This is a genomic window from Mucilaginibacter celer (assembly GCF_003576455.2).
In the GTDB taxonomy this organism is placed as follows: domain Bacteria; phylum Bacteroidota; class Bacteroidia; order Sphingobacteriales; family Sphingobacteriaceae; genus Mucilaginibacter; species Mucilaginibacter celer.
The window spans coordinates 5,013,391-5,070,289 of sequence record NZ_CP032869.1 but is presented as its reverse complement, the minus strand read 5'-3'; the positions used below and the strand labels follow the sequence as shown (position 1 = coordinate 5,070,289).

At 43.4% G+C, this 56,899-nt stretch carries 62 protein-coding genes, 1 tRNA gene and 1 pseudogene (2 of these 64 running past the window's edge); 30 read left to right on the top strand and 34 right to left on the bottom strand.

The genetic code is table 11. The features are described 5' to 3' along the window. A protein-coding gene (locus HYN43_RS20835; RefSeq protein ID WP_162996567.1) for a heme-binding domain-containing protein crosses the window boundary here: on the bottom strand, positions 1-224 show its 5' portion. The gene continues 178 nt to the left of window position 1, outside the view; the window shows 224 of its 402 coding nt (coding positions 1-224); its start codon is at positions 222-224; the stop codon falls past the left edge of the window. A 140-nt stretch (positions 225-364) separates the two neighbouring features. Then, entirely contained in the window at positions 365-541 is a 177-nt protein-coding gene (locus HYN43_RS30475; protein WP_162996566.1) for a hypothetical protein, read from the bottom strand. 1,349 nt (positions 542-1,890) lie between these two features. On the opposite strand from HYN43_RS30475, the gene HYN43_RS20830 reads away from it, so the two are divergent. Together HYN43_RS20830 and HYN43_RS20825 are read left to right on the top strand one after the other, a co-directional pair. Beyond that, positions 1,891-3,483, top strand: a complete 1,593-nt coding sequence (locus HYN43_RS20830) for a tetratricopeptide repeat protein (protein ID WP_119411151.1) — start codon at positions 1,891-1,893, stop codon at positions 3,481-3,483. Then, positions 3,423-4,088, top strand: a complete 666-nt coding sequence (locus tag HYN43_RS20825) for a sensor histidine kinase (RefSeq protein ID WP_119411150.1) — start codon at positions 3,423-3,425, stop codon at positions 4,086-4,088. Before HYN43_RS20830 ends, HYN43_RS20825 begins: the two co-directional genes overlap by 61 nt. Positions 4,089-4,149: 61 nt before the next feature. Here HYN43_RS20825 and HYN43_RS30655 read toward each other — a convergent pair whose 3' ends face one another. Together HYN43_RS30655 and HYN43_RS30650 are read right to left on the bottom strand one after the other, a co-directional pair. After that, complete coding sequence (locus HYN43_RS30655; protein WP_205589799.1) at positions 4,150-4,929, bottom strand: Fic family protein; 780 nt, start codon at positions 4,927-4,929, stop codon at positions 4,150-4,152. Positions 4,930-5,082: 153 nt separating this feature from the next. Continuing rightward, positions 5,083-5,658: a hypothetical protein gene (locus HYN43_RS30650; RefSeq protein WP_205589798.1), complete on the bottom strand. Its 576-nt coding sequence runs from the start codon at positions 5,656-5,658 to the stop codon at positions 5,083-5,085. Between the two features lie 167 nt (positions 5,659-5,825). On the opposite strand from HYN43_RS30650, the gene istA (HYN43_RS20815) reads away from it, so the two are divergent. Together istA (HYN43_RS20815) and istB (HYN43_RS20810) are read left to right on the top strand one after the other, a co-directional pair. Continuing rightward, complete coding sequence (istA, locus tag HYN43_RS20815; protein ID WP_245446965.1) at positions 5,826-7,355, top strand: IS21 family transposase; 1,530 nt, start codon at positions 5,826-5,828, stop codon at positions 7,353-7,355. A gap of 20 nt (positions 7,356-7,375) precedes the next feature. Then, the gene (gene istB, locus HYN43_RS20810) at positions 7,376-8,137 is read left to right on the top strand and encodes an IS21-like element helper ATPase IstB (RefSeq protein ID WP_119407387.1); all 762 of its coding nucleotides are present in this window, start codon (positions 7,376-7,378) and stop codon (positions 8,135-8,137) included. 390 nt (positions 8,138-8,527) lie between these two features. Here the strand turns inward: istB (HYN43_RS20810) and HYN43_RS20805 are convergent, their stop codons facing one another. From HYN43_RS20805 to HYN43_RS20755, 11 genes are read right to left on the bottom strand one after another with little or no spacing between them, the layout of a single operon-like run. Continuing rightward, positions 8,528-9,217: a MarR family winged helix-turn-helix transcriptional regulator gene (locus tag HYN43_RS20805; protein WP_119411148.1), complete on the bottom strand. Its 690-nt coding sequence runs from the start codon at positions 9,215-9,217 to the stop codon at positions 8,528-8,530. 37 nt (positions 9,218-9,254) lie between these two features. Next, positions 9,255-10,322 (bottom strand): oxygenase MpaB family protein, encoded by a 1,068-nt coding sequence (locus tag HYN43_RS20800; protein WP_119411147.1) that lies wholly within the window; start codon positions 10,320-10,322, stop codon positions 9,255-9,257. Continuing rightward, complete coding sequence (locus HYN43_RS20795; protein WP_119411146.1) at positions 10,322-11,569, bottom strand: NAD(P)/FAD-dependent oxidoreductase; 1,248 nt, start codon at positions 11,567-11,569, stop codon at positions 10,322-10,324. The genes HYN43_RS20800 and HYN43_RS20795 overlap by 1 nt, the downstream gene beginning before the upstream one ends. 3 nt (positions 11,570-11,572) lie before the next feature. After that, positions 11,573-12,229, bottom strand: a complete 657-nt coding sequence (locus HYN43_RS20790; protein WP_119411145.1) for a flavin reductase family protein — start codon at positions 12,227-12,229, stop codon at positions 11,573-11,575. Position 12,230: 1 nt separating this feature from the next. After that, positions 12,231-12,947, bottom strand: a complete 717-nt coding sequence (locus tag HYN43_RS20785; protein WP_119411144.1) for an SDR family NAD(P)-dependent oxidoreductase — start codon at positions 12,945-12,947, stop codon at positions 12,231-12,233. Continuing rightward, complete coding sequence (gene folE / locus HYN43_RS20780; RefSeq protein ID WP_119411143.1) at positions 12,944-13,627, bottom strand: GTP cyclohydrolase I FolE; 684 nt, start codon at positions 13,625-13,627, stop codon at positions 12,944-12,946. The genes HYN43_RS20785 and folE overlap by 4 nt, the downstream gene beginning before the upstream one ends. Further along, positions 13,624-14,379, bottom strand: coding sequence for a lycopene cyclase domain-containing protein (locus HYN43_RS20775; RefSeq protein WP_119411142.1), 756 nt, complete (start codon positions 14,377-14,379; stop codon positions 13,624-13,626). Before HYN43_RS20775 ends, folE begins: the two co-directional genes overlap by 4 nt. Then, on the bottom strand, positions 14,376-14,846 hold the full coding sequence (locus HYN43_RS20770; protein ID WP_119411141.1) for a sterol desaturase family protein: 471 nt from the start codon (positions 14,844-14,846) through the stop codon (positions 14,376-14,378). The genes HYN43_RS20775 and HYN43_RS20770 overlap by 4 nt, the downstream gene beginning before the upstream one ends. Before the next feature lies 1 nt (position 14,847). Beyond that, positions 14,848-15,369, bottom strand: coding sequence for an isopentenyl-diphosphate Delta-isomerase (idi, locus tag HYN43_RS20765; protein ID WP_119411140.1), 522 nt, complete (start codon positions 15,367-15,369; stop codon positions 14,848-14,850). A 38-nt stretch (positions 15,370-15,407) separates the two neighbouring features. Then, complete coding sequence (locus tag HYN43_RS20760; RefSeq protein ID WP_119411139.1) at positions 15,408-16,244, bottom strand: phytoene/squalene synthase family protein; 837 nt, start codon at positions 16,242-16,244, stop codon at positions 15,408-15,410. Continuing rightward, positions 16,241-17,758 carry a phytoene desaturase family protein gene (locus tag HYN43_RS20755; protein ID WP_119411138.1) on the bottom strand — a complete coding sequence of 506 codons (1,518 nt, stop codon included), beginning with the start codon at positions 17,756-17,758 and terminating at the stop codon, positions 16,241-16,243. Before HYN43_RS20755 ends, HYN43_RS20760 begins: the two co-directional genes overlap by 4 nt. 602 nt (positions 17,759-18,360) lie before the next feature. On the opposite strand from HYN43_RS20755, the gene HYN43_RS20750 reads away from it, so the two are divergent. The 8 genes from HYN43_RS20750 (at position 18,361) to HYN43_RS20715 (ending at position 22,481) form a co-directional block, all read left to right on the top strand. Then, positions 18,361-18,849 (top strand): RNA polymerase sigma factor, encoded by a 489-nt coding sequence (locus HYN43_RS20750; RefSeq protein ID WP_162996565.1) that lies wholly within the window; start codon positions 18,361-18,363, stop codon positions 18,847-18,849. Continuing rightward, positions 18,839-19,471 (top strand): hypothetical protein, encoded by a 633-nt coding sequence (locus HYN43_RS20745; RefSeq protein ID WP_119411136.1) that lies wholly within the window; start codon positions 18,839-18,841, stop codon positions 19,469-19,471. The genes HYN43_RS20750 and HYN43_RS20745 overlap by 11 nt, the downstream gene beginning before the upstream one ends. Positions 19,472-19,513: 42 nt before the next feature. Beyond that, entirely contained in the window at positions 19,514-19,777 is a 264-nt protein-coding gene (locus HYN43_RS20740; RefSeq protein ID WP_119411135.1) for a hypothetical protein, read from the top strand. 77 nt (positions 19,778-19,854) lie between these two features. Beyond that, a complete protein-coding gene (locus HYN43_RS20735) occupies positions 19,855-20,430 on the top strand; it encodes a Crp/Fnr family transcriptional regulator (protein WP_205589797.1) in 576 nt (191 codons plus the stop codon). A 74-nt stretch (positions 20,431-20,504) separates the two neighbouring features. Next, complete coding sequence (locus HYN43_RS20730; protein ID WP_119411315.1) at positions 20,505-20,858, top strand: YciI family protein; 354 nt, start codon at positions 20,505-20,507, stop codon at positions 20,856-20,858. Positions 20,859-20,868: 10 nt separating this feature from the next. After that, complete coding sequence (locus HYN43_RS20725; RefSeq protein ID WP_119411134.1) at positions 20,869-21,249, top strand: hypothetical protein; 381 nt, start codon at positions 20,869-20,871, stop codon at positions 21,247-21,249. 208 nt (positions 21,250-21,457) lie between these two features. Continuing rightward, complete coding sequence (locus HYN43_RS20720) at positions 21,458-22,027, top strand: Crp/Fnr family transcriptional regulator (protein WP_119411133.1); 570 nt, start codon at positions 21,458-21,460, stop codon at positions 22,025-22,027. A gap of 70 nt (positions 22,028-22,097) precedes the next feature. Further along, entirely contained in the window at positions 22,098-22,481 is a 384-nt protein-coding gene (locus tag HYN43_RS20715) for a DUF4260 domain-containing protein (protein WP_205589796.1), read from the top strand. A gap of 534 nt (positions 22,482-23,015) precedes the next feature. Here the strand turns inward: HYN43_RS20715 and HYN43_RS20710 are convergent. The 3 genes from HYN43_RS20710 to HYN43_RS20700 all read right to left on the bottom strand — a co-directional run bounded on the left by HYN43_RS20710 (position 23,016) and on the right by HYN43_RS20700 (position 24,366). After that, complete coding sequence (locus tag HYN43_RS20710) at positions 23,016-23,384, bottom strand: VOC family protein (protein WP_119411132.1); 369 nt, start codon at positions 23,382-23,384, stop codon at positions 23,016-23,018. 115 nt (positions 23,385-23,499) lie between these two features. Further along, the gene (locus HYN43_RS20705) at positions 23,500-23,922 is read right to left on the bottom strand and encodes an Ohr family peroxiredoxin (RefSeq protein ID WP_119411131.1); all 423 of its coding nucleotides are present in this window, start codon (positions 23,920-23,922) and stop codon (positions 23,500-23,502) included. A gap of 87 nt (positions 23,923-24,009) precedes the next feature. Further along, complete coding sequence (locus HYN43_RS20700) at positions 24,010-24,366, bottom strand: YciI family protein (RefSeq protein ID WP_119411130.1); 357 nt, start codon at positions 24,364-24,366, stop codon at positions 24,010-24,012. Positions 24,367-24,546: 180 nt separating this feature from the next. On the opposite strand from HYN43_RS20700, the gene HYN43_RS20695 reads away from it, so the two are divergent. From HYN43_RS20695 to HYN43_RS20675, 5 genes are all read left to right on the top strand, one after another. Next, the gene (locus HYN43_RS20695; protein ID WP_119411313.1) at positions 24,547-24,894 is read left to right on the top strand and encodes a winged helix-turn-helix transcriptional regulator; all 348 of its coding nucleotides are present in this window, start codon (positions 24,547-24,549) and stop codon (positions 24,892-24,894) included. Positions 24,895-25,160: 266 nt separating this feature from the next. Further along, positions 25,161-25,502: a flagellar basal body-associated FliL family protein gene (locus HYN43_RS20690; protein WP_119411129.1), complete on the top strand. Its 342-nt coding sequence runs from the start codon at positions 25,161-25,163 to the stop codon at positions 25,500-25,502. Positions 25,503-25,757: 255 nt separating this feature from the next. Next, the gene (locus HYN43_RS20685; RefSeq protein ID WP_119411128.1) at positions 25,758-26,762 is read left to right on the top strand and encodes an ABC transporter transmembrane domain-containing protein; all 1,005 of its coding nucleotides are present in this window, start codon (positions 25,758-25,760) and stop codon (positions 26,760-26,762) included. Beyond that, on the top strand, positions 26,755-28,131 hold the full coding sequence (locus tag HYN43_RS20680) for an HlyD family secretion protein (RefSeq protein ID WP_119411127.1): 1,377 nt from the start codon (positions 26,755-26,757) through the stop codon (positions 28,129-28,131). The genes HYN43_RS20685 and HYN43_RS20680 overlap by 8 nt, the downstream gene beginning before the upstream one ends. Before the next feature lie 25 nt (positions 28,132-28,156). Beyond that, a complete protein-coding gene (locus tag HYN43_RS20675) occupies positions 28,157-29,611 on the top strand; it encodes a TolC family protein (protein WP_119411126.1) in 1,455 nt (484 codons plus the stop codon). A gap of 650 nt (positions 29,612-30,261) precedes the next feature. Here HYN43_RS20675 and HYN43_RS30800 read toward each other — a convergent pair. Beyond that, on the bottom strand, positions 30,262-30,648 hold the full coding sequence (locus HYN43_RS30800; protein WP_245446963.1) for a hypothetical protein: 387 nt from the start codon (positions 30,646-30,648) through the stop codon (positions 30,262-30,264). Then, positions 30,645-30,998: pseudogene (locus tag HYN43_RS31000) on the bottom strand (SDR family NAD(P)-dependent oxidoreductase); the annotation flags it as partial. The pseudogene HYN43_RS31000 and the gene HYN43_RS30800, both read right to left, overlap by 4 nt. A 493-nt stretch (positions 30,999-31,491) precedes the next feature. Between HYN43_RS31000 and istA (HYN43_RS20660) the strand changes: the two are divergent. After that, positions 31,492-33,021, top strand: a complete 1,530-nt coding sequence (gene istA, locus HYN43_RS20660; RefSeq protein ID WP_245446919.1) for an IS21 family transposase — start codon at positions 31,492-31,494, stop codon at positions 33,019-33,021. Between the two features lie 20 nt (positions 33,022-33,041). Next, positions 33,042-33,803 (top strand): IS21-like element helper ATPase IstB, encoded by a 762-nt coding sequence (gene istB, locus HYN43_RS20655; RefSeq protein WP_119407387.1) that lies wholly within the window; start codon positions 33,042-33,044, stop codon positions 33,801-33,803. 302 nt (positions 33,804-34,105) lie between these two features. Here istB (HYN43_RS20655) and HYN43_RS20645 read toward each other — a convergent pair whose 3' ends face one another. Next, positions 34,106-35,320 (bottom strand): site-specific integrase, encoded by a 1,215-nt coding sequence (locus tag HYN43_RS20645; RefSeq protein ID WP_119411125.1) that lies wholly within the window; start codon positions 35,318-35,320, stop codon positions 34,106-34,108. Between the two features lie 250 nt (positions 35,321-35,570). Next, positions 35,571-35,658, bottom strand: a tRNA-Ser gene (locus tag HYN43_RS20640). Between the two features lie 263 nt (positions 35,659-35,921). Between HYN43_RS20640 and HYN43_RS20635 the strand changes: the two genes are divergently transcribed. The 4 genes from HYN43_RS20635 to HYN43_RS20620 all read left to right on the top strand — a co-directional run bounded on the left by HYN43_RS20635 (position 35,922) and on the right by HYN43_RS20620 (position 39,144). After that, positions 35,922-36,893: a polyprenyl synthetase family protein gene (locus HYN43_RS20635; protein WP_119411124.1), complete on the top strand. Its 972-nt coding sequence runs from the start codon at positions 35,922-35,924 to the stop codon at positions 36,891-36,893. A 67-nt stretch (positions 36,894-36,960) separates the two neighbouring features. Continuing rightward, positions 36,961-37,431: a group II truncated hemoglobin gene (locus HYN43_RS20630; RefSeq protein WP_119411123.1), complete on the top strand. Its 471-nt coding sequence runs from the start codon at positions 36,961-36,963 to the stop codon at positions 37,429-37,431. Between the two features lie 64 nt (positions 37,432-37,495). After that, entirely contained in the window at positions 37,496-38,287 is a 792-nt protein-coding gene (cdaA, locus tag HYN43_RS20625; protein WP_119411122.1) for a diadenylate cyclase CdaA, read from the top strand. A gap of 32 nt (positions 38,288-38,319) precedes the next feature. Next, positions 38,320-39,144: a sterol desaturase family protein gene (locus tag HYN43_RS20620; RefSeq protein ID WP_119411121.1), complete on the top strand. Its 825-nt coding sequence runs from the start codon at positions 38,320-38,322 to the stop codon at positions 39,142-39,144. Here the strand turns inward: HYN43_RS20620 and HYN43_RS20615 are convergent. Continuing rightward, complete coding sequence (locus tag HYN43_RS20615; protein WP_119411120.1) at positions 39,141-39,515, bottom strand: hypothetical protein; 375 nt, start codon at positions 39,513-39,515, stop codon at positions 39,141-39,143. The two genes, HYN43_RS20620 and HYN43_RS20615, sit on opposite strands and share 4 nt — an antisense overlap. Before the next feature lie 151 nt (positions 39,516-39,666). Between HYN43_RS20615 and frr the strand changes: the two genes are divergently transcribed. Both frr and HYN43_RS20605 read left to right on the top strand, forming a co-directional pair. Beyond that, a complete protein-coding gene (frr, locus tag HYN43_RS20610; RefSeq protein WP_119411119.1) occupies positions 39,667-40,230 on the top strand; it encodes a ribosome recycling factor in 564 nt (187 codons plus the stop codon). A gap of 73 nt (positions 40,231-40,303) precedes the next feature. Further along, on the top strand, positions 40,304-42,070 hold the full coding sequence (locus HYN43_RS20605) for an ABC transporter ATP-binding protein (protein ID WP_119411118.1): 1,767 nt from the start codon (positions 40,304-40,306) through the stop codon (positions 42,068-42,070). A gap of 173 nt (positions 42,071-42,243) precedes the next feature. On the opposite strand, the gene HYN43_RS20600 is transcribed toward HYN43_RS20605, so the two are convergent. The 7 genes from HYN43_RS20600 to HYN43_RS20570 form a co-directional block, all read right to left on the bottom strand. After that, positions 42,244-42,867, bottom strand: coding sequence for a biliverdin-producing heme oxygenase (locus HYN43_RS20600; protein WP_119411117.1), 624 nt, complete (start codon positions 42,865-42,867; stop codon positions 42,244-42,246). Positions 42,868-42,881: 14 nt separating this feature from the next. Then, positions 42,882-43,253, bottom strand: coding sequence for a response regulator (locus HYN43_RS20595; RefSeq protein ID WP_119411116.1), 372 nt, complete (start codon positions 43,251-43,253; stop codon positions 42,882-42,884). Continuing rightward, positions 43,243-43,662: a response regulator gene (locus HYN43_RS20590; RefSeq protein WP_119411115.1), complete on the bottom strand. Its 420-nt coding sequence runs from the start codon at positions 43,660-43,662 to the stop codon at positions 43,243-43,245. The genes HYN43_RS20595 and HYN43_RS20590 overlap by 11 nt, the downstream gene beginning before the upstream one ends. Positions 43,663-43,664: 2 nt before the next feature. After that, a complete protein-coding gene (locus HYN43_RS20585) occupies positions 43,665-45,887 on the bottom strand; it encodes an ATP-binding protein (protein WP_119411114.1) in 2,223 nt (740 codons plus the stop codon). A 347-nt stretch (positions 45,888-46,234) separates the two neighbouring features. After that, positions 46,235-46,966, bottom strand: coding sequence for a LytR/AlgR family response regulator transcription factor (locus HYN43_RS20580; RefSeq protein ID WP_119411113.1), 732 nt, complete (start codon positions 46,964-46,966; stop codon positions 46,235-46,237). 56 nt (positions 46,967-47,022) lie between these two features. Further along, entirely contained in the window at positions 47,023-48,357 is a 1,335-nt protein-coding gene (locus HYN43_RS30470) for a 3-keto-disaccharide hydrolase (RefSeq protein ID WP_162996564.1), read from the bottom strand. Between the two features lie 18 nt (positions 48,358-48,375). Next, complete coding sequence (locus tag HYN43_RS20570; RefSeq protein WP_119411112.1) at positions 48,376-49,431, bottom strand: sensor histidine kinase; 1,056 nt, start codon at positions 49,429-49,431, stop codon at positions 48,376-48,378. Positions 49,432-49,670: 239 nt separating this feature from the next. Here HYN43_RS20570 and HYN43_RS20565 point away from each other — a divergent pair, with 239 nt between their 5' ends. The 3 genes from HYN43_RS20565 to HYN43_RS20555 are packed head-to-tail and all read left to right on the top strand — an operon-like array spanning position 49,671 to position 51,580. Next, a complete protein-coding gene (locus HYN43_RS20565; RefSeq protein ID WP_109608976.1) occupies positions 49,671-49,883 on the top strand; it encodes a hypothetical protein in 213 nt (70 codons plus the stop codon). Then, positions 49,877-50,776 carry an ABC transporter ATP-binding protein gene (locus HYN43_RS20560; protein ID WP_119411111.1) on the top strand — a complete coding sequence of 300 codons (900 nt, stop codon included), beginning with the start codon at positions 49,877-49,879 and terminating at the stop codon, positions 50,774-50,776. The genes HYN43_RS20565 and HYN43_RS20560 overlap by 7 nt, the downstream gene beginning before the upstream one ends. A 3-nt stretch (positions 50,777-50,779) precedes the next feature. Continuing rightward, positions 50,780-51,580 carry an ABC transporter permease gene (locus HYN43_RS20555; protein ID WP_119411110.1) on the top strand — a complete coding sequence of 267 codons (801 nt, stop codon included), beginning with the start codon at positions 50,780-50,782 and terminating at the stop codon, positions 51,578-51,580. Positions 51,581-51,638: 58 nt separating this feature from the next. Here HYN43_RS20555 and HYN43_RS20550 read toward each other — a convergent pair whose 3' ends face one another. Then, the gene (locus HYN43_RS20550; protein WP_119411109.1) at positions 51,639-53,114 is read right to left on the bottom strand and encodes a rhomboid family intramembrane serine protease; all 1,476 of its coding nucleotides are present in this window, start codon (positions 53,112-53,114) and stop codon (positions 51,639-51,641) included. 69 nt (positions 53,115-53,183) lie between these two features. Between HYN43_RS20550 and HYN43_RS30995 the strand changes: the two genes are divergently transcribed. Next, positions 53,184-53,411 carry a PLDc N-terminal domain-containing protein gene (locus HYN43_RS30995; RefSeq protein ID WP_119411108.1) on the top strand — a complete coding sequence of 76 codons (228 nt, stop codon included), beginning with the start codon at positions 53,184-53,186 and terminating at the stop codon, positions 53,409-53,411. Between the two features lie 34 nt (positions 53,412-53,445). Next, positions 53,446-53,658 (top strand): PLDc N-terminal domain-containing protein, encoded by a 213-nt coding sequence (locus HYN43_RS20540; protein WP_119411107.1) that lies wholly within the window; start codon positions 53,446-53,448, stop codon positions 53,656-53,658. 9 nt (positions 53,659-53,667) lie between these two features. Here the strand turns inward: HYN43_RS20540 and HYN43_RS20535 are convergent, their stop codons facing one another. The 3 genes from HYN43_RS20535 to HYN43_RS20525 form a co-directional block, all read right to left on the bottom strand. Next, positions 53,668-54,219 (bottom strand): hypothetical protein, encoded by a 552-nt coding sequence (locus HYN43_RS20535; RefSeq protein ID WP_119411106.1) that lies wholly within the window; start codon positions 54,217-54,219, stop codon positions 53,668-53,670. A gap of 14 nt (positions 54,220-54,233) precedes the next feature. Then, positions 54,234-55,580 carry a M28 family peptidase gene (locus HYN43_RS20530; RefSeq protein WP_205589795.1) on the bottom strand — a complete coding sequence of 449 codons (1,347 nt, stop codon included), beginning with the start codon at positions 55,578-55,580 and terminating at the stop codon, positions 54,234-54,236. A 95-nt stretch (positions 55,581-55,675) separates the two neighbouring features. Continuing rightward, positions 55,676-56,899, bottom strand: the 3' portion of a protein-coding gene (locus HYN43_RS20525; protein WP_119411104.1) for an ATP-dependent helicase. 1,944 nt of this gene lie beyond the right edge of the window; only the last 1,224 of its 3,168 coding nucleotides appear in the window; the start codon falls outside the window, past its right edge; its stop codon occupies positions 55,676-55,678.

Here is a 56,899-nt window from a genome sequence, read left to right as displayed (position 1 = left end):
AAATTTAGGTGTGAACGCCCTTGCTTAATGTGCCGGACGACCAGCCAGTAACCGGGTACGATCTGATCGCCCCAGCATAATTCAGCTTCATTGGAGTGGCAATCATAGCATGATTTTTTAAAGATCGCTTTAACATCGGCTGGTAAAGGTGCATCCCGGCTAACGGGAGGTACTTTTAATTCCGGGCGTAAAAACTGGGCCGCCACCAACAAGATCAGTATCATCAGGCCGATACTGGTGAATGCTTCAAGGCTGAATAATTCTGGTCGTGGGTTCATAATTGATTTGATTTTTTGGTGTTCCGCTGATTGGGTTTGATCAATCTTTTTTAAATATTTGGAGGCTAATGCCGTATGTCAACCAACTACGCTCCATCAGCGGCGATCATAAACACCGAACCTTCGAGTTCCCCGATCGCTTTGGCTGTCATACCATAGAAAAACATTTCCCATAAATTGCCGATTGTTGTTATCAACGCGTCTTTAACAGTTTTAATTGTTGTTACAATAAATATGCCTTCATTTAATGCTCTTTTAATCAATGGTTTATAATCTTTTCGCGCGGTGATTGCCAGTGATATTTCGCTTTTAATAGCAAAATAAGCGAGATTTCAATAATTGTGTCTGTAAATCCTGTGGCGAGGTTCCGGTCAAAAAGACGCAGGGCTCTGTTGTATCGTCGCAATGTATACTATAGGGGGCTTGAAGGTTGACGATCAGGCAGGAAAACATCATGTGGCGGGTCATGAGAAAATAATAAGATTTCCATTTTGATTTTGTTATAGGAAGTAATGATCGGCGATCTAATCTTTCACTAATCACCATTCAGTTTTTATTTCTTCGCTGTTAAAGGCGTAGGCAACTTCATGTTTATGAAATTTGATTGTATAATTGATTATCTATACCGTATATGTAGCAATTCCAGGACCTCGAGGTAAATAGCCAATGTTCTGCCTTGAAGTTTCCGTATTTTCATGCTCAACAGTATCAATAATCTGTCGTGCCGAAACTTATCAGATGCAATAATTTTTGTTGTTCAATCCCCAAAGCGTTAAATACTTCAAATCGGCCTCAGTCATAAAATATGGTAGCTATTCGTTTAAGATCATCCAAAAAATGGTTTATGAGTACATCAGGTTTGAATAGCTATTTTACAAATGATATGTGTTAGTTACTTTGCAATTGACAATGAGGAAAAAAGGTTTAGGTCATTTAAAAAATGGTTCGAGAAGCACACAGTCGGGTGCACCCAACTGCGCAAGACTGAATTTTCAGTTCTTGCCCTTCCTTTTTATCTCGTAACTCGCTGTAAATTAACTGAATAAATTCAACAATCACATTCACGCGAGCGGTTCAATGTTGTTGTCCATCAAAATGTAGTTTTTCAGGGTAAATCGAACCAATAATAGTTCTCTAAATCTCATTATCAGTGTTTTGTTTCTTCAAAGAAATGATCCGTTTTACAGGCGAAATAGCGGGCAGTGCTTTGCCGTTAGCGTGGGGTTGTTGAAAGTCATTCGCGTAGTCATTCAGGTATTGCTTAAGGCGATTAGATTAGCAACCATCTAGTAATAATGTTTTGCCAAATGCAACTGTCCTTTAAAAAACGATAAGAAGGGCACAATTGGATCTCTGCTCTAATAAACCCTTATTGATATTTCACTAATCATCTTGGAATTACCGAAATATCACAAGCAAAGCTATTGCCTTAAAATACAAATCTTGTTGATTTCCAAATGAATGTAAAATGGCACAACGTTTGAAAAACTTTTGCAGTAGCCTTTTTCTGGCTCGCGTTACTAGTTAAGGATAATATCTTTTAATGTAAGCCTCAATTATTGAGTATGAAAAAACTTTTACTCATTTTCATTCTGTTTTGTAAAACTTTTTCGTGTTACAGTCAGATATCACCAGACAACAAGCAGACCAGCTGCTAGATATTATTCGTCAGAAGGGGACGGATACCACTCATATTCATGCTTTGCTAACACTCGCAGAATTCAATATTTTCAAGAATGGCAAATTGAAAACGGATCTCGACAGTGCCAAGCTTTTTATCGATCAGGCAAAAGCCATGAATTCCAAAATTAAGTCGGTCACAGCCTATGGCTATACCGCGCTGGTAGAATCGTACCTGGCCAGGGAGAGCAAACATGACGATATCGCGAAGGTTTTAAATGATAAAGCAATTCAAATTTTGAACGATGCAAAAAATTATAATCATTTGGGACAGGCTTACTACCAGCGAGCGACATATTATAACCCTTTTGATGATTCGGGAAGCAGTAAAGTGATTGAGTTGTATGAAAAGGGAATAGCAGCGTACAAGCAAATTAACAATGTTGAACGACAGGGCTATGGTTACAAACGGTTGGGCGAGTATTCCAATACCGTTCAAGGAACGATTGATAACCTGGAAAAATCCCTTGCATTATATAAATCAATACATTATAGTGCGGTGCAAGAAGTTTATGATTTGATGGCTGTGGCCTATATGTATGACCTTAACATTCAAAAAGCACTGCCATATGCGCTACTTGCCTTAAAAGTTGCCGAACAGCAAAAGGACACCACTATGGAGTTATGTGCCATAAATAATCACATCGGGTTATTGTATGGCAAGAAGAAGGATCACAAGAACGCTGTAATTTATTTTACCCAGGCACTTAAAACGGCAGAATATTATAAAGACGTCAATACCATTTATTTTTTAGCATTTAATATCATCAATAGCGACATCGCTTTAAATTCACCGTTACCCGCCAAAAAACTATTGGATCGGATATTGAAAAAATTTCCGATAACGAATGATAATATAGATCTTTCACGCCTGGCGACCTCATCGTTTGTCAAGATTTATACCTCACTAAACGATGTAAAAACAGGTAAGACTTATACCGAGCTTTTACAACAAATCGATGAAACTAATAATGCTTCACTTAACAATGCCAAATTGATTAATGATTACACCATCGTATCAAAATTTTACCTGATGGCGAAATCATATCAGCTAGCGGCTGCGTATTTAAAGAAGTGCGAAGCGTTAGTTAACAAAAGTGGTACAACTTACGACCGGTCATCGCTGATCGCCTTGAAGTTCAGGCTTGATACAGCGCAGGGTAACTATAAGTCGGCGGTCTTACATCTTTTGAAATATAATATCACACAAGATTCGATATTTAACGAGACAAAGGCCATCGAATTTCAGAAGCAACAGGTGCAATACGAAACGGAAAAGAAGGACCAACAAATAAAAATTCTCGAGCAAAAAGGACTGTTGCAGCAATCCAAGCTACAACATGCTAATCTCATTCAGGCTGTCACATTTGGAGGCGTATTGGTAATGCTTGTTGTGAGCGCACTCATTTTCGGATATATAAACAAAAACGGGCAGCAAACGCGATCATCACACACAAAAATGAATTGCTTCAGCAACTACTTACTGGTAAGGAATGGCTGCTTAAAGAAGTGCATCACCGCGTAAAAAACAACCTGCACACGGTCATCTGCCTGTTGGAATCACAGGCGAGATATTTGGAAAATGATGCTTTAAAAGCAATAGAAAGCAGCCAGCACCGGATCTTTGCGATGTCATTGATTCATCAGAAACTTTATCAATCTGAAGACATCAAAACCATTGATATGGCATCTTATATTCCAGAGTTGACCCAATCGCTCCAGGATAGTTTTGAGACCAGCGGAAAAATCCAATTTAATATCCACGTGGAAAAAATTGAGCTCGGTTTGTCGCAGGCTATTCCATTAGGTTTGATCTTGAATGAAGCGGTTACCAATTCCATCAAATACGCCTTTCCAGGCGAAAAAAAAGGAAATGTATTCATTTTAATGGTTGAAGAAAAAGGCTTGATTAAACTGGAAATTATTGACAACGGAATCGGCATGCCGCATGATCAATGCAAAAAGGCAACAGATTCCCTGGGATTGAAACTCATTAAAGGTTTAAGTGAAGATATCCAAGCGGACTTCAGTTGTGAAGCTGAATTTGGGACTAAAATCACCATTACTTTCCGGAATCAGGATATGGCAGACCCGGAACGCTATATCGATGCGAATGCGGTTGCAGTGTGATGATCAACCAGTTTATATTTATTGGTGGTGATTTAATTTAATAGACTGCAAACGGCTCCGTTTATTTCGCATTTTCCAGAGTTGCAGCAGGCTTGCCGTCCATACCTAATTGTACCAGTTCGGCAATAAATTTAGCAAACGGTGTGATGTTCCCGGAAACGCTTGCGGCTTCCAACGCACTCATATATGCCGCCCGTTTTTCTACCGGAATAACAGTCCAGGGATAACCGCCTGAGGCCAGCATCACGTTCATCATTAACCTTCCCATCCTGCCATTTCCGTCCATATACGGATGGATATTTACAAAGATAAAATGACCCAATACCGCTCTAACGGACGTTTCAGGTTCATTTGCTAAAAGTTCAAACAGTAAGGGCATGGCATCGCGTAATGCGGGCACATTTAAAGGCACATGTTTGGAGCCGCCGATATATACCTGATGCGTTCGGTAACCTGCCAGGTCACCTGCGTTTAAGATGCCTGCCGCTACGCTTGGGGCAAACAGTTCGCGGTACCAATCCCGGTGGTCTTCGTCAGCGACGGTGCCGACATTTGCACCATCCAATATTTTATGAATGCTTTCTTTAACGACCTGGAACGCCTGCCAGTAACCCCTTGCAGCCATGGCATCCTTTTGGTGACGATCTTCTTTATTCGCCTCACTGTTCCATTGCCCGCTTCTGACCCTTTCTATCAGTTTCGGCGTTACCCTGTATCGCTCAATAGATAAAGAATGGTAGGCGTCGGTAACATATACGTCCTCGACTGCCTGGAGATAAGCTGCTTTATCGCTGGGTATTCCAGGCGATTTCGGGAACAACTCTATTATAGTGCTACGCATGGTGTTCCACATAAGTCTGATCCTGTTGGCATAGGGTGATCGTTACCTAAAGGAAAGCTTTACACCCACTTTTTCCTCAAATGGGTCGGTTTCCCTAACCTCGTAATCCGCAGCTTTCATGGCCTTAAAGATATCATCGGCAATCCGATCCCTTCAAATATTCCGGAAAGAGCCGCAAAGTCTTCCGGCAATAGTCGTGTGACCTCCCTTAAGCAGGATGGACAATACTTCAGATGAGTCGCCAATCATCGCTAATGCGGCTCTTGCGTCTGTCGGGTTTTGAGTAAATATAGATTGACCGGAAAAAACTAATGCTGCCGGCAGGGAATAAATCATTATTCCATTCTGCTTTTCACGATGCTCTACCGGCGGCAATTCGCCTCTCATGTGAAACAATGAAGTATGGTGCTGTAGGTCTGTTTTAAAGTTGGATGCCTCCGGGGAACGAATAACCAGTTGAACGGGAACTGTTTGGTTACCGGAATGGAACTGTAAAGACAGATCAGGCGAAACGATATATTCATCACCGTATTTTTCGGTGATATATCGACTACAGAAATCCCAGTAGTTTGCGTACCATGAAGTACTATCGTCTTGCGTTTCATCAGGACTTGAAGGAATGTACCAGCCTTTAAGAACTTCCTTCAAGAAACCATTCTTAGTTAAGCGTCTCCGGTGAACCGCGCTGATATTGCTGGTATTAATGGCCACCAACCCTTTGTTCTGCAATGCGTGCAAAGTTGGAGAATTCGCTGATATTGACCACCTGATTTCGGAGGAAAGTGACCACCTGATTCCGCGGGAAAGTGACCACCCCGAACGAGCCACTTATGCTGTAGAAGCAGGCCTATTTTTGAGGTTTAACAACTTCACTAATGGCCAACACTACGATAAGCATGAGTAAGATAAGACAGATCCTAAGGATGTACAGCCAGGGCCGCAGCAAGCTATCGATAGCGGCCCAGTCCGGCGTGTCACGCAATACCGCAAAGAAGTACCTTGTTGCGTTCGATGCCAGCGGCTTTACGTTCGAAGAGATCAATACCCTTAATGTTAAAGAGCTGGAGGACTTCTTTGGCAAAAGCAGTGAACGCCCCCCGGACAAGCGCATGGTGGCCCTGCAGCGCTGTTTCCCGCAGATAGATAAAGAGTTAAAGCGTGTCGGCATGAACCGCCGCATCCTGTGGGAAGCTTATATCAAAGAGTTCCCTGACGGGTTCAAGTACACCCAGTTCTGCTTTTATTACAACCAGTGGAAAGCCCGCGTGAACCCCACGATGCACCTGGATCATAAAGCCGGTGATAAGCTGTATGTGGATTTTGCCGGTGAAAAGCTAAGCATAACGGACAAGGATACCGGTGAGGTCATCGAGGCCGAGGTGTTCGTTGCTATCCTTGGTGCCAGTCAGCTAACTTACGTAGAAGCTGTGCTGAGCCAGCAGAAAGAAGACTTTATAGCAGCCTGCGAGAATGCCCTGCACTTTTATGGCGGCGTACCTGCCGCCATCGTTCCCGACAACCTGAAGGCTGCCGTTACCAAAAGCAACCGCTATGAGCCAACACTGAACGAGACCTTTGCCGACTTTGCCGACCATTACGGAACGACCATCTTACCAGCGAGGGCGTACCGCCCTCGCGACAAAGCACTGGTAGAAGGAGCTGTTAAGATCGTTTACAGCCGTATCTACGCACCTGTTCGCAAAGAGGCCTATCATACCCTTGCAGAACTGAACACAGCGGTCAAAGCCGCTTTAGAAGCACATAACAGCCAGCCGCTGAAAGGCCGCAATTACAGCAGAAAGCTCCAGTTCGAGGAGATAGAACGCCAGGCTCTCTCGCCATTACCGGCATTACGTTATGAGTTCAAACGGCAGCACCAGGCCACCGTAATGAAGAACGGGCATGTTTGTCTTGGTATCGACAAACACTACTACAGCGTACCGTACCGCTTCATCGGCAGGAAGGTCAAACTGCTGTATTCCCGCACCAACGTAGAGGTCTATTACCACTACGAACGCATTGCCATGCACAGGCGTATCAAAAGCCCTTACAGCTATACTACGGATAAAGACCACCTGGCTTCGACACACCGCTTTATGACCGAATGGACACCAGATAAGTTCCTGGAATGGGCGGCATCCATTCATGAGGATGTGAGGCTTTACATCCTGAAGATACTGGACCGGAAGCAACACCCGGAACAAGCTTACCGCTCCTGTATCGGTATCCTCAGCCTGGCGCGTAAGGCAGGTAACGAAAGGCTGGCCAGCGCTTGCAGGCGTGCACTCGGTTATGGCGTTTATAACTACAAGACCATACAGCAGATACTGGAGAACAAGATGGACAGCTACGAGGATAGCTTATTTGCTGACGAACTGCCTATGCCCAGCCATGACAATATCCGTGGAGAGAACTACTATAAATAACCATTAATAAATAGATCGATATGAACACGAACACCTTGGACAAACTTCGCAAGCTGAAGTTCTTTGGCATGTACCATGCCTTTAAAAGCTGCCTGGAAACGGGCCAGACCGCTGAATACACTACTGATGAACTGCTGGCCCACCTGGTAGAGGCCGAATGGGACGACCGGCAGAACAGGCGCATAGAGCGTACGATCATGTATGCTAAGTTCCGCTATAAGGCCTCGGTAGAGAACATCCACTACCATGCCGACCGTAGTATCGACCGCAATCAGGTAATGCGCCTGGCAGACTGCCACTTTATTGACCGGAATGAGAACCTGTTGATCACAGGCAGCACCGGTATCGGCAAAAGCTATATCGCTTCTGCTATCGGACACCAAGCCTGCATACTGGGTTACCGCGTGTTCTATGCCAGCACACCCAAGCTCTTTGCTAAGCTGAAGATGGCTAAGGCAGATGGTTCCTATATGAAGGATGTCGCCAAACTGGAACGCCAGCAACTACTGATCCTGGATGACTTCGGTATACAGCCTTTTGATGCGCAGAGCAGGGCTGCACTGATGGAGATCATTGAGGACAGGCACGGTAAAACGTCATTGATCATTACCTCTCAACTGCCGGTCAGTAAATGGTATGAGGTCATTGGTGAAAAGACGATCGCTGATGCTATCCTTGACCGTATCGTGCATGATGCGCACCGGATGGAACTTAAGGGAGAGTCGATGAGAAAAAGAAGGCCGGCAGAGCCCGAAAAAAGCTATCTGCAAAACACACTTTAAATAACTACTTTTGACAACGCTTCTACAGCGTTCGCTGCGCTCGTTCGCCAGCACTTTAGGTGGTCAATTTGCCACGGAATCACCTGGTCAACTTCTCCGTATTATACAACAGTATGACCATAGTAATTTATTAATTACTAATTTCAATTTTCTTAATTGCTTACAGAACCCGGTGCTCCAAATCGCACGGAGTAGCATGATCAAGCTTTCCCGAAAATTCAATGGGGACGCAAATCTAACCGGAAAGATAGCAAATACATTATTTGATAATGCATAAATACATTGAAATCAAGCTTATTAAAGATGTTTGATTTAATCTAGGTTAGGGAAGCCGGCATTGGCGAATAAGGAGCCATTGACCATACTTTTCCCTGCTCTTTTGAAGTTTCCTCATTGTTCCGAAGCAATTTCTACTGCTATTTTTTTAAGGTCTTCCTTGTTAATAATGCTCTTCTTTTCGTAATGCCCCAAATGAAATTTTTCCAGTTTTTGTAAAAGATATTGTAACGTGAATTTCTCAGCAATCGTCAGTCTTCCGGTGATGATCGTACCCACATAGCTGGTATGTTCGAATACCTGAAATAATAATATTTTTCCCTTATCCGTAATGGCAATATGTTTACTTCTTTTATCCTTTTCACCGTCCCATTGTCTTACCAAACCGTGGGCGATCAAACGTCTGAGCACCTCCATACCCGATGTTTTTTCCTGTAGATTATAGCTGATCAGTTCACTTTTTGACAAGTGGGTATGCGTTAAAAGGATCGCCAGGGCGGTAAAATCCTCGGCGGTTTGCAGGGGCGTGCCTTCCAGCGCTTTTTTTATATACGATTTCGCATAGCGGCTCATAAAAACAAACAAGCGGCCGATATTATTATCCAGCTGATAGGCAATATCCAAAGCGGCGCTGTCATTAGCGCCGAACCTAACTTCATTACTATGATTATTACCTGCAGGGTCACCAACTTTATTCAGCAAAAAACCTGTAAAATCCTGCAAAGACGCTTCCCGTCCCTGGTTTTCTTTTTCCAGTTCGGCTACAAGATCGATCAGTTGGTGAATAAGTTGGTATGATTTCATGTTTTTATAAAATTAAGCATACAGACAATTTTCAAATTTAGTTTCTTTTAGCGAGTTCCGGGTTTTGAGTTTTGAATGCAGCGTAAGCCGCCCGGTAATTTTGCTTAGCGTCTCCCTGCGGCTTAAAGCTTCTCAACAGGTTCAGCGTTTTGATCAGCGTCAATTTATAAGCGGGCAGTTCAGGCGCATTGATAGCCAGCATATCCGCCATTTCTTTTCCAAGCAGGTAACGCATTAAGCCAAGGATATCGTTAGCCGTCGCCTTGCTTTTATTCACCGAAAGGATATGAGCAGTTAACGATCCGGTTAATTCCTGCCCATGCGCAGAAACAGCGAATTGCCTTCGTTTAATAGCGTTATCAAGTTGCTGCGCCATTTTTGAATTTTCGGGGATCAGATCTTCATCTAAGCCCGATAAGTAACCTACTACCGCCCAGATATGCATAAACGCTGCCTGATCTTCCTGGCTTACGCTGTAACCGAGCATTCGTAACCCGCGAATTACGATCAGCGAAAATGACAGGTTTGTTCCGGCCATGTCTTCCTGGTTGATGGGCAATCCCCAGCTATCGTTCCATTTGCCGCTTTGCAGCGTGTAGTAACGAACGGCCGCATGCATGATCCGCACTTTTAAAATTTCTTCAAAAGCACTTCCGTCTTTACTGAAAGCATCCGGCCCCATTACTTCCCAAACAAAAACAGCGGTATCAAAAAGCCTTTTGGTTGTTTGCTTGCGGATCAGCTCTGACAAGTATAGCACCATTGCGCCATTGGCTGCATTATAACAATAGGGCAATGATAGCAACCCGAGTAAACTCATAATGATCTCAGAGTGCCGGGCAAAGAAAACAGCGCCGGTTTTCATGAGCCGTGGCTGTGCCCATGTAGGTAGTTCTGTAGCTTTATCAATAAAGGCAAAACCCGGAAAGGCATCTTGTAATAAATTCAAATGTAAAGTACCGGAAGCGCCACTCATCCAGTCCTGTAATTGCTTTTTCTTTGCCGGATCGCTAAAAACATAACGTATAAACTCATCTGCCTGCGCGTCGCCCAACAGCCGTTTACGGTCTAAAAGTTCAGTGCTATATAAATTATGATTGATCATTAAAACATGGTATTTATCATGGCCTCTGCAGCCAGCCTGCCACTTTTCATAGCCGCATTAATCGAGCCATTCATCAAATAATCCCCACAAGTGAAGCATTGGGCATTTACCAACATGGTTGTATAATCAGGGTCATTAGTTACGTGGTCGTCATTGGGCAGCGCATAATCAATATGGTAGGTTTTTAAATGCTTCCAGCTGACGGCTTCGGGATACCAGAATTTCAATTCGTTAACCACATTTTCCTGGAGTTCGTTTTGGTTGGCTTTAGAATGATCCCCGATCAGCGACAGTGAAATTAAAGTATCACCGTTTTCAGAATACCGGGTGGAAATGCGATCCATTACCGCTATGTTATTTACGATTTTTCCCGGTAACGTATTTAAAGCTATAAGAGGCTTTTCAAACGGCCTTTTTTTAGCGGTGAAATACATATTGCTCACAGAATGGCGTTCAATGTTCGAATTTCTATTACGTATGGGGGAACGTAAAGGATCGGTAGCGATCAAAACATAGTTAGCCTGATATACAACCCCATCTGTTGTTGTTACCGAGCCGCCATTAACTGCTGATACATTTTGATGAAACAGCAGTTCCTGTGAAGAAAGGCATTCGGCAAGTTGTTTAGGTATCATGCCCATTCCTTTGGCTGGGACAGCAGCATTGCCCTCGCTAAACATTTTAAAAACAAACTCAAACATTCTGCTGGAGGTACTTAGCCTGTCTTCGAGAAAGATCCCTGTCATAAAGGGCCGGAAAAACTGGTTCATGATCGTTCCGCTAAAACCTTCTTTTTTCAGGTATTCTGTAGTGGTGATCTCCGGTTCTGAAAATATCTGGTCGATACTTTTACCAGCCAATTTTAGCTTTAACCGGAGCATGCGTAATTTATCGGTAAATGTCGCCGCTGAAGACAGCAAAGTACTCACTATCGACCCTGGTTGCCTGGCCGGATCTCCCAAAGTAGTGATGCCCTCCCTCTTCAAAATAATCGCGCCGGGATCAAATTTGCATAATTCCAGCGCCTTGTAATCTAATAGTTTTTTGGCTTCGGGATAAGCTGTCAGAAAAACCTGGAAACCCCGGTCGAGCAGGTAGCCATCTATCTCATCTGTTCGTACTCTGCCACCCACTCCATCGGAGGCCTCCAAAACCAAAACGGATTTTCCGGCAGCTTTTAATATTTTGGCAGCTGTTAAGCCGGCTATTCCCGCACCTATAATAATCACTTCCGCGTCTTTTTTCATCGCTTATGTATTGAAGTTGACATGTGTATTTATTAGATGAGGTTCAACACCGGGCTTGGCATAGGCAAGTTGCCCAACGGGTTGCGGAAGATAATAAGTATCCAAACCGGCCACGGTCATGGTTCTTGCTTTACCGTGATCAGCTGTTCCATCCGGCCCGATCAATCCGTTTTCTGTAAGGATATGAACTATTTCACCAATTACAATGGTTGTTCCGTTAACTTCCATATCAATCATCTCGCGCAGTTCCAACCCTATGCGTATGTTGGATGCTGCAACAAAAGGCGCTTTAAAGCCATTCACATAGTGCTTTTTGAAATGGCAGGCATCAAATTCAGAAACGCCCGAAGGATAACTTGCACTGGTTTGGTGTGCCTGCATGTACCATTCGGGCAGCACGTTATTGAGGGTGTATTGTCCTGTTGACCTGATATTACGCAGCGTATCATTGTGCTCACGTTCAGGCCGGATCACCATTCCGATAAGCGGCGGGTTGGCACCCAAATGGAAAACAGAACTGATGATACACAAGTTGGTGATACCATCATTACTGGTTGTGCCCAAAAGATTCAAAGCCCTGTAGCCAATCAAACTATTGATCAGGCTTGTTCGGTATTGCTTCTCCATCTGATAGATCTGTTCGCTTTTTATATTCTGCATTTTAACTTGTTTTTAATTTACCTAAGCCACCATCCATGCCGATAACCTGCCCGGTCATCCAGCTGGCGTCATCCGATAATAAAAAGGCGATCAGCCGACTGATATCTTCGGGTTGTCCTATCTTTCCTAAAGGATGGCGTTTAGCTGAGGCTTCCCTTTTTTCGGCTGTGCTCAACAAGGTTTGAGCGAGTGGTGTATCTGTTAACGAGGGTGCAACCACGTTAACCCTAACCTGCTGGATGGCAAGCTCGGCTGCCAGAGATAGGGCCATACCTTCAACTGCACCTTTTGCCGCTGCAATACTGGCATGGTAAGGCATCCCTGTTTTGGCGGCAACAGAGCTGATCAGCACAATGGATGAACCGGCGGCATTTTTTATAGGTTTAATAGCTTGCCGGATCATACGTGCTGCACCTAAAACATTCAGCTGGAAATCCTTCAAAAAGTCTTCATCGGTTAACCTGTTGAACGGTTTCAGCGTAATGCTGCCAACCGAGTAAACCAGGCCGTGCAATTGATCAGGAAGGAACATTTCCACGGCATCCAAATTTTCTAAAACGTCGGCTTTTAAAAAATGTACATCTTCCGGCCACTCGGCTGATGCCGATCTTGATATCGTATAAATATTGGCTTGCCGCTGATGAAGCAATTTAATCAGCGACAGGCCGATGCCGGAACTGCCACCGACTACCAGGATATTTTTTCCGTTGAAATTCATGATCCGATATACCTTAAAAATTCATTCTTAGTTTCGATACTTAAAAACTTCCCGCTGTATTCAGCGGTAAGCGTGGTGCTGCCTGCGTCCCGAATGCCACGGCTGGATACACAATGATGGTGCGCGTCTATGATAACCGCTACATCTTCTGTGCCCAATGCTTCTTTGAGCATATTGGCTATCTGCATTGTGAGCCTTTCCTGCACCTGCGGTCTTTGCGAACAATACTGAACAATCCTGTTCAGCTTTGATAAACCGATCACCTGCCCGTTACTGATATAGGCAATGTGGGCTTTACCTACGATAGGTACAAAGTGGTGCTCACAGTTACTAAATACAGCAATATTCCGTTCCACCAGCATCTGGTTATACTTGAATGGATTTTTGAATAAAGTGGGTTTGGGTTTATTAGCGGGATTCAAGCCGCTGAAGATCTCCTTCACGTACATTTTAGCCACCCGCTTAGGCGTGTCTTTCAAACTGTCATCTTCAAGATCCATCCCCAAAGTTTCCATGATCGCTGTAAAATGTTTGGCAATCAGTTCCATTTTGGTATCATCGTCCAGTTCAAAAGCGTCTGGACGGAGAGGTGTGTCAAAGGCAGCATTATAATGATCCTGCTCCAGATCAGTTACCACCTGCGCTAAAGTTAAGTCATTCAATATTTCGTTTTTTATCATGAAATTGTTTTAACATAAGTTAAAGAGCTTTTGCTATTTATCGCTTTTCGCTGATTTTTAAACCAAGGGTAAGACCTCGAGCTTAAACCCGTATAAATCATTACATTAAGTAAGATCAAGTCCATTCCATAAAAGATATCCTCAACAGGAATGGTCAAAATACGTAAGCCTATAATATGTGCCGGGTTGTACCAAACTACCGGGTTTTGCAGGCCCGTGCCAGTCAGCAAACCATTCACAATGAGAAAAGGAAGTAACAATAGCAAGTAAGCATTATAAAATATTGACAGCCAGCTTACTTTTAAAATAAACTGCGCGGTAAAAAGTAAGATAGTTAAAGCAGCGAAAGTATAACACGTATAATCCTGTTTATGAAACCAGATTGCCATAAATAAAGAAAAGGCTATTAGTAATGAGCTAATGATAATCTGATAACGGGCAGATATGTTTTTTTTGATCATTACATATAAACAGGCATAAGTGAACACACATGAGTAAGGGATACAAAAAAAGAACAACACTTCTTCAACAGGCAAGTTACCGATGTAGATGCCTGTTAGGTAAACAGGATTAAAGCCCCATATTTTCAAGTGAGTGAAATACATATCCCAGGCAATAAATACTGCCCCTGTTATGATCATTGCCGGGAAAAGTGAACGCCAGTTTTTATAAAACTTCAGGCTGGGGTGAAATGAAAAAAGAAAGGGCACCAGCACCGAAAAAATATCGATCAGCAGATAGGTAAATCTCATGCCGGGTTGTTTTTTGAAGTGTTACGGAAATATTTCCAGGATACCCATAACATACCGAAGCTTTCGCCGTCATATTTACCGGTATGCTTATGGTGCATTTTATGCGCCCGGCGGATGGCTTTCAGGTAACGGTTTTCTGAATTACGCAGCACTTTTATCCGCTGATGGATAAACAGGTCGTGTACAAAAAAGTAACAAGCGCCATAAAGCGTTATGCCTATGCCGATGCAAGTGCATACCGGCAAATGATATAGCGTTCCTGCCGCAAGGCAGGCAATGCCCGGAAGCGCAAAGATCAGGAAGAACAAGTCGTTACGTTCCAGAAAGCCATAATGTTCTTTCAGGTGGTGATCACGGTGCAGCGGCCAGAAAATACCATGCATCACATATTTGTGGGTTAACCACGCAATACCTTCCATTCCTGAAAATGCGGATAATATAATAGCAATGTTAATGAGCAAGTTCATTTTAAATAATTTGACGGTAGATTTCCAATACTTGTTCCAGGCATATTTTAAACCAGGCTGTATATTGCTCAGGCTGTTCCAATAATTCAAAAATTAACAGATCTGTATCTATATACCTGAAACCGGCCACCTCTGCAGGATTGGGCAACGGCAACTCATCACTGATGCCCATAAAAACATGGTCGTATTCATTTTCGATTAACCCGTTCGCAAATTCATGACGATAGCTGAACTGAAATAACTCGGTCAGTTCACAATCCATACCCATTTCTTCCTGCAAACGTCTATGAGCTGCATCCGGCGTAAATTCACCTGCACGCGGATGACTGCAGCACGTGTTAGTCCAAAGCCCGCCCGAATGGTATTTATCCAAAGCCCTTTGCTGAAGCAGCAATTGGCCTTTGCTGTTAAATACAAAAACAGAGAAGGCGCGGTGCAGCGTTCCCGAAATATGAGCATCCATCTTATTTATTTCACCAATAGCGTTACCGGCTGTATCAACTATAATTATGTTATCTTCCAATTTTTATTTATTTAGGTTACCAGATATTTCATCATGATTTAAAGCACATTCAACTTGTACCTTACCAATGAATCAAACATTAAATAAAACTTGTGCCCGTTTGATACCCGTATCCTTTCCGACATCACTTTTTCGGCCGGTACTTTCGCTATCTTCCCGAATAGTTTTTTATAATAAACGTAAGCCAGGTAAACACCCTTGCGGCATGAACGCGGCAACTCCCTGATCCCTTCCAGGGCTTCGTTAAGTTCTGAAAGAATATCCTGTTCAATAGCACGCTTATTCTCATCAGAGAAGGCAGACAGGTTAACATCCGGAAAGTAGGTGCGATTCAGTTGCTGATAATCGGCGTTTACATCCCTGAGAAAATTCACTTTTTGAAAAGCTGATCCCAATTTCATCGCAGGCATTCTCAAGCGCTCAAACTCGTCTTTATTACCGTTGGTGAATACGTGCAGGCACATCAGCCCCACTACCTGGGCAGAACCCATAATATACTGATCGTATTTTTCTGCATCATAAAATTGTTCACCAAGGTCCATCTCCATACTGTTTAAAAACTGCGTAATGAGGTGATGTTCAATTTTGTACCGGTTAACTACCTGTTGAAATGAATTAATTACCGGGTTGATACTGATGCCACGCTCGATAGCCGTGAAGGTATCCGCCTTCAATTCGGCAAGCATAAGTGATTTCGGGTAATCATGGAAACTATCTACAATCTCATCGGCTAATCTCACAAAGCCGTAAATGGCATGTATAGGATTACGTACTTCCTTGTTAAAAAATAATATCCCCAGCGAAAAGCTGGTACTATAAAGCCGGGTTGTTTCCCTGCTGCACGTAGCAGATAAGGTATCAAATCGTTCTTTCATTTATGGTTGAGATATTGAATAAGCAATTTAGAAGAAACCTTACCTGAAATAATTGAAGGTGGCACCCCCGGGCCCGGAACAGTGAGTTGCCCGGTGTAAAAGAGGTTTTTTACCTTTTTATTTTTGATGGAAGGTTTAAGGTGAGCGGTTTGCATTAGCGTGTTGGCCAGGCCGTAAGCGTTCCCTTTAAAAGAATTATAATCTGTTTTGAAGTCATTCACACAGTAACTTTTCTTATAATCAATCGCGGTTCTGATCGGCACTCCGGTATAAGCTTCGAGCCGTTCCATAATCAATTCAAAATATTCCGCTCTCAACGCCTCGGTATCTTGTATACCCGGTGCCAGCGGCATAAGGATGAATAGATTTTCATGTCCATCTGGGGCTACACTATCATCCGATTTTGAAGGGCAGCAAACATAAAAAAGCGGCTTTGTAGGCCATTTTGGATCTTTGTAAATTTCTGTCGCATGCAGCTTTAAATCCGCATCAAAAAACAAAGTATGATGTTCAAGTTTTTCGATCTTACGATTTACACCCAAATAAAAGATCAGGCTTGACGGAGCGATTACCCTTTTTTCCCAATAGTCGGCACTATAGTTCCTGTTGGCTTCATCAAGTAATTGTTGCTCCACATGATGATAGTCTGCCGATGCAATAACGCCATCGTAATCATCTTCGCCATGTTTAGTGCCAACCTTTTCGATCTTTCCATTCGCAACCTGTAAATGGCTTACCGGTGAGTTGGTATGAAAAACAACGCCATGTGCTTCGCATACTTTTTGCATGCCTTCGATGACTTTGCCAAAACCGCCTTTAGGATACCATGTACCGAGTTTTAATCCGGCATAATTCATTAAACTGTATAAAGCAGGCGTATCTTGTGGCATCGCGCCCAGGAAAAGCACCGGAAACTCCATTAATGTAATTAAACGAGGATCTTTAAAAAATCGCCGTACATGCTTACTAAAAGAAGTAAAAACCTGTAGTCTGAAAACTCCTTTGATCAGATCCCAATCGGCAAACTCCAATAAAGAAAGGCCTGGTTTATGAACCAATTTATTCATCCCCGTGCGATATTTATAGGCGGCTTCTTCTAAGAAAAGCTTAAGCTGGACGGCGCTTCCATGCTCTATTGATTCAAAAAGCGATTCCAAAGCAGCGTAGTCCGCAGGTATATTTAGCACATCGCTTTTTCCAAAAACAACAGTAAACCCAGGATCAAGTTGTTTCAATTCATAAAAATCGGACGCTTTATAACCGAAATCATTGAAGAAGTTCTCAAACACTTCCGGCATCCAATACCAGCTCGGACCCATATCAAACGTGTAACCTTCCTCAACCATTTGACGGGAGCGGCCTCCTATTTCAATGTTTTTTTCATAAACATTGACGCGGTGTCCTGCTTTGGCTAAATAGGCGGCTGCACTCAGGCCGGAAAATCCGGAACCTATTACAGCAACAGAAGATTTTTTAACAGGAATAGTGTGATCAATATGCTTTGGTTTTAACATTTGGTACTTCCGGAAACAGGTTAATTTGAATTGTTAAGTCAAATATAATTCAATTACATACTATATTTTAATAAATAGTTTAATTTTGTATTAATTCAGAAAGGTTTTAAATTTCATTTTCAGAAAACATTTTTTATTGATGATGTTGATGTTTAGCTAATAGCTTTGTAACTAAAGCCAGTGAAGTATTAGGTAACATATCCTGTTTAACTACGACACGGCTATGGCCGAAAAAGTTAGACACCGAAAAGCATTGTGGGAATATTGTAATCAACAATTGCAATATAGTTTTGACTTAAGTGAACTATCAGGTAGATAGCCGCGAAGGGAATTAATATGCCCGGAACTACGATCAGCAGAATAAAAGTGAATGAAGATTGGCCGCAACAATTCCGGACATCAAAAAGGATAAGCTGTAATTTTATTCAGCTAAGTGTTACTAATAGTCATCGAAGTAATTTATCGTTAAGGTGATTTACGGTATGAGGAATGAATATCATACACGAAAAGCAGCTGGTTCGGTTTATAAATATAGCCTGAGAAAGGCTTCGGGACTGCTTGTAAATAATTAGAGGTTAACTGTTATTACTTATAGTGTTAGCGTGAGCGAAACGGAATTTTTACAGCAGATCAGGGAAAACCAGGGTATCATATACAAGCTGGTAGGCATTTATGCTGCGGATGCCGAAGAAAAAAAAGATTTGTACCAGGAAATTTTGCTGAATACCTGGAAAAGCTGGCCATCGTACCGCGGTGATGCCAAATTCAGCACCTGGTTGTACCGTATTTGCCTGAACACCATTTTTACGTATAAACGCAGATCAAACCGGATTGATTATAAAGAATCATTGGACCAATATGCACAGGTTGTGGATAGTAATGCAGCGCCCAAAGATGAAGCCGAACAATTACGCTATGCTATACGAACGTTGAAAGAAACTGACAGGGCTATCATATCGATGCATTTGGACGGTTATGAAAACGCGGAGATCGCAGATATCATCGGTATATCTATTAACCATGTGGCGGTGAAACTCTATCGAAGCAAACAGCAGTTATCCAACCTATTAAAAAAACAAAATGAGTACTGACAATAAAAACTGGAAAATGCTGGAGCAGCATCCGGACAATGAATTAGCTGATATGATCAATTTTTCCGCGATACCCCAAATCCGGTCCCACAACCCATTGATCAAGATCAAACAGAACCTATTGATCAACATGGCGTTTGGCTTAATGGTTTGCTGTGCCTATATCATCATTATTATTTGTTTTGATTACTGGCAGGTAAGGCTTGCCTTAGGCCTGGTGATGGTTTTTTCGCTATGGGCTTTAAGTACGGCATTTACCCAATACCGAAGTATCAGGACCGATATTTTTTCGAACGGGTCTGTTTTGCAAGAACTCAAACGGCAGCGGCAATCCATTGTAAGCTGGACACGCTCACAAGCCCGTATGGCCTTATTGATCTACCCCGTAAGTGCGGCGGGCGGATTTATGCTGGGTGGGGCAATAGGCTCAGGCAAATCAGTTGCAGCCTTTATGAGCAAGCCTGTCGTCTGGCTACTGTTTATTATTGTGGTAGCGGTGTTGGTCCCGCTTTGTCATCAATTGGCCAGGTGGATGAGCAAGCGTAGCTTCGGTCAGTATCTTGATGCCCTGAAAAAAAACATTGAAGAATTAGAAGTTGAAAATAATTTGGACCTATTGTAATTTCTGTGCCTGAAAGCGATACTAATTGTAAAAAAACAAATCATGGAAACACCAGTTCAAACCAGTCAACGTACGATCAACATTAATAAACCCGGTTATATCTTGTTTAGCCTGATCAGCATCGTGTTCCTTTTCCGGCATGACATTTCGCAGGCAACCGTTTTTGCCGGGCTGGCGTTGGTATTTGACCCCTTTAACCCACAGATGCCCTTTCAAAAGCGTCCTCTTTTCCAAAAAGTGTGGCTTATCGCGCATCTGACCATCGTTATCGCACTATTTACGATCATGGTGACCTCAAGCAAATAATATCCAGGGCGATTGCGGCATTCGGCACCGGCGCGGTTTCTCTATCACATTCATTATATTAGTGTCTTAGCAAAATCATGCAGATGATCGATATATTAAGACAACACATCATAAACAGGCTTGGTAAGGATACTGAAAACCTGGGACAGGTTTTAACTTACTTTAAAGAGCTGCACGTTAAGCGGGGAAGCCTGTTGGTAGAAAAAGGTGGTCCATGCGATCAGGTATATTTCATCGCCAGCGGATGTTTACAGGTATTTGTTTACGATGCAGACCTCAATGAAACCACAAGGGATATCGTGACCGAAGAAAATTGGTGCACAGATCTGATCAGTTTCGGTAGCGGGCAACCCGCGACAGAGCATATCAAAGCTGTGGAACATAGCGTTTTGATGGCTATTAACCGCGCGGGATTTCAGCAATTGATGGAAACGGTACCCCAGTTTGACAAAGTTTATAAGCAGATCCTCGAAGCATCCTATGCTAATTCTGTTTACCGGATCAATACCTTCGTGTCACTCACCGCACTTGATCGGATCAAGTGGCTGATGGAATATCGCCCCACGCTAATGAGCCGCTTATCAAGCAAACTGATCGGCTCTTATCTCGGCATCTCACAGGAAACCTTCAGCCGCCTGAAAGCACGAATTTAAAACGTTGACATTTGTCAACACCGAAAACCTTGCCAATGAAGAACTTCGGGTATTCAACATTAAAAAAGCATTTTATGAAGGAGTACCTTTTATTATTCAGAAACAGCACGGGAGCCGAAGGCTATTTAACCAAAACCGAAGACATGGCTAATGATATGCCCCTCTGGCAGGGATGGATCGGGCAAATCGCTATGCAGGGCAAACTGATCTCTACAGCTCCGATCGAGTTCGCAGGTTCAATTGTTTCCAAAGAGGCCGCTACTGAGGGAGCGCACCGGGAAGCCGAACACGTGATGGTAACAGGATACCTGATTTGCAAAGGCGATAGCCTGGAAGAAGTCCGGGAACTCAGTAAAGCCTGTCCCATCCTGAAGTACCCTAACAGCAGCGTCGAGATCAGGGCTTTGATCCCATTTCCTACAAATTAAATCCAGGCATATGGATAGGATCTTAAAATCAGGAAAATGGCTGTTCGTATTTTCCTTTTCATTCTACGTGTTTTTACATCTTTTCCTGGCAAAAGTAGGCGTAGACAAGTATGTGCCTACTTACTTTCCTTTCCCGTATTTCATCAATTACTTTACCGGGATCTGTCTGTTGCTGTTCATCATCAGCTGCGCTGTCGGTAAATATGATCAACTGGCCGCTATGCTCCTGGCAGTTTACCTTTTACTGGTGATCGTGCTTATACATCTGCCTAAAGCCGCTGACCCGATGGAATTGCTCAATGTATTCCGCATCACCAATATGATCGGCGGAGCGTTGATGTATGCGCTGGCATTTGCAAAGGATAGATGGGTAAAGCCTTCGGAGAACTGAGCTATGATGATAACTCCGATAAAGGTGCCGCGATCCAGGCGGCACCTTTATGATGGATTTCATCTCAATAACCAGGTTAATTTCCAAAATCATTTAGGAATGTTCGGAATATAGCTACTGGTAAACGGGTATAAATATTAAGCTTGGATCTTTGCTGATCATAACCTTATGCATAGGTATTGGTAAAAATGTCATAGCTTTAAGCTAAATGAGCGAATTAGAAAATTACCTGCATCATTACTTCTGCATCGATGTGGCTGATTGTAAACAGCTTGCCGGATTATTTAAAGAAGAGCGTTATGCTAAAGGCGAATTCTACCAGAAGACCGGGAAATATTGCAATAAACTAAGTTTTATACAGGACGGCCTATTCCGTGTTTATGCCAACCTTCCGGACCGGGAAGTGACCCAGTGGATCGGTACGAAAGGATATTTTTTGACTGATTTGTCAGGGTTCCTTTTTAGGGAAGAAGCCAGATGGAATATTCAGGCACTTACGGACTGCCGGCTCTTTACGATAGATCATCAGCAATACACGGCCATCGGAAAATTGATCCCTAAATGGCATGAGCTTGAAAAACTGTTTATCGGTAAATGTTTTATCACCCTGGAAAACCGCATATTTAATCAAATCTCCTTATCGGCCGAAGAGCGGTACCAGTTGTTGTTCGAACAGCAGCGCGAACTATTTAACCTGGTGCCACTGCAGTACCTGGCCTCCATGATTGGCATGACCCCGGAAACGTTCAGCCGCATCCGCCGAAAAACACTTTCTTGATTTTTGTCAAGCGTAAAGCCTTGTTTTTACCCCCAACTTTGAACCATCAAAAAATATAAAACAGATGGTTATGAAAGATCACATGAAAATTACGCTCCTATTGGAAGAAGCAGCGATGACGGTGTTAGGTATCTATGGATTAATATACTACAACCTGGGCCTCTCTTTCTGGATATGGTTATTGCTGTTCTTCAGCCCCGATATCGGGATGCTGGGTTATCTGCTGAATACCAGTGTCGGTGCATTTACTTACAACCTGTTTCACCATAAAGGCCTGGCCTTATTGATCGCCGCCACCGGATTTTTCGCCGAAAACCATATTTTGACAGCGATAGGCATACTGTTATTTGCGCATTCTGCATTCGACAGGATGATGGGCTACGGGCTAAAATACGCAGATCATTTCAAGCATACACACCTTGGCTGGCTTTCTGACAAGAAAGGCGGTCTATAAAATTCAGTCTTTATTTGATGGGGCCACCAATAGCCACACCAACAGCTGCGGCGTGTATAAGAACAGTTTGCTCAGATCGTAATTTCGCCCTTTCTTCCAACAGCAGGTACGCGGTAGTGCCTTGAACTTGCAAGGCCAAATATCCTTGGTAAGAGATATTAGGCGGAATAACCGTTGCCATATAAGAGCGCGTAGCGCCATAGGCGGAATTTCCGGCGCTATTAAGCAGCCAGTGACTGCACAATCCTATGAGGAAATATTTTATACACTATTTAAGCCCGGTAACTATTCCTGCCACTTCTTAGCCAGATAAATGAGGTAAAGCTATACAGTATACTTATTATTCTTAGTTGTTAATATTTAAAATGTGGAATAACAAACTGCAAAAGGCGATAAGGCAATGAATTGATTAAGAAGGGAGGTTCGTAAAACCCGATCATGGCGTAAACGCCGACAGATATAGCTTAAAGCTGATAGAAATATTAATGATCACACTTCTATCAGCTGTTTTACAGGAATAGGGAGAAATCTGGATTATCCAATTGAATGGAATCCGACTTTGTTTCCTTCTGTGTCGATAAAAAGTGCAATAAAGCCCCTGTTTTCACCAATATCAGTTTTCGGTAAAATAACTGTTCCACCGGCACGTTCTACTCTGCCTAATGGAACTGAAAGGTCATTTCCGCCATCTAAGTAAACAGTTGTGCCGGTCATTGCAGGGACATAGTTTTCGCCGCTGGCAATTGCTCCGCCAAATCCGCCTTTTAGTGGATCAGACGGTAAATATGCATATTGCCTGTCAGGGTCGTCATGAATTTGAGCATCTAACACTGTAGCATAAAATGCTTTTGCTCTTGCGAAATCTGTTGCCGGGATTTCAAACCAATTTAGCGTATTTACCATGTTGATTAAATTTATAACCGTTGATTAAATAAAATTATTTTTAGTTGTTAAGGAATTAACACAATTTTTACAGTTGTTTTCCTGGTCCAATTGTCTATTTGATTCAGTAGCGTCTTTAAAGGGAATTTGTTGCAAGTTCATAAACCGTGTCAATATTTCCCTTTGTTGCTTTTGAATACGAACAAATTGACTTTGCCGCTTCCACCAGTTTTTTCGCGGTATCATTATCCACGTCGTTTATTTGAACAAGAAGATGCGCACCAATATCAAAATTGCCGTTATCATGTAAAACACCAATTTTAGCTGTTACGGTAACTTCTCCAATTTTAACTTTTTCGATTCCTGCAGCAACTGTTACACTCGTACCAAAACAAGCCGACCAAGCTGCCGCGAAAAGTTGTTCCGGATTGGTTGCCTCACCAGCACCTCCCATTTCTTTGGGAAATCTGATATCGACATCCAATAAACCGTCAGAAGATTTTGCGTGACCGTTACGACCTGCTAAGGTTGTCACTTCTGCTTCATAAATTTTTTCCATTTTTAATTTTTGTTTAACTGTTCATTTGTTTTTGATTTATGCGCTAACGGAGAATGAGTTTTGGGTATTTCAACCTGGAGTTGGGCATTAATTTTCCAAGTTTTGAATTTGAACCGGGCGAACTTCTACTTTTCCGTTCTCTTCAAAAATAGGGCACCCTTTTGCAATCTCTACCGCCTCATTAATGTCTTTTGCGTTAACGATGAGGTAACCACCGATCATTTCTTTGGCTTCCATAAAGGGACCATCTGTCACGACTTTATCTTTTCCGCTTACCTGTTTACCGGTAGTTTGAAGAGGTTCTCCCCCTGCGAGTATCCCTTTCTGACCAAGACCCTGCATCCAGGTTATCCATGATTGGATGTATGCCTTAACTTCTTTTGAATCTTCGGCACCGTGGACGTGAGTGTCTCCGCCTCTGAATAAAAACATAAATTTTTCCATTTTACCATCAACTTTTGATTGTGCGCTACTAGCTCCCGTAATTAAATTTTTTATTTTATCCTGATTATTTTATATTTATGTTTGTACTTCAAATTTACATACCTATTTTGCTTAAAACAAGTACTAATAAAAACTATACATAGTTATATAAAAAGTACTAATATTGATAATCAGTTAGTTATGAATGAAAATAATTTAGTTTTTAATGAAAAGACTTGTCCGGTAACTGCAACGATGCAAGTAATTGGCGGAAAATGGAAAGCGATTTTAATTAATGCCATTTACCAAACGTCGCCGGCCCGGTTTGGGGAATTAAAGCGTTCTGTGACAGGAATTACCCAATCAATGTTAACATCGCAATTAAGAGAGTTGGAAGATGATGGGATTATCAATAGAAAGGTTTATGCAGAAATACCTCCGAAAGTGGAATATACATTGACGGAGTTTGGGCTTACCCTAAGTCCTATTATTTTATCAATGGCGGAATGGGGCAGAAAATATAAGTTTAATCAGGCACAAAAAAAATGAAAGATCAAACTCTTTTTAGATATGTTTAATATTGTTCTCAGCCAGTATGGAGATGCCGGGCTTCTGCTAAATACTCGCCTCAGTGAATTTACTTACAATCGGTTTCACCATAAAGGCCTGGACTTATTTATTGCCGCCACCGGATATGTGGCGGTAGCCGATCCATTGTAATGACTTTACTTAAAAGTTTTACTGAAAGTTTGCCATTCAAAGTAAATTAGGCACAATATTTGATAACTGTGGACTCGAAGACGATTGATTCAAACATGAACACAACGACATTTAAACTGCTGAGGTCACTGGCTTTTATCTCGGTCTTGATTTTAAAGATGTTCATCATTGTCTCTCCTGTTTTTTCAAACAACTATCAACAGAACGATATTCAGATAGAAAAGGAATCTAAAAACGATAAGGAAGAGGCTGAAAAAGAGCAATTTAAGCTAAAAGATGCCTTTGATAAAGAGTATCTTTATTTGTCGCATCATGCGCCGGTGATCGGTCTTGATGATGTAGCTCTTCATAATTTATTTTTGCATCCCATTTATTCCCCTGATCACCTCGCCGCTGTTCCTACACCGCCACCCGATCATTGCTTATCTTATCTATAGGTCAAAGCCGGTATAACATGCCGATCTTTGCCTGCCTTTTATGCAGATTTGAAACACTGGCATGTCATCGGTTGCGTCCTATGGTGTGTACATGTCTGGATCACCGCGTTCATTATGTATGTTTGGCAGATTAAGTTCCTCATAAAAGCAGGCTGACCTTAAGTAATAACAACTTAAAAAATGAACTAAAGTTTACCGGTGGATAATAGCTTTCAGCCATTATCCGCTAAAAGGCAATCAACCTTAATAATTGAAATGAGAAATCATCATCAAACCATTTTGCTTACGCCCTGGCAAAAGCTGGTGCGTATACTGCACCACGAGCGTTCAACAATTAACTACATTTATATATATGCTATTTTGATAGGGCTTATTGGCCTTACCCTGCCCTTAGGAACAACCGCTGTTTTCAACTTACTTTCTAACGGGGCGTTGTATAGCTCAACCTATATATTGATAGCCGCCATACTCATCGGAATTCTTGTTGGCGGATTATTTTTAATAACCCAGCTATCATTGGTGGAAGTTGTGGAGCAAAGGATATTTGCCAAAATGGCAATGGAATTTGCCTACCGCCTGCCCCTCATTAAAAAACAGGCTTTGGAAGGCGAAAATCCACAGGAACTTGTAAACCGCTTTTTTGATATTTTAACCATTCAAAAAGGGCTTACCAAGTTATTGGTGGATATTATAGCGGCAGCCGTGCAGATATTTTTCAGCGCCATACTACTGTCGTTTTATCACCCGTTTTTTATAGGTTTCGGCATGCTGGTAACCATTGCCATTATTGTCATCATCGCGCTGTATTTTAAACGTGGTGTTAATACCAGCATCGAAGAATCTGAATATAAATACGAGGTGGTGGCCTATCTCGAAAACGTAGCATCAAACCTTGATGCGTACCGCGACAACGAGAAAAAACGCATGGAGGTGCTTGCAAAAACGGATGAGATCACCGCTAACTATCTGCAGGCCCGTAACGACCATTTTGGCGTTTTGAAACGCTTTTTTACCAGCGCCATCATGATCCGTACACTACTGATGGGAGGCCTTTTACTATTAGGATCTTACTTTGTAGTTGACCGCCAGATGTCTTTCGGCCAGTTTGTTGCTGCCGAAGTGATTGTTGTGCAGATAACTTACGCCATTGAAAAATTAATGACCAACATGAATACCGTATTTGATATGGTAACCGGCAGTGAAAAATTATCTGTGGTTACCGATCTGGCAATGGAAGAAAGAGAGGTACAACATGGCTAAGAAATCAGCTGATTTATTACAAATAGATAACTGGGAAGAAATGTTCACCCAGTCGTCGGCCACAGTTTTGCCGGCTAAAAGCGCCCGAATGTTCGGCCGAATTTTGATCGGGTTACTGATCATCATTATCATTATTATGTTTTTACCATGGCGACAAACTATTCCCGGCCGGGGTACGGTCACCGCTTTGCGCCCGCAAGACAGGCCGCAAACGGTTCAGAACCAAATTGGCGGCCGTATTGAACGCTGGGCCGTACGCGAAGGCCAGGAAGTAAAAAAGGGGGATACCATACTGGTGATTTCCGAAACCAGCCAGTCGTATTTCGACCCTGAACTTCCCCAGCGTTTAAAAGAGCAGTTAGCTGCGAAACAGGGAAGTGAAAAAGCAGCGCTTGCTAAAATTGAGGCGACCAACTCGCAGATAGCTGCCCTGAATAAAGGTTTGAAACTACAGCTAACCGCTGCCGAGAACAAAGTGACCCAGGCGCAGAACTATGTAGACATTGATAAAGCCGACCTGGCAGCGGTGCAAAAATTTTACGATATCAGCAAGGCACGGTTAGACCGTTACGAAGCCGGTTATAAAAACGGTCTTTTCTCCCTGACCGATATCGAATCGAGAAGGCTGAAATTACAGGAAGATTATGCCAAGGTAATCAGCCAGCAAAACAAGCTGAACAATTCGCGCCAAAACCTCATAAACTCGAGTATAGAGTTGGATAATATCAGGGCCAAATACCAGGAATCTCTCGCCAAAACAGAATCCGACCTTAGTTCGGCGATATCCGGCAGGGCCAGTGTACAGGGCGAAATAGCCAAACTGCGCAATGATATCTCTAACGTAGATATCCGCCGGGGTTTGTATGTTGTGCGTGCGCCACAAAGCGGCTATGTGGTAAAAACGCTTAAAGCCGGTATTGGCGAAAACATTAAAGAAGGCGAATCTGTAGCTACGCTGCAACCGAAAACGCCCTTGGTAGCCGCCGAATTATACGTTAGCGCTATGGATGTGCCGCTGATTTTGGATACCAGCGATGTGAGGTTACAATTTGAAGGCTGGCCGTCCATACAGTTTGCCGGTTGGCCATCTGTTGCCGTAGGTACATTCGCTGGTAAAATCTTCGCCATCGACCGTGTTAGCAGCAGCAGCGGTAAATACAGGGTGCTTATAAAGCAAACGCTGCCGGTGCCATCGCAAGATGAACCCTGGCCAACGCAGCTACGGCAGGGCTCAGGAGTTTACGGCCGTATCATTTTACGGTCGGTGCCGGTATGGTATGAGATCTGGCGGCAGTTGAATGGCTTCCCGCCGAGTCTTGAAAAAGAACCCAGCAAGGAAACTACAGATGGTAAGGACAAAAAAGGTTGATCTGATCACTTAAATAAGTAATTACATGCATAAACCACATATAAAGTTAAAGCATATTGGCTTGTTGCTGGCACTTCTGCTCAACTTTGCAGGAGCATGGGCGCAAAACAAGCCAGGTGCTGATACCACAAAGATTTTTTCGCTCGAAGATTTAAGGATGATGGTATTCAGGTATCATCCCATCATAAAACAGGCTGCCCTGTTTAATGAGGCAGCCAAAGCCAACGTACTACAATCGCTTGGATACTTTGATCCGGCTTTGAAAGCCAGTTTTGGCCGTAAGGTGTTTGGCGAAACCGAATATTACAACCACTGGGATAGTGAGCTTAAAGTGCCGCTATGGCTGGCCGGTGCCGACCTGAAAATTGGCTACGACCGTAACGTGGGCAAGTATACCGACCCTGAAACCCGCACCGGTTTAGACGGACTTACGGGAGTAGGTCTCAGTATCCCCATAGGCCAGGGCTTTGTTATCGACTCGAGGCGGAACACGCTGCGGCAGGCTAAAATAATGGTTGAATATGCCGAAGCCGAACGCGTAAAGCAGGTGAACAGCACCTGGTATGGTATTGTTAAAGATTACTGGGCCTGGTATTATGCCTACCGCCAGCTTGTTCTGTCGCAGGAAGGGGTTGACCTTGCTCAACGCCGGTTTAAAGCCGTGAATGCGCAGACCCACTTAGGTGATAAAGCCTCGATAGATTCGGTTGAGGCTTACATTACCGTGCAGGAGCGTATTGTACAGTTGGATAAGAATAAGGTAGAGCTGCAAAATGCAAGGCTTGTACTATCCAACCATTTATGGAATGAACAAGGCAGCCCGCTTGAACTGCCCGACGACGCCATACCCCAGTTGGTTGGTGCTAACGTTGAAAAGCCCGGCCGCTTTGTGCTTGATACCCTGGTACAACAGGCTGCAAACCAGCACCCCGAATTGGTAAAGTTACGCACCAAGGGAAGCCTGTTAGCAGTAGAACGCAGCTATCGCCGTGAAATGCTGAAGCCCAAGATCAATATATCAGGCACGCTGTTGTCAGCACGGCGCAACTTCAATTCGTACGTTCCGGATTATTATGATTTTAACTGGAGCAATTACAAAGTGGGGCTTGAGTTTGTGTTCCCCCTATTCCTACGTTCGGAACGGGGTAAGTTAAAAGAAGTTAAGCTAAAACAACAACAACTGGAATACGATATCCAGCAATCCGGCAGGGAAATTAAAAATAATGTCCTATCTGCCTACAACGAGTTAACCGCTTATGAGGCTCAGGTTAAAGTGCAATCGCAAAGCGTAAAAAACCAGGAAACTTTGCTCAAAGGCGAGATGCAAAAGTTTGAACTGGGCGAAAGTACACTGTTCCTGATAAACAGCCGCGAAACGAAGCTGATTGATATGCGCATTAAATTAGAGAGCATGGTTGCCGGCTATCAAAAATCACTTGCCGAATTGTATTACAAGGCAGGCAGCAGGCAAGAGCTGTAGTTATTTTTCGGGGGCCGTGCAATAATGCACCGGCCCCTTTTTACTAAAACTGCCAGTTTCCAGCCCATAGTTAAACATGTATTTAAATCGCTAGCCCGGCCATTGCTACCCTTGTGAGGGTAATCATCCCGAGGCAAAAATGGTTCTCCGGTGAAAGCCTGAAAATCGAGTGGATCGCCGGCGCGCCGGATAAGACGTTTAGTCAATCTTGACGCCCAGATATTTCAATTACCGGTTGCTAAGGAAAAAATCCAATAGTTGAAGATATCCGGATCTTCATTTAAAAGAAGACTTTCCGCTTAAGGCCTGTATCAATACACTGGTCGCTAAATTACAGTAGAGCAAACCGGCTATCAGGGTCATTTATGTACTTTTAAGTACATAATATGAAAGCAAGGGTAGGATCTGCAGCGCGTGCATGCCCACGAATGAGCGATACGCGGGTCGCCGAATTTTTAACTCCAGTTCAGGAATGCCAGCCCTGGCCCGCCGTCGGGCCCACCAATAGTATGACTCATCCGCGCACCCATTACGGCTCCTTCTAATGAGAAGATCACAAACAGGATCAGGCTGATCCTGATGCTCCATAGATAATGATCAGAAAGATCGGGAAAATCACCGATCAAAAACAGGATCGCAATGTAGCCCGTTTACAAGGCAATAAAAGCTGCGGCAATACCCATCAGCCGGAACAAAACGGCATAAGTAGTCGTGCTCATGTTATAGTGAGATAATTGTCCGCGGCCAGCCTGTACAGCGATATAAACGAGTTCGAACCCCAATAACAAAATCACTGCGTAATTGAACATTCTGACTTCAAGACCGGTCAGGTAAGCCACAAACCAGGCCTTGGTAGAAACATACAGGCAAATTGAAAGGGCGAATTTTGCGGGCTTGGACCAGGCATTGCTGTCCATGACGCGAATATTGGGTACTTGTGATAAAACAAGAAAAATAATACCCGACAGCAGGCATACAGCGCTGAAATAAAATAGCGCCTCTTTTCTGAACTTGAGTTGCTGGATAAAATAGATCATATCTTTGGTTTTAAGGGTTGAGGACTTGCTAAATTCATTTTGATCTTCATCAGGATACCTCCCGGTGTAATAAGGGGTAGTTTGGCGATCAACCGGTTTTTCCAGCCGACCACCCTGATTTCCCTGCCGTTTAAAAATAATTCCACCCCAGCGTTCGCCACCCTTTCAGCACTTTCAGGTTTATTCGTCCGATAGGCATTGGTCGACAGCATTTCGGGAGTATTGAACAGTGTGTCTACCTGTCCCGGGCAAAGTGCGGTAACAATGACGCCCCTTTCACGCAGTTCTGCTGCTACCTTCTGGCTAAAAGCAATGACGAAAGCTTTGGTAGCCGAATAGATCGAATAGTAGGGGAAGGGAAAAAATGATCATAGTGAGGCCATATTCATAATACGTCCTTCCCCCTGATCGGCCATATCCGCTCCAACCGGTTTGGTCAGGATCACTAAGGCGCTTACATTCAAGTTGATCATATTCAATTTTTACCGAGAGGGGTCTCGGTGAAATTTCTGTAATTTTGCGAACTATTCATCTTTACTGGGTTTTTAATGGCTTAGTTTGAAATTACTTTTTGTTGAATATCGGCTTTAGATTATGGGAATAGCTGTTCTTCTCCTAAAATTGGATATTACTCTTTTTCTGCGAAAGTGCATTTTATACGTGCAAAGGGGCGAATGATAACTCATTGTGGAGAATTCGCTGATATTGACCACCTGATTCCGCGGGAAAGTGACCACCTGATTCCGCGGGAAAGTGACCACCCCGAACGAGCCACTTATGCTGTAGAAGCAGGCCTATTTTTGAGGTTTAACAACTTCACTAATGGCCAACACTACGATAAGCATGAGTAAGATAAGACAGATCCTAAGGATGTACAGCCAGGGCCGCAGCAAGCTATCGATAGCGGCCCAGTCCGGCGTGTCACGCAATACCGCAAAGAAGTACCTTGTTGCGTTCGATGCCAGCGGCTTTACGTTCGAAGAGATCAATACCCTTAATGATAAAGAGCTGGAGGACTTCTTTGGCAAAAGCAGTGAACGCCCCCCGGACAAGCGCATGGTGGCCCTGCAGCGCTGTTTCCCGCAGATAGATAAAGAGTTAAAGCGTGTCGGCATGAACCGCCGCATCCTGTGGGAAGCTTATATCAAAGAGTTCCCTGACGGGTTCAAGTACACCCAGTTCTGCTTTTATTACAACCAGTGGAAAGCCCGCGTGAACCCCACGATGCACCTGGATCATAAAGCCGGTGATAAGCTGTATGTGGACTTTGCCGGTGAAAAGCTAAGCATAACGGACAAGGATACCGGTGAGGTCATCGAGGCCGAGGTGTTCGTTGCTATCCTTGGTGCCAGTCAGCTAACTTACGTAGAAGCTGTGCTGAGCCAGCAGAAAGAAGACTTTATAGCAGCCTGCGAGAATGCCCTGCACTTTTATGGCGGCGTACCTGCCGCCATCGTTCCCGACAACCTGAAGGCTGCCGTTACCAAAAGCAACCGCTATGAGCCAACACTGAACGAGACCTTTGCCGACTTTGCCGACCATTACGGAACGACCATCTTACCAGCGAGGGCGTACCGCCCTCGCGACAAAGCACTGGTAGAAGGAGCTGTTAAGATCGTTTACAGCCGTATCTACGCACCTGTTCGCAAAGAGGCCTATCATACCCTTGCAGAACTGAACACAGCGGTCAAAGCCGCTTTAGAAGCACATAACAGCCAGCCGCTGAAAGGCCGCAATTACAGCAGAAAGCTCCAGTTCGAGGAGATAGAACGCCAGGCTCTCTCGCCATTACCGGCATTACGTTATGAGTTCAAACGGCAGCACCAGGCCACCGTAATGAAGAACGGGCATGTTTGTCTTGGTATCGACAAACACTACTACAGCGTACCGTACCGCTTCATCGGCAGGAAGGTCAAACTGCTGTATTCCCGCACCAACGTAGAGGTCTATTACCACTACGAACGCATTGCCATGCACAGGCGTATCAAAAGCCCTTACAGCTATACTACGGATAAAGACCACCTGGCTTCGACACACCGCTTTATGACCGAATGGACACCAGATAAGTTCCTGGAATGGGCGGCATCCATTCATGAGGATGTGAGGCTTTACATCCTGAAGATACTGGACCGGAAGCAACACCCGGAACAAGCTTACCGCTCCTGTATCGGTATCCTCAGCCTGGCGCGTAAGGCAGGTAACGAAAGGCTGGCCAGCGCTTGCAGGCGTGCACTCGGTTATGGCGTTTATAACTACAAGACCATACAGCAGATACTGGAGAACAAGATGGACAGCTACGAGGATAGCTTATTTGCTGACGAACTGCCTATGCCCAGCCATGACAATATCCGTGGAGAGAACTACTATAAATAACCATTAATAAATAGATCGATATGAACACGAACACCTTGGACAAACTTCGCAAGCTGAAGTTCTTTGGCATGTACCATGCCTTTAAAAGCTGCCTGGAAACGGGCCAGACCGCTGAATACACTACTGATGAACTGCTGGCCCACCTGGTAGAGGCCGAATGGGACGACCGGCAGAACAGGCGCATAGAGCGTACGATCATGTATGCTAAGTTCCGCTATAAGGCCTCGGTAGAGAACATCCACTACCATGCCGACCGTAGTATCGACCGCAATCAGGTAATGCGCCTGGCAGACTGCCACTTTATTGACCGGAATGAGAACCTGTTGATCACAGGCAGCACCGGTATCGGCAAAAGCTATATCGCTTCTGCTATCGGACACCAAGCCTGCATACTGGGTTACCGCGTGTTCTATGCCAGCACACCCAAGCTCTTTGCTAAGCTGAAGATGGCTAAGGCAGATGGTTCCTATATGAAGGATGTCGCCAAACTGGAACGCCAGCAACTACTGATCCTGGATGACTTCGGTATACAGCCTTTTGATGCGCAGAGCAGGGCTGCACTGATGGAGATCATTGAGGACAGGCACGGTAAAACGTCATTGATCATTACCTCTCAACTGCCGGTCAGTAAATGGTATGAGGTCATTGGTGAAAAGACGATCGCTGATGCTATCCTTGACCGTATCGTGCATGATGCGCACCGGATGGAACTTAAGGGAGAGTCGATGAGAAAAAGAAGGCCGGCAGAGCCCGAAAAAAGCTATCTGCAAAACACACTTTAAATAACTACTTTTGACAACGCTTCTACAGCGTTCGCTGCGCTCGTTCGCCAGCACTTTAGGTGGTCAATTTGCCACGGAATCACCTGGTCAACTTCTCCGTATTATACATCCTGACCATCTTGCTCTTCTTCGAAGATACGTCGGCCAATGTACCAGTACATCCTGACACGTTCAAAATCTACAGAGCGAACTGCCGATTCTCTCGCCGTACTTATTATCGATTGTATATCACCGATGATCGATTTCGATGCTTCCATATAATATTTTGTATTTTTAAGTTGTTGGTAGACAGGCATCAATTTTCACGAGCCAATTTTTGATCGAAGGGCGCTCATGTCCCTGCTTAGTTTCAGATTTAGCACTTTAGCATACTCCTGTGTGGTTTTAATGCTCGCATGACCCAGCATAACAGACACGCTTTCTATAGGCACATCGTTGGCCAGCGTTATCGTAGTAGCAAAAGTATGTCGTGCGATATGAAAGGTCAGGGTCTGCTTGATCTTACAGAGTTCAGCGATCTCCTTCAGGTAGTCGTTGACCTTTTGATTGGAGGGTACCGGGAAGAGCAGCCCGGTATTGGCGCACTTAGGATGATACTCATATTTTCGTATGAGTTCAATAGCCTGCGGTAAAAGCGGGACCCGGGTTGGGATATCGGTTTTTTGGCGATTTGTCATGATCCATATTTCGCCGTCGTAGCGGTCAGTCAGGTGCTCACGGTGGAGATTCTTAATGTCAATGTACGCCAGGCCCGTGTAGCAGCTGAACAGGAAAATATCCCTGATCTGTTCCAGTCGTGCAGACGAAAAGTTCTTTTCGGCAATACGGTTCAGGTCGTCTTGTTCCAGGCATACCCGGTGAACCCGTTTCGTTTTGCCTTTGTATTTCAGGAATGGGTTGCGGTCAATCCAGCCGTTATCCAGGCAGATGGTGATGATCTTTTTAAAGTTCCTCATGTACTTAACGGCCGAATTATTGCCGCAATTGCGCTCTGATCTTAGCCAGAAATCATAATCCGTAATGAATTGGTGATCTACTTTTTTGACAGGAATATCTGAAAGATTAAAACGCCACTTGAGAAAGCGCTGTGTATGGCTCAACGATATTTTATACCGGCTTAGTGTACCTTTTGAATTTTCTTTGCCGACGAGCTTACCGAATTTCTCGTTGTGATTGTCAAAGATTTCGATGAGCATTTTCGGGTTCTCTTCTTTGCCCAGGAAACGACATTTCAAACTCTCTGCGGTAATGTCATCTCCCGCTTTGATCATTGCTGAATGCGCGTCATCGATCTTCGCGCGTAGGGTGTCGAGGTAATTATTGAGCGATTTTACGGTTTCTTTCGTTCCCTTCATTCGCCCTGCTGATGGGATCCACTGCGAAGGTTCACAATCACGGCCGGTGGTGATTTCTGTGCGCTTACTGTCAATCGTAATACGCATGTAGATAGGCATAGGACCTGTCTGATAGCTCTTTGGTCTCTTCAAATAAAAGAGCACACTGAAAATTGTCTTCATAATGACTCACTAAATGGTTAAACAAATATCGGTTTGCGGCCATTTTCTGACAAGATGTTCATTTTTTTAACTGGCTGTCAATCAGTGTTTTAAACCCTTTCTGGTGAGTTAATCAATTGATTAACTTTACTCACCGAATTACTCACCGGACATACACGAAAAAGCGTATAAAACAGCTTGTAGGGTAAAAATTAAAAGCCTGATTTCGTGCGAAATACAGGCTTTTAGTCATTTTTGGTATGAAAATCAGCGGAGAGGGAGGGATTCGAACCCTCGATACCCTTTTGGAGTATACACACTTTCCAGGCGTGCTCTTTCGACCACTCAGACACCTCTCCGTTTAAATGCGGATTGCAAAGGTAAAATATTTGCCCTTACTAACAATAAAAAAGCGAAGCCAGGTTTAACCGGGCATCGCTTCACAAAAACTTAACTCTACTTATAAAAAATTGCACTCGCATTAGTATGACGGTTATTGTGGGCTTAGGTTTAATTTAGGTAAAAAATAGTTGGCTTTAATGCAGATAGATAATTTTAGCTTATGTTTGCCCCGTATCCGCTGCATAGCGGTAAGTTAACATAAAATCCTGTTTTGCTTGTAATGCTGAGCATCAACGATATTAAGAAACCTATTGCGGCCGATATTGATGTATTTGAGGAGAAGTTCAGGGCCTCAATGAAAAGTTCTGTTCCGCTGCTTGATCGTATTACCCACTATATTGTTAAGCGTAAGGGCAAACAAATCCGCCCGATGTTCGTGTTTTTTTCGGCGAGTATTTGCGGGGGTATTAATGAGGCCACCCATCGTGGTGCTGCATTGGTTGAGCTGTTGCATACCGCATCGTTGGTGCATGATGATGTGGTTGATAACTCGTATCAACGCCGCGGCTTTTTTTCGATCAATGCCTTGTGGAAAAACAAGATAGCGGTGTTGGTTGGCGATTATCTGCTGTCAAAAGGGCTGCTGCTTTCTATCGATCATAATGATTTTCAGTTGTTGCGCATTGTATCAGACGCCGTAAAGCAAATGAGCGAAGGCGAGCTGATGCAGATAGAGAAAGTGCGCCGGATGGATATTGGCGAGCCTGTTTATTACGAGGTGATCAGGCAAAAAACAGCATCGCTCATTGCATCGTGCTGTGCCTGCGGGGCGGCATCGGCAGGGGCAGGTGATGAGGTGGTTGAAAAAATGCGCCTTTTTGGCGAGAAGATTGGTATCGCCTTCCAGATTAAGGATGATATGTTTGATTTTGGCACCGATGATGTAGGCAAACCCCTCGGCATCGATATCAAAGAAAAAAAAGTGACCCTGCCGCTTATTTATGCCCTGGCCAACTGCTCATCAACCGATAAAAAAAGGATCATTAACCTGGTGAAGAACCATAACGACGATCCTAAAAAAATAGCCGAAATTATCCGTTTTGTTAAAGAAACCGGCGGCCTGCAATATGCCGAAACCCAGATGAAGCGTTTCCAGGATGAGGCTTTTGAAATCCTCAACACTTTTGCCGACAGTGAATCGCGCCGTGGCCTGGAGCAGTTGGTGCGTTTCACTACCGAACGAAATAAGTAAATAATCATCTTCCGGATACCTTTTTTTAATGAGCTCTGGCTACCTTTATCGTAACCAATACCACGTTATGGCAGCTACTATCCCTACACTTTTTGAATGGGCAGGCGGCACACCTGCTTTCGAAAACCTGTTCAACCAATTTTATGATAAGGTTTTGGCCGATGAACTGTTGGAGCCCGTGTTTAAGCATATGTCGCCGCAACACCGGATGCACGTAGCTCATTTTGTGGCCGAGGTACTTGGCGGACCAAAAACCTACAGCGAAAGCGAAGGCAGCCACTATGCCATGATCAACAAGCATCTGCAAAAGTATTTAACCGAAACACATCGTAAACGCTGGATTGAATTGTTGCTGCAAACTGCGGATGAATTGTTATTGCCCGATGATCCTGAATTCAGATCGGCATTTGTGGCTTACCTTGAATGGGGAACCCGGATAGCCGTACTTAACTCCCAAACCGACAGTACCACCGAAGCGCCCGACACGCCAATGCCGCAATGGGGCTGGGGCGTGCCTGGCGGGCCGTACATTCCCTGAGGAGATAAAGCCACTTCAAGGCTGCTTATTTGATATGTTCGGTTAAACTTTACTAACTTCGTAAATGCAGACGTTACAATCCTTGTTCCCCAAAATAGGTTTCTTTTCTATCCTTGATGTTTTGCTGGTTGCCCTGATCATTTACCAGTTATACAACCTGATAAGGGGTACCATAGCCGCCAATATTTTTATAGGTTTTGCTGTGATTTTCGCGCTCAATTTTGTGGTAAAGGCCCTGGACATGAAACTGCTTACCATCATATTGGGCAAGTTTGTTGATGTAGGGATCATTGCCATTATTGTTGTTTTTCAGCAGGAGGTGAGGAGATTTTTGCTGTTGGTAGGTAAAAATGCTTCGCTGCAGCGCAACAAGGCCTGGTGGAAATACTTTTTTGGCCGCGAAGAAGTTGAGAAAAATAATTATGCCCGTATCAAGCCCATTATTGACGCCTGCAAAAGCCTTAAGCAAACCCGTACCGGAGCACTTATTGTGTTTGCCAAATATTACGATGAGCAGTTTTATCAAAACAGCTGCGAAATTGTGGAAGCTAAAATTTCCAAGCGACTGCTGGAAAGTATTTTTCAGAAAACCAGTCCGCTGCATGATGGGGCGGTAGTGATTTCTGAAAACAAAATTAAATCGGCCAGCTGTATTTTGCCGCTTACCGAAAAAACAGATCTGCCGGCGCAGTTTGGTTTACGCCATAGGGCGGGGATAGGGGTGACGGAGGCTAACGAAGCTACGGCCATTATCGTTTCTGAAGAAACAGGTGAGATTTCATACGCCAAGCAGGGCCGTGTTAAAATGAATATCAGCTTTGCCGAGCTGGAGAAGGTTTTGAATAAGGATTTTTAAGAAGATTAACAGGGGCACTATCATCTAAACAGATGTTATTACAAATCTCCATCGATAAACTCATAGAAACCGCCCGGGTTCTGCTCTCCATAGCCGGACGTTACCTTGTATTTGCCGGTTTATTCTATTTGTTTTTTTATGTGTGGAGAAAGAAAGCATACTGGCAGGCCAAAATTCAGCAGCGCTACCCCGAAAATAAACACATCCTTAGGGAAATAGCTTATTCGTTTATTACCATACTGATATTTGGTGCGGTGATCATGCTGGTGATCTATGCAAGTAAAAAGGGTTTAACGAAGATCTACCCCAATATCAGCGATCATGGTTACCCATATTACATCTTCAGTATTGTATTGATGATATTAGTGCATGATACCTATTTTTATTGGACGCACCGGGCTATGCATTGGAAGCCCCTCTTTAGGCTGATGCATAAAACGCACCACCTGTCAACCAACCCTACTCCTTTTGCCGCTTATGCCTTTCACCCCTTAGAGGCTATTATAGAAATTGGCATTGTGCCGCTTATCGCTTTTACCATCCCATATCATGGAACAGCCTTAACCATTTTTTCGTTGTACTCTTTGTTGCTTAACGTTACAGGGCATTTAGGCTACGAGCTTTTTCCGAAAGGTTTTGCAAGCCATAAGCTGTTTAAATGGCATAACACCTCAACCCACCATAACATGCATCACCGGCTGGTGAAATGTAATTACGGTTTATACTTTAACATCTGGGACAGGCTGATGGGCACCAACCATCCCAACTATGAAAAAAGTTTTGAGCAGGTGGCTGCGAGGCGGAGCAAATCACAAACTGCGCAACCGGTAATTGAGCAGGAAGCTATTGGTAGTTAAGGCGTAGTTTTCTCTATAACCACCGTAGTATCTTTATCGGTTAATCCTAACTTTTTTATCAGCATCTGATATTTCATTCCTGGTTCGTCTGTTTTAACTATTGGCATCCGGTCGTTTGAGTAGGTTTTAACTACCGGCATTTTGTATACGGTTACACTGCTCGTAATCTCTTTGGTGTTTAATGTTGCGCCATTAAGGTTGTTTGATAATCCTTTTTGTGGTAATACCGGGATAAATCGGGATAAACTGGTATCAACCGATTTTAGCTTCAAAAATTGATCGAAAGGTGAGGCTGGAACCTTTTTAAGATTTTGCGCTTTTAGCTGGGCGGTAGCTGCTACCAATATGATAAATAATAAGGTTTTTTTCATGGCTATAACGTTTTATACGAAGATAGTTAACCTGTAATAATATATAAATGTTAAATAATGTTATTTATTGTTAAACGGTTTTTAATTGTTAAGGATTACCCCGGCCATAAAATGATAGATTTTGTTACTTTTGTTGAAAATTTAAAAACCGATGAGCGAACTCATTAAAAAACAAGTGAACGATGCAAAGGCCCTGATGGAAAAGGCCATTGACCATGCAGATAGCGAATTGAATAAAATACGTGCAGGTAAGGCAAGCCCTTCATTACTTGACGATATCAGGGTTGATTACTATGGTACCTCAACACCGCTAAGCCAGATTGGCAGTGTTAACACCCCTGATGCCCGTACCATTGTTGTTCAGCCATGGGAAAAATCATTGCTAAACCCTATCGAAAAAGCTATTAAAGAAGCCAACCTTGGTGTTAATCCGCAAAACGACGGTATCATCATCCGCATCAATGTACCGCCGCTTACCGAAGAGCGCCGTCGCGACCTGGTTAAAAAAGCCAAAGGCGAAGCCGAAACAGGTAAAGTAGCTATCCGTAACATCCGTAAAGATGCCAACGAAAAGATCAAAAAGTTAAAAACAGAAGGTGTTTCTGAAGATGAAATAAAAACAGGCGAAGCTGAGATCCAAAAACTTACCGATGCTTACATAGCCAAAGTTGATGTATTATCAGAAGCTAAAGAAAAAGATATCATGACGGTTTAATATTAACCTTATGTCAAATTAAAAGGGAATGAGCTACTTAGCCATTCCCTTTTTTTATGTTTGCTGCCGAAACATGGATTTATTACTTTCTTATTTAAAAAAGCATCGCATGGTTGTGGTGCTGGCCCTGGTGCTGGCTGCTTTTAATATTGGGTTTTCATTGCTCGATCCGCTTATAACGGGTCATATTATGGATACCTACATTGTGCCGAAAGACAAGCTGGTACATACTTTCGATTATCGCTTTTACGGCTCGCTGGGCATGATAGGTCTTGCCATAGGCGCGGCAATGGTATCGCGTATAGCCAAAAACTTCCAGGATTATTTTACTAATATCATCACTCAAAAGGTTGGTGCCGAAATGTATGCCGATGGCCTGCGCCATTCGCTCGAGTTGCCTTACCAGGTATTTGAAGATCAGCGAAGCGGCGAAACCCTGGGGATACTGCAAAAAGTGCGTACCGATTGTGAAAAGTTTATCACCTCATTTATCGGGGTGCTATTTGTGAGTTTGGTAGGGATGGTTTTTGTTATTGTTTACTCGTCAACAGTAAGCTATAAGGTTACATTGGTTTATTTTGGAGCTATACCCATTATCACCTTTGTAAGTATGACCCTGAGTAAAAGGATCAAAACAATTCAAAAAAATATTGTATCGCAAACCACTGCCCTTGCCGGTTCAACTACCGAGTCGTTAAGGAATATCGAGCTGGTGAAAAGCCTTGGCCTGGCCAAACAGGAAATTGAAAGGCTCAATAACACCACTTATAAAATCCTCGACCTCGAACTAAAAAAAGTGAAATACGTGCGAAGCATGAGCTTTGTGCAGGGTACCACCGTAAACCTGGTAAGAAGTATTATGGTGGTGATACTGCTGGTACTTATTTTTAAGGGAACACTTACGCCCGGCGATTATCTGAAATTTTTATTCTACTCGTTTTTCCTGTTTAACCCATTGCAGGAGTTGGGCACCGTTATCCAATCATGGCGTGAGGCCGAGGTTTCGTTGGGTAATTTTAAAGGGATCCTGAATACGCCGATTGATAAAAAGCCCGAAAAACCGGTGTTGCTTGAAAAGGTAAATACTTTAACATTCAGCGATGTTACCTTTAAGCATTTAACGGCTAATCGTAACGCGCTTAACCATATCAATTTCGAAACCCAATCGGGCGAGACCATTGCGTTTGTTGGCCCTTCAGGCTCTGGTAAAACAACATTGGTGAAATTGCTGGTGGGTTTATATCAGCCGTTACAGGGCGATATTTTATATAACGGTACATTAAGCAAAGAAATTGACCTCGATCAGCTGCGCGAAAAAATAGGTTTTGTAACCCAGGATACGCAGCTGTTTTCGGGCACTATCCGCGAAAACCTGCAGTTTGTGCGCCCCGGTGCTACCGACGAAGAATGTATGGATGTATTACAGCGGGCCGCCTGCCAAACCCTGCTGGCCCGTGCCGATAAGGGTTTAAGTACCGTAATTGGCGAAGGCGGCGTAAAGGTATCCGGCGGAGAAAAGCAGCGTCTTTCTATAGCCCGTGCATTATTACGTCGTCCGGATATTCTGGTGTTTGACGAGGCTACCTCATCGCTTGATTCGATCACCGAAGAGGAGATCACCGAAACTATTCGTGAGGTATCCGAAACAGAAAATCATATTACCATATTGATAGCTCACCGCTTATCAACCATTATGCATGCCGATAGCATTTACGTGTTGGAAAAAGGCCGCATTATTGAATCGGGCAAACATGCTGATCTCATCGCTCAAAAAGGTTTGTATTATGCCATGTGGAGGCAACAGATAGGGGAGAAGGATACAGCGGATGCGTTGGATTGATATTATATACCAACAATAAAGGCGATGTGAAAACATCGCCTTTATTGTTCTATTCTAACGTCATTGCGAGGAACGAAGCAATCGCACGGAGGCAGAGCGGCTAAGCAGATTCGCCCTGTATGGTTCGCGATTGCTTCGTTCCTCGCAATGACGGCTAAAAGATATAACTGTTCCTAAAATCCAACCGGCGGAGGTGGCACCAAAGTAACCGTAACTGTTTTAACCGCTACCTTATTGCTTGTCATCCGCTCAAATAACCTTACCGCACTATCAATAGCAGTTTGATGTTCCGTTTCCGGTATCTCATTAAGCACTTCCAAAAACTGTTTCCATTTAGCGCCGAGTTGATCGCCATATACCTGGTAATAATGATAATTCAGATTGCGGGGTACAAGGTGCTCATTGGTCTTTAGTCGCTTTACGATCACATTGCCGCCAAGCGTAGCACCTTCTAAAACATACATGGCGCCTAATATCGCCGCGTCGCTGCTCAAATCGATGTAGTTGGGAGGCGGCCCTTCGATATCCGGGCTCATATTCGTATTAATCTCCTCAAGATCTTTTAACAACGCCGGTAGCTTAATACGATTGGTTATATCAAGTTTTTGCTGCAATGCGTTGCTCAATCCCCCAAATAAAAAGCCTTCCGCAGCCAGGTGTATGCCGTAGTTTAAATGCAGTATGATCAGATACTGCTCAAACGTAAGCGAACCATCCATTATTTGCCCAACAAACATGTTTTGTTCCAACTGGTTGTGCAGGCTGGTAGTAGCTTGTTTTATTTTTTCATGAAGCATAGAAGCGATCTTTTTTATGCTGCTAATATAGCATCAACGCATTTATAAAGATCATCAAGCGCAAAAGGTTTTGCTAAATAAGCCGTGGCATTAATGTGCTGAGCGATCCGTGTAATATCGTCATGGCCTGAAAACAGTACAAAAGGTATAGTTCTATGGTCATCAACCAAATGTATTTCGGCAATAATTTCTTTGGCTTCTTTTTGGCCTATGTAGTTATCAAGCATAATCAGATCCGGGCTAAAACTTTCTACATGATCTGAGATATCATAGCCATCCATTTTAATAGCAACATCATATTTATCGCCCAAAGCAATTTCCATGATATCGGCTATATCCGGATCATCCTCGATAACTAATATTTTTTTGAGTGTTTTAATTGACATTTAAATTTTTGGTGAACCAGAAGTTGTACAATGATTCAACACAATTCACCAGGTTTAAATAGCCTGCCGGCTTGGTTAAATAGGCGTTTGCACCAAATTCAAGCGAGGCTTTAACATCTTTAGGATTATCTGAAGTTGAAAAGAACACCACCGGTACATATTTTAAAAAAGGTATTTCTCTGATACGTTTAACAAGGTCGAGCCCCGATAAACCAGGCAAATTAAGATCAAGCAATATTAACTTAGGCTTAACACGGGCATCGGTAAGTTGTTTTAATTGTTCGAGCGCATCTTTTCCGTTGTCGATGATTTTTACGGTTAACCCATCTTTCACCTCCTTTACAGCATGCTGCATTATAAATGCAAAATCTTCGTCGTCTTCTACGTAAAATATATCGGGTGAACTCACAACTAACTTATTTTAAATGATATGTAAAAAACTGTGCCAATTCCTAACTTACTTTCAAACCATATACGCGCGTTGTGTTTTTCAACAATACGCTTTACGATTGCCAGGCCTACACCGGTGCCTTCAAATTCCAATGCGTTATCCATACGTTTAAATAATTCAAATACCCGGTTATAGTAATTTACATCAATACCAACACCATTGTCTGATACGGAATAAACCACTTCATTGTTCCGTGTTTCGCCTTGTACTGATACTTTTGACGGATTGGATTTGGACGAATATTTAACCGCGTTATTAATGAGGTTGGTAAAAACCTGGGTTATCATCACGCTATCACCGTTAATGGATGGTGTTTCGCCAATGGTAAATTCAATATTTTCGGGGTTAAGGGCTGATAGCACCTCCCGTTTTATCTCTTTCAGTAATAAGCCCATATTAATAGGCAGCAGTTCAATTTCGGCACGGCCAACACGCGAGTAATGCAATATCTCTTTGATAAGCATGTGCATTTTGTCGGTGCCTTTTATAATCCGGTCAAGCATTTTCTTTGCCGAATCATCCAGGCTTTTATTGGTGGCTAAAAGCAGTTCCGAATAGCTTTTTATGGATGATAAGGGTGTACGCAAATCGTGCGATATGGTATAGCTGAAAGTGTCCAATTCATCATAAGCCAATTGTAACCGCTCGTTAAGAATCCTGATCTCGTTGGCTTTGCGGTTTATTGCGTAGATAATATCCTCCCTAACTTTCAGTACCGCGGTTATCTCATCGGTTTTCCATTTTTCGGAGGTGAACTTTACAATTTCAGTCCAGCTCTCAAATGATTTGCGGGGCGATAATTGCAGCATGCCATCCGCCGTCTCTTCAACCGGTTTTTCAGGATTTCCCGCCCAGTTGATGGACGTAACTTGCTCGGGTTTAAACCAGATGATCATTTCTCCAAGCTCTTTTGATAACGAGCAGGCTAAAATACCGCTTGCTACATCGCTATATTGCTGCGCGGCAGTGAATATGGCCGGGAAACGATGTGTGCTGTACACAGTATCTACCATATTGGTTTTAAGCCAATCGGCAATTTCGGCAATTTGGTCGGTGGTTGGGGTTTGGCCAATGGTGTTGATGTCGCCATCGTATATCAGTGCTACGCCCGAAGCCGTAGTTACATCTTTAAGGGTAATTTTATTACGTGTGAGCGCGAAAGTAAAGTCCGAATCTTTTTTTATGTAATCGGCGATAGCGTTGGCTGCTTCGGTAAGTTCATGCAGTTTTGCGTTATCTTCCTCATCCTGCCTGTATTCGAGTGCCGATGAAAGGATGTGGCCAATGAGCTTAGAAGCGTCCCTGGATTTGTAATCAATAAACCTCGGCGAATAGTTATGGCAGGCTACGAGGCCCCACAATTCGCCATGGGCTATAAGCGAAATACTGAAACTCGACTCAACGCCCATATTTTTTAAATACTGGATATGGATGGGTGATACCGCCCTTAATCCGGAATGGGTAAGATCAAGCGGCGTTGCCTGATCTTGATAAGTGATAATAGCCGAGCTTTCTGAATTAACATCGGCAATAATACGGGTAAGATTGATCTTATAAAGTTCGCGTGCCTGTTTAGGTATGTCCGATGCCGGGTAATGTAAACCTAAAAAAGGCTCCAGGTTGTCATTTTTCACCTCGGCGGTTACCTCGCCGTGTCCGTCCTCATTAAATTTATAGATCATCACCCTATCATAATTGATGATCTTTTTTATTTCGAAAGCCGCGTTTTGCAGCAAGATATTCAGGTTTTTACCACTTAAAATTTCAGATACCGAACGGCCTATGATTTTCTGGATGTCATACCCAAGGTCTGATTCGGTTGGTTCAAATTCCAGTACCAGGTCGTTTACCGAATGGCTGATAATGAGGTTATAGCTGGTTCCTTTAACATCAATGGCCAGCGGGTTAATAGTATCTGAAGTTTTGGTTACTTTGGCCAGGTTAAGCAACTGCTGTAGCGAGGCGATATCGCCCGAAATTTCCAGCTGCTGTTCGAAATCCGCTATGTTTTTACCAAGCAGGCCGGTTGCCTCAAGACCGGTAAAGGCTTCTACGTTTTTGCTTACGTATGAGATATTATAGCTTTTACTGTTTACGGCAATCAGGAAGCCGTGCGATTGGATTTTTCCGGGGATGTGGATGGGTTCTCTGTCACAATTGGTCAGGTCTACCTGGTACGTCATAACTTGTTTTATAGGATGAACGGTGCGTAAATTACAAAAAATATACTTCTATGAAATATATTGTTTAAATAGGTAAGTTGTGAAAAAGTTTTAGGTGGATGTAAAATAGCAGCCACCGGGTTGTTCAAAGTAGGCGTTAATACAGTTTGTCATCCTTCGTTCCTACCCATGACATAATTAAAAAAGTTTGTCATCCTGAGCGGTAGCGAAGGATCTTCTACAACAAGCATAGCGGCTACACAGGGCGAAGAAGATGCTTCGTTCCTCAGCATTGTAAAGGTGAAAATGTTATATCCCTTCAGATGCCGCGGCTTTTAGACAACAAAGGATTAATTCACAAAAGCAACCTATATATTCTTATTCTCAATCATCCTGAAAAACTCATCCCTGTAAGTATCACCCACCGGGATGATCTTATCACCTATCTGGATGCGGCTCCGCTCGATGCTGTCAATTTTGTTAAGCGCTACAATGTATGATTTATGTACGCGTACAAAATGTTTTTCGGGCAGGGCATCTTCCATTTTTTTCATGCCTTGCAGGGTAATGATACGCTCGGTTGAGGTAAATATGGAGATGTAATCCTTCAAGCCCTCAATAAACACAATATCGTGCAGGTATACTTTCTGAATTTTATGCTCGGTTTTAACAAAAATAAAATCTGTCGAAAAATCATCCTGTTGCACGGGCTCGGCCTGTACTACCACCGGTTTGGTGGCTACCGGCTGAATGATGGACTGCGCTTTTTGTACCGATTTAAAAAACCGGTCGAATGCGATGGGTTTCAGCAGGTAATCTACCACATCAAGTTCGTAACCTTCTAAGGCGTATTGCGGGTAGGCGGTGGTTAAAATTACTTTGGCCTTGCCGTTGGCTATTTTCAGGAATTGGATGCCGGTAAGTTCGGGCATTTGCACGTCGAGGAAAACCAGGTCGGCTTCGGCGGCCTGCACCATGGTTAGGGCTTCGATAGGGTTGGTTGTGGCTTTAACCAATTGCAAAAAAGGCATTTTGGATATATAATCTTCCAGAATGTGCAGCGCCAAAGGCTCATCGTCAACTACCAAACATCTTATCATAGCGTAAAAATAATGTAATAATGGTTTAAATTAAATATTCTGATTTCTTAAAAGTATCATAACGGCGTCAACTCGATTGATTTGTACCAAATTTCGGCTCCTTCCGATTGCAGCAGGATACGCCCATGTGAAAGCGAGGCTATGCCCCAGTTTACCAGGTGCCCGTTTACGTAATGCTCAATCTGATTGCCGCTGCAAATAATTTCGATGGTATTCCATTCGCCGCACGGGTTTTCGAAATTGGCGGTGCGATAAACCCGCTGCTGATCCCACTCGATGGCTGATTTATTGGGCGTAACCACGCTGGTGTGCTGTACGCACCAAATATCGCCGCAATCACCTTCCTGTATCTGGCATTCAATTGATCGAGGCCAAACCACGTCTTTATCACTTTCTCCAAAATGATATAAAATACCGGCATCGCGCGCCCCTTTTTCGCGGGGATGATATTGTTTGGTGCCCCATTTAAATACTACCTTAAGGTAATAGTTATCGTACGATTTCTGAGTGGCCATATAGCCAAAGTATTTGCCCATAACATGCACCATGCCATTTTCGATGGCGAAGTTATGGTGTACATCATTGTCCTTGCCCAAGGTATCCAGGTAAGTATACCAGCCTTTTTTATCCTTACCGTTGAGTAGTTTTTGAACGCCCAGCTCCCTGATCCAGATATTGCGAAACGATACCGGGAACTCATGCTCCTGCAACAACAAAGGCAGTGCGAAGGCATGTTTTTGATATTTAGGCTGCCCAACGTGGGCTACTGTACCTTTAATAGCCACATGGTTTTGTACCAGCACTCCATTGTGCAATACTGTAATATAAGCCGGTGTTTTAACCGAACTATCTATATTGAAACGGGGGGCGGTGTAAATGATATCATATTTTTGCCAGGCGCCGGGTTTAAGCGAGGCATTAACCTGGGGTACATATTGTTTGTATATAGAACCTGCCTGCCCGTTTGAGTAGGTGCGGTTTTTATAACTGTCCAGTATCTGAAGTTCGTACCGGCTTTGCATAATTACGCCGCTGTTACCGCGTTCCTGGCCTTCGCCTTTCACAATGGCGGGTGTGCGCCATTCAATGTGCAGCTGGCAATCGGCAAAGTTTTGTTTGGTGATGATGGAGCCGCTGCCGGGTTTAACGGTTACAATGCCGTCTTTAACAGTCCAGCTGGGTTTGTTGCCTTTTTGATCGGTCCATTTATCAAGGTTTTTGCCATCAAACAGAATAATAGCATCCGACGGAGGTTTGTTCCCTGTGCCAGGTAACACAACTTCGGGCTCCGGATCCCAAACTTCGGTGGCTTTAGGGTCGGTTTGTGCCGAGGTTGTTAAGCCGGATGCAGCTAACAGCAGGGCGGGAAGCAAGTTTTTCAGATAGCTCATGGTTATCATCGGTTAGTTTTATAAATCTATCGATAATTCACAAGTGTAGGTGTTTTCTTCATCGCGGATATTTAATTTATATCTATCGGGATAAAGCAGATTAAGGCGGCGCTGTACATTGATGAGGCCTATGCCACCCACCGCATCGCGGTTAAGGGTGTGTTTTTTGTTCTGGATATAGAAATGTAGTTTACCATCGGCCACATTAATAAGCAGCTTTATGGGTGAGGTGATATCATTGGCCACGCCATGCTTAAAAGCGTTTTCGATAAAGGCGATCAATAAAAGTGGTTCGATTTTTTGGTTGGTGATATTGCCATCCACCTTAAAATCAATAAAAGCTTTGGCCCCGAAGCGGATTTTTTGAAGGTCGATATAGTTTTGCAGGTATTGGAGTTCTTTGCTCAGATCAACCTTGGTGTCGTTACATTCATACAGCATGTACCGCATAATTTCGGACAGCTTTAAAATAGCCTCGGGTGTAGTTTCCGAGCGCTGATAGGCCAGCGAATAAATGCTGTTAAGCGAGTTAAATAAAAAGTGCGGGTTGATCTGCGATTTCAGAAAAGCCAGTTCGGCACTGAGGCGCTGGTTTTCCAGGTCGCGCTGGATGCGCTCGTTCAAAAACCAATCGGTACTGAATTTTAGGGCGGTGCTCAGAAATACAAAGATGAGGCTGGTGAAAATACTGCTGTAAAAATAGGTGGCAAAGCTTATAACATGCCCCTTTTGATGCACCAGCACAATATCTTTAAAAATTAAGCCTACGCCGTATTTAAAAAAGCCGTATGCTATAATACTTATCAATACAATGCCGGCATAAAGCCAGTAGCGTTTTTTATTTAAAAAGTTGGGGATAAAAACCAGGTAATTAAGATAAAACAGGCTGATATTGATAACCGGGTAAAGCAAAAAGATCACTGTCAGCTCCTTGCTGGTTAGTTGCGCATCGTTAATCCTCGCCAAAAAAACAAAAAAAGATATGATGGCCATCCAAAAAAACAGGTGCCAGAATATGATCCAGGCTGTTTTAATGCCGCTTTTATGTTTCTGTAATGGTAATGTAGCCTCCATTATCTGCTAAAATAAAACCCTTTTGTTGATAGGGCATGGCATCTAATTTAGTGTTTTGACAATGATATCGGCCTTATATTTATATATAGCACCCCATTTTTTCGATGAACTGGCTTTTATTATCGATGAACGGGTTAAAAGGTGTATAAAAGCGTTCATCTATAAACAAAGTGAGTTGGTCTAAATGATTTTAGCAGGATATTTTTTAGATGTTCCTTTGTTGTATAAAATCACTCACAATGAAAACGCTTATCAAAAACTCAAACCCTTTTATCATGTTATTGATCCCGGTAATGTTTGCCCTTATATTAGGTGTAAGCTACCAGTTTGAGCAAAAACACGAGTCGGCCGAAATTGGCCGTACGGCAGTACATGCTACCTCGTTGTTCCACAAAGGTTTTGTATTGGTTAAAAACGTTTGCTCGGTAGCAAAAAGCAATAACATATGGTAATCAGCACCGAAGGGCTTTCCTTCACCTTTGGCAAGCAGCAGGTTGTAAAATCATTAGCGCTGCAGGTACCGGAAGGAAGTATATATGGTTTTCTTGGGCCTAACGGCGCCGGGAAAACCACTACCATCAAACTCCTCCTAAACCTTTTAAAGCCCGATGCGGGCGATATTCACATTTTTGGGCAGGATATTAAAACCCGTCGCATCCAGATCCTTAAACAAATAGGTTCGCTTATTGAGCAGCCTGCCATATACCAGCATCTTACCGGTAAGGAAAATTTGCTAAACAGGGCTTTATTGCTGCAGGTACCCGATACACGTGTTGATGACATGCTGGCGCTGGTGCAATTAAGCAATGCCGCCAACAAAAAGGCGGGGCAGTATTCATTAGGGATGAAGCAACGCCTGGGCATAGCGCTTGCCCTGCTGCCCGACCCTAAACTGTTAATTTTAGACGAGCCAACCAACGGCCTGGACCCGAATGGCATTATCGAAATTCGCGAGTTATTGAAGAAACTGGTCGCCGAACATGGCAAAACCGTTTTTATCTCCAGCCATCTGCTGGGCGAAATTGAACGTATGGCTACCCATGTTGGCATTATTAACGGCGGGGCCATGCTTTTTCAGGGCAGCATTGCCGATTTGCAGGCTATCAGCAAACCATTGGTGCGCATTGAGGCAGCCAATACGGTAGATGCCGCCAACCTGCTTACCCGTAACAACTATGATGTTACTGAAGTAAACGACGAAAATTTATTTGTACCCTACATCTCCAAACAGCAAATGGGCGATATAAACGCCCTGCTTAATAAAAACAACCAGGTAGTTTACAGTATTGTTAAACAGCAAAAAGACCTGGAGAAATTATTTTTAGATATTACCCAAAAAGCCTGAGCCATGAAGGGATTTATACTTGCATTCCGTTCCGAATTTTATAAAAGCCGTAAAACGCTGGGCTTTTGGGCTTCTGTTTTGTTGCCGCTTCTTATTAACAGTTTAATATTTGCCGGCTTTTACAGCCGAAGCGCCACCCTGGCTTCAATGCCTCCAATGGTATTGTGGCTTCAGTTTGCGGGCGCTATATTGGGTATTATGGGTTCGTTACTGCTGCCCATGTATATTATTTTTATAGCCTATTCGGTAAACAGCGTTGAACATAAAGCCGATACCTGGAAAACTTTGTTTACGTTGCCCATAGCCCGGTGGTATGTTTATGCAGCCAAGTATGTATACGCTATATTTTTGGTATTTGTATGTTTAGCCCTTTTTGTACTGTTTACCATTGGTTTTGGCGATTTACTGAGCGTTGTGAAACCCGAACTGCGGTTTGACAATTTCCACATGGAAAAAGAACTGGTGCAGATTTATTTCAAGCTGTTCCTTTCGGCATCAGGCATCCTGGCCATTCAGTTTTTGCTCAGCCTGCTTTGGTCTGACTTTTTGAAGCCGATGGGCATAGGTTTTGTTTGCACCATTGCGGGTGTTATCCTCGCTTCAAAAGGCTGGGAATACGCCTATGCTTTTCCATACTCGCACCCAATGGTGGCTATCACTACCATGATGCGGCGCGATAAAGCCAATCCGGCTAACCAGTTGGCTATTGATATTTTTACCAAAGATGTTTTTGTAAGCCTGGCTGTGGCGGTTGTAGTTTTTGTAGCCGGATATTTCATTGTGCAGCGCAAAAGTGTGAAGTAGTTTTTAGTGATTAGAGGTTGGTGGTTAGAGATTAGGAATTGCCGCACTTTGGGTATTGTCAATTAAAATTTTTAAGGTCATCAAGAATGCGGGAAATTTCCTGGTTAAGCGAATCGATTGAAGCTTGCGCAACAGGTTGTTTCCCTTCTATTTGTTTGTAGTAAAGGTTATAGCTTTCAATCCGCAGGTCACAATAATGCTTTAAAAATTTGTTACGATCTTTGATAACATCGGGCAGGTTAAGAGAATCAACCGAGTTGAGGAGCTTAATATTTTCATTCCAGTAATACAAACCGCGATCTTTGAGTTCGGAAAGTAAAACCTCTTTGTCGGTATCCTTTGGCATACTCAACACCTCAAGAGCCATCGATTCCTTTATCGAAAAATCTTTCATCCTGGCTTCATAGATAGCTGCTACGTTGGGGATTTTCAGATAGGCTACCGCACTGCCCCCCAATATAAATACCGCGATAAACATAGTAACTATTAGTTCAAGTCCCTTTTTTTGCGGCTGAACCAGGCTTGGATAATAAAGGTAACCAATGGCAAAGCCGCTAAGCAATCCTCCGACGTGTGCGGCATTATCCACCCCTGCTTTTGTGCCGCCCATCAGGTTATAGGCCACAAACACGCTTATGCTCACCAACAGCTGCTTACGCACCGATTTTTCAATTACATTGGTGGTAAGCAATGAAAGGAAAACACCATACATACCAAATATAGCCCCCGAAGCCCCTGCGCTAACCTGGAAAGGATGAACCCCAATGCTGGTGATGCTGGCTACCAGCCCCGTAAGCAGGTATGCAACGGCAAATTTGAATTTATTTAACACCGGCTCGAGCAAAATACCTACGTAGATGAGGGCGTACATATTCATCAGGATATGGAAAATACCGATATGAAGAAAAGTACTGCTAATCAGCCGCCACCATTGATGGTTGAGGGTTAAAGGGCCGAAATCGGCACCCCAGTTCATCAGATCAGTTGTTGTGGGCTCGAAGACAGAAACACCGCAAATCACCATAATAATAAAAACGGCAAGATTAAGATTAACAATAACGGGTGTTACAAAATAACCTTTTTGCGGAATGAAGAAGCCAAAAAAACTCAACAGGTTTTGTTTTGCAGTTGGTGGCGGTGCATTTAAAACGTCATCTTCGGCCGATTCAAATACTGGTGCCAGTGCAGCCAGCTTTTCTGCCAGTTGTTCGTCTGTTATGGTTGCTTTAAATTGCCCGAACGTTTCAATGTAACTATCTACGTTTTTCTGGTTTAATTTTGACCAGTCGCTTAATTTGCCATCGGCATTTTTACTTGTAATTGTTGCGGTATGATCGCTAATTACCAAACGAAAGTCCTGCATGGGGGTAAATAAGCCGCCGCCAATCATTGCTATGAAGCCGTTTTTGCCGTTGTAAATAATATTCCACTGAAGGTGTTTCGCTGTCTCGAGCGCTATTACAAGATATTCTTCCGGATCGGTGTTTTCCAGGCTGATCTCTTTACCAAATGAAGGAGTAAATTTAAATGCCATAAAGTTTAGGACGTTTTTGCCGGCTAAAGATCACAATAAATATGCTATCTTGGCACTAAAACCTTTATCATGAATAATTTTCTTTTAAATATTAATCCCGCCACAGGCCTTATCGTCTGGTCTTCATTGTCTTTAATCAGTGTTTTGTTGGTGATAGGATGTATTATAAATATCATTACTTCGAGGTTTAGTAATGTCGCAGTTAAGATCAGCTGGATAGCTGTTGTATTGATGCTACCTTTGTTAGGCGCCCTGATTTATCTGCTTAAAGCCCCCGCCACAAAATTGCAGGCCTGATCATCCTGAATACATTATAACATAAACCCTTATCATGAATAAACTCCTTTTCCTTAACATCGGCGTACCTGAGTTATTTTTAGCATTGTTATATCCAATAATGGTTATTTATTGCCTTATTGATATTATCCGGTCAACTTTTAAAGATCCTACCAACAAAATTATATGGATAATTGTGGTTATACTGATGCCTTGCCTGGGGTCTGTGCTCTATCTGGTTATCGGGCGGGGTAGTAAGATTGGTTAAACCCGGAGATCAATCAAGTTTTGTAGTGTATAGGCGATTATTGCTTTGGTGTATTAAAAGATACGCCACAAACAAAAAGGTAAGATAAATTATGGCCTGGATAGCATACTCAGAATATGACGGTTTAAGCTCAGTATGCCATGCCTGATAAGCTATTAACACCTGTTTTACAAAGTATAACGCTATCCAGATTCCTACTATTACTATTGAAGAGATGAGTGATCTGCGGAGCTTTCTGATCCAAAGGATTTGCGGCAGTATCATGAAGCTTAAAACTCCCGTAAGCCAGATATAAAGCCAAAAGGGACCTGCAAGTCTGTTACTGAACGAGAACTGCAGGTATTCACTTTGGGAGTAATACGCCATGAACAATTCGCTCAGTAAGCTTATTGTGAAAAGTATTGAACCCAATAAAAGGATACTGTTTACAGCATAGATCAAGGCTTGCCTGTTAATATCAGCTAATTGTATTTTTAAAGCATTAAGTATAACAAGGCAGGGTACCAAAACCTCCGTCCCGTTAAATATGGAAGCGTATATTAGTGATATGGTATAGTTCATTTGTTGTTAAACATCTATCTCACCGGTTTAGGAAACACCGGCAAGCTTTCATGCCCCTCCGCATCTACCGATTGCACCGCAAAGAAATAATTATCCTTCGAATAATTTAAGGTAGCAGTAGTATCGGTAAAATAAAATTTCTTCTCCCAGTACGGGCTGATGGTTTCGCGCATCAATACATAATATCCAGCCGGTTTTTTGCCCGCTGCCGGCGCTTCCCATTTTAGTTTGGTTTTATTGGTGAGATCGCTGGTAATAACGCCAACGTTTTGTGGTTGGGCAGGAGCTGAGGCGAGGTTAGCCAAAACCGATAGGTTCATGCGGGCTACTTTCTGCACATAATTAAAATCAACAAAGTCGGGCAGGTCGCCGTATTCAATGCCGTTTTCGGTGCGTATGTTTTGGTGCTGGCGGTTAAAATTTTCGTTCATTTCGGTAATGCGCACGGCGGTAAAGCCTTGTTCTAAAAATGGCAGGTGATCGCCGCCGCGTAAATAGCGGTCGCGGCGATAGATGAGTTTCACATCCAGTTGATCAACATAACGCTCGCCTATCTCTTTGGTATACCGGGCAAGCTGGCGCGAGGGGCTGTCATTTTCGCCACCTAATGATTTTAAAGCAGCCACCTGTTTATCGGTAGCCGCGGTAGGTACGCCATCGCTAAAAATACGTACGCTGCGGTTATCCTTTAAATCAGTTTCCATGCCGTAGGTATTGCCAACAATATCATTATTCAGCATAGCATCCACATTCCAGTTTTCGGCTTTGGCACGTTTTGCCACATTGGCCGATCCGTATAAGCCCTGTTCTTCGCCAACAACCGTCATGAAAATAATGGTTGCCGGGAATGATCTTTTGGCCATCACCCTGGCCAGTTCCATCGAGAGGGCAGTACCAGAGGCATCGTCATTGGCTCCCGGCTCAAAACCGTTGACATCCATCACATCATTGATCCGCGAATCGTAATGGCCCGATACCAGGTACACCCGGGTATCATTCGGGTCGGTACCTTTTAATATAGCCAGCACGTTTTTCAGTTTGATGGGTTTATCAACGCGCTGGCTTTTAGGCTGTGTGAAGGTATCAAACTGAACGGTCATCTTCCCGTTTGATTCTGCCGCGTATTTCTCCATTTCGGCCTTGATCCAGTTACGCGCCGCGCCGCTGCCGGTGTTTTTGCTGGTTGTATCGCTAAGCGTATGCCTGCTTTTAAAGCTTACCAGTTTGCGGATGGTGGCTTCGATATTTTTGGAGGATACCTCATCAACCATTTGTTTGATGCCTGCATCCTGTTTTATGATGGTTTGGGCGGTGGCGGGCAAGGTGAAGAGGAGGAGGATGAATGGGAGGATGTGTTTCATGTGGATGATGTATTTTTGTTTTTTTGATGTAGAGTTGTGCGTGTTCGCTTGTTCTGCGGGAGACGCAATTATGCGTCTCTACAAAAAAGAAAAGGCTATTCCTCCTCCTCCGCCACAATCCCCAAAATCTCATCGGCCTGCTTAAAATTGCTTTTCACAAAATGGCACCAGTCGCATTCTTTTTTGCCGCAGCCGGTGTTAAAGTTGTGGGCCATGATTTGGGCGTAGGTATCTTTAATTTGCCCGGTTACTGTTTCTACATCCTCGGGTGTTATCACAAATTTTTCGCGGTAGTATTTACCTTCGCCATCGGGTTCAACAAAATCAAATACAGTGCTGATCACCTGCCAGTCGGTTTGGCGGTCGTGGTCAATTAATATCTTGTAAAAAACTGCCTGTCGCCAGTAATCGCCGCCGTTAGGCAAATCGGTGGTTGGGCGCATCAGTTTTTCTTTTGCATTTTTTACTTTACCGGTTTTATAATCAACTACCGTGGCTTGTTTACCTTCAAATTCAATTTTATCCATGTTACCTTTAATAGGCACACCGGCTACTTCAATGTTTTTGATAGATCGCTCGGTAACGGCTATCTTATTCCAATGCGGTACGTTTTGTTCATAATACGGCGGTAGGATCTTTTCGCCATAGGCCGAGCGTAATTTAAACTCATCCTTGGTGAACGAATCGCGGTTGCGGGCCATGTACCACCTAAACTCGCGCATAAAGTTTTCGGTACTCAAAAACTCGTTGTCATTATCCTTTAACTGCCTGTAAGTTTTATTCAAAGCCCAGTGCACAGCCTGCCCAAAAGTAGCCGACGGACTTTTGCCTGCCGGTACCCTGATCAAACACTGGAAATAAAACCGCAAAGGGCAATCAAGGTAATTGCTGAGGTGGGTAACCGATAAGGTATAATTTTGCAGGAGTTGATTGATGTAATTTTTGTCGAGCAGTTCGACTTTGGGCTTATCATCTTCATGATATTGCGTTAGTTCAAAATCAATCATGTCGTGCTCAGGCACCTTAGGGTATTGAACCTGCAGGCTGGTACTGGCCAGAATCTCGCCAACAAACTGGCTTGCCTCCTGGTCTTTACCCTTTTTATCTTTACTTGCGTATGATATCACCAGGTGTTGTTTGGCTCGGGTTATGGCAACATAAAACAGGCGGCGGGCTTCTTCTTTCTGGGCAATATCATCGTTTGAAGCCTGGGTAAGCGTATCCGGATAGCTGAAACCGCTGTTGCGGCCCTTGCTGTCCCAGGTACGTTTATCACAACCTATAAAAAATACATGCTCAAACTCCAGGCCTTTTGAGCC

Coding starts and splice junctions, on each gene's coding strand:
- HYN43_RS20540 (WP_119411107.1), top strand. CDS start 53,446: ATGAATAAACTCCTTTTCCTTAACATCGGCGTACCTGAGTTATTTTTA.
- istB (WP_119407387.1), top strand. CDS start 7,376: ATGAACACGAACACCTTGGACAAACTTCGCAAGCTGAAGTTCTTTGGC.
- frr (WP_119411119.1), top strand. CDS start 39,667: ATGAGCGAACTCATTAAAAAACAAGTGAACGATGCAAAGGCCCTGATG.
- HYN43_RS20690 (WP_119411129.1), top strand. CDS start 25,161: ATGAACACAACGACATTTAAACTGCTGAGGTCACTGGCTTTTATCTCG.
- HYN43_RS20705 (WP_119411131.1), bottom strand. CDS start 23,922: ATGGAAAAAATTTATGAAGCAGAAGTGACAACCTTAGCAGGTCGTAAC.
- HYN43_RS20605 (WP_119411118.1), top strand. CDS start 40,304: ATGGATTTATTACTTTCTTATTTAAAAAAGCATCGCATGGTTGTGGTG.
- HYN43_RS20675 (WP_119411126.1), top strand. CDS start 28,157: ATGCATAAACCACATATAAAGTTAAAGCATATTGGCTTGTTGCTGGCA.
- HYN43_RS20805 (WP_119411148.1), bottom strand. CDS start 9,217: ATGAAATCATACCAACTTATTCACCAACTGATCGATCTTGTAGCCGAA.
- HYN43_RS20635 (WP_119411124.1), top strand. CDS start 35,922: ATGCTGAGCATCAACGATATTAAGAAACCTATTGCGGCCGATATTGAT.
- HYN43_RS20755 (WP_119411138.1), bottom strand. CDS start 17,758: ATGTTAAAACCAAAGCATATTGATCACACTATTCCTGTTAAAAAATCT.
- HYN43_RS30995 (WP_119411108.1), top strand. CDS start 53,184: ATGAATAATTTTCTTTTAAATATTAATCCCGCCACAGGCCTTATCGTC.
- HYN43_RS20595 (WP_119411116.1), bottom strand. CDS start 43,253: ATGTCAATTAAAACACTCAAAAAAATATTAGTTATCGAGGATGATCCG.
- HYN43_RS20790 (WP_119411145.1), bottom strand. CDS start 12,229: ATGCAGAATATAAAAAGCGAACAGATCTATCAGATGGAGAAGCAATAC.
- cdaA (WP_119411122.1), top strand. CDS start 37,496: ATGCAGACGTTACAATCCTTGTTCCCCAAAATAGGTTTCTTTTCTATC.
- HYN43_RS20570 (WP_119411112.1), bottom strand. CDS start 49,431: ATGGAGGCTACATTACCATTACAGAAACATAAAAGCGGCATTAAAACA.
- HYN43_RS20710 (WP_119411132.1), bottom strand. CDS start 23,384: ATGGTAAATACGCTAAATTGGTTTGAAATCCCGGCAACAGATTTCGCA.
- HYN43_RS20560 (WP_119411111.1), top strand. CDS start 49,877: ATGGTAATCAGCACCGAAGGGCTTTCCTTCACCTTTGGCAAGCAGCAG.
- HYN43_RS20680 (WP_119411127.1), top strand. CDS start 26,755: ATGGCTAAGAAATCAGCTGATTTATTACAAATAGATAACTGGGAAGAA.
- HYN43_RS30470 (WP_162996564.1), bottom strand. CDS start 48,357: ATGAGCTATCTGAAAAACTTGCTTCCCGCCCTGCTGTTAGCTGCATCC.
- HYN43_RS30800 (WP_245446963.1), bottom strand. CDS start 30,648: ATGATCTATTTTATCCAGCAACTCAAGTTCAGAAAAGAGGCGCTATTT.
- HYN43_RS20555 (WP_119411110.1), top strand. CDS start 50,780: ATGAAGGGATTTATACTTGCATTCCGTTCCGAATTTTATAAAAGCCGT.
- HYN43_RS20800 (WP_119411147.1), bottom strand. CDS start 10,322: ATGATCAATCATAATTTATATAGCACTGAACTTTTAGACCGTAAACGG.
- HYN43_RS20725 (WP_119411134.1), top strand. CDS start 20,869: ATGGATAGGATCTTAAAATCAGGAAAATGGCTGTTCGTATTTTCCTTT.
- HYN43_RS20630 (WP_119411123.1), top strand. CDS start 36,961: ATGGCAGCTACTATCCCTACACTTTTTGAATGGGCAGGCGGCACACCT.
- HYN43_RS20600 (WP_119411117.1), bottom strand. CDS start 42,867: ATGCTTCATGAAAAAATAAAACAAGCTACTACCAGCCTGCACAACCAG.
- HYN43_RS20730 (WP_119411315.1), top strand. CDS start 20,505: ATGAAGGAGTACCTTTTATTATTCAGAAACAGCACGGGAGCCGAAGGC.
- HYN43_RS20775 (WP_119411142.1), bottom strand. CDS start 14,379: ATGAGATTTACCTATCTGCTGATCGATATTTTTTCGGTGCTGGTGCCC.
- HYN43_RS20770 (WP_119411141.1), bottom strand. CDS start 14,846: ATGAACTTGCTCATTAACATTGCTATTATATTATCCGCATTTTCAGGA.
- HYN43_RS20565 (WP_109608976.1), top strand. CDS start 49,671: ATGAAAACGCTTATCAAAAACTCAAACCCTTTTATCATGTTATTGATC.
- istA (WP_245446965.1), top strand. CDS start 5,826: ATGAGTAAGATAAGACAGATCCTAAGGATGTACAGCCAGGGCCGCAGC.
- HYN43_RS20620 (WP_119411121.1), top strand. CDS start 38,320: ATGTTATTACAAATCTCCATCGATAAACTCATAGAAACCGCCCGGGTT.
- istA (WP_245446919.1), top strand. CDS start 31,492: ATGAGTAAGATAAGACAGATCCTAAGGATGTACAGCCAGGGCCGCAGC.
- HYN43_RS20735 (WP_205589797.1), top strand. CDS start 19,855: ATGCAGATGATCGATATATTAAGACAACACATCATAAACAGGCTTGGT.
- HYN43_RS20700 (WP_119411130.1), bottom strand. CDS start 24,366: ATGGAAAAATTTATGTTTTTATTCAGAGGCGGAGACACTCACGTCCAC.
- HYN43_RS20550 (WP_119411109.1), bottom strand. CDS start 53,114: ATGGCATTTAAATTTACTCCTTCATTTGGTAAAGAGATCAGCCTGGAA.
- HYN43_RS30655 (WP_205589799.1), bottom strand. CDS start 4,929: ATGCGTAGCACTATAATAGAGTTGTTCCCGAAATCGCCTGGAATACCC.
- HYN43_RS20580 (WP_119411113.1), bottom strand. CDS start 46,966: ATGATAAGATGTTTGGTAGTTGACGATGAGCCTTTGGCGCTGCACATT.
- istB (WP_119407387.1), top strand. CDS start 33,042: ATGAACACGAACACCTTGGACAAACTTCGCAAGCTGAAGTTCTTTGGC.
- HYN43_RS20760 (WP_119411139.1), bottom strand. CDS start 16,244: ATGAAAGAACGATTTGATACCTTATCTGCTACGTGCAGCAGGGAAACA.
- HYN43_RS20645 (WP_119411125.1), bottom strand. CDS start 35,320: ATGAAGACAATTTTCAGTGTGCTCTTTTATTTGAAGAGACCAAAGAGC.
- HYN43_RS20685 (WP_119411128.1), top strand. CDS start 25,758: ATGAGAAATCATCATCAAACCATTTTGCTTACGCCCTGGCAAAAGCTG.
- HYN43_RS20615 (WP_119411120.1), bottom strand. CDS start 39,515: ATGAAAAAAACCTTATTATTTATCATATTGGTAGCAGCTACCGCCCAG.
- HYN43_RS20715 (WP_205589796.1), top strand. CDS start 22,098: ATGAAAGATCACATGAAAATTACGCTCCTATTGGAAGAAGCAGCGATG.
- HYN43_RS20745 (WP_119411136.1), top strand. CDS start 18,839: ATGAGTACTGACAATAAAAACTGGAAAATGCTGGAGCAGCATCCGGAC.
- HYN43_RS20720 (WP_119411133.1), top strand. CDS start 21,458: ATGAGCGAATTAGAAAATTACCTGCATCATTACTTCTGCATCGATGTG.
- HYN43_RS20795 (WP_119411146.1), bottom strand. CDS start 11,569: ATGAAAAAAGACGCGGAAGTGATTATTATAGGTGCGGGAATAGCCGGC.
- folE (WP_119411143.1), bottom strand. CDS start 13,627: ATGATAAAAAACGAAATATTGAATGACTTAACTTTAGCGCAGGTGGTA.
- HYN43_RS20785 (WP_119411144.1), bottom strand. CDS start 12,947: ATGAATTTCAACGGAAAAAATATCCTGGTAGTCGGTGGCAGTTCCGGC.
- HYN43_RS20585 (WP_119411114.1), bottom strand. CDS start 45,887: ATGACGTACCAGGTAGACCTGACCAATTGTGACAGAGAACCCATCCAC.
- HYN43_RS20530 (WP_205589795.1), bottom strand. CDS start 55,580: ATGAAACACATCCTCCCATTCATCCTCCTCCTCTTCACCTTGCCCGCC.
- HYN43_RS20695 (WP_119411313.1), top strand. CDS start 24,547: ATGAATGAAAATAATTTAGTTTTTAATGAAAAGACTTGTCCGGTAACT.
- HYN43_RS20740 (WP_119411135.1), top strand. CDS start 19,514: ATGGAAACACCAGTTCAAACCAGTCAACGTACGATCAACATTAATAAA.
- HYN43_RS20535 (WP_119411106.1), bottom strand. CDS start 54,219: ATGAACTATACCATATCACTAATATACGCTTCCATATTTAACGGGACG.